76 protein-coding genes (2 of these 76 running past the window's edge) are annotated in these 52,689 nt (G+C 51.4%); 3 read left to right on the top strand and 73 right to left on the bottom strand.

Annotated features, from left to right (window positions below):
* A protein-coding gene (locus BMZ79_RS26795; RefSeq protein WP_090646363.1) for a hypothetical protein crosses the window boundary here: on the top strand, positions 1-11 show its final stretch. Its footprint begins 220 nt before the window's first position; 11 of the gene's 231 nt are visible here — the last part of the coding sequence; its start codon lies off the left edge, out of view; its stop codon occupies positions 9-11.
* A gap of 120 nt (positions 12-131) precedes the next feature.
* Here the strand turns inward: BMZ79_RS26795 and BMZ79_RS26790 are convergent, their stop codons facing one another.
* Both BMZ79_RS26790 and BMZ79_RS26785 read right to left on the bottom strand, forming a co-directional pair.
* Positions 132-4,064 (bottom strand): S-layer homology domain-containing protein, encoded by a 3,933-nt coding sequence (locus BMZ79_RS26790; RefSeq protein WP_090646361.1) that lies wholly within the window; start codon positions 4,062-4,064, stop codon positions 132-134.
* A 30-nt stretch (positions 4,065-4,094) separates the two neighbouring features.
* The gene (locus tag BMZ79_RS26785) at positions 4,095-4,298 is read right to left on the bottom strand and encodes a helix-turn-helix transcriptional regulator (protein WP_090646358.1); all 204 of its coding nucleotides are present in this window, start codon (positions 4,296-4,298) and stop codon (positions 4,095-4,097) included.
* Positions 4,299-4,446: 148 nt separating this feature from the next.
* Between BMZ79_RS26785 and BMZ79_RS35700 the strand changes: the two genes are divergently transcribed.
* On the top strand, positions 4,447-4,644 hold the full coding sequence (locus BMZ79_RS35700; protein ID WP_090646355.1) for a helix-turn-helix domain-containing protein: 198 nt from the start codon (positions 4,447-4,449) through the stop codon (positions 4,642-4,644).
* Positions 4,645-4,661: 17 nt separating this feature from the next.
* On the opposite strand, the gene BMZ79_RS26775 is transcribed toward BMZ79_RS35700, so the two are convergent.
* The 10 genes from BMZ79_RS26775 to BMZ79_RS34485 form a co-directional block, all read right to left on the bottom strand.
* Positions 4,662-4,994, bottom strand: coding sequence for a hypothetical protein (locus tag BMZ79_RS26775; protein ID WP_090646352.1), 333 nt, complete (start codon positions 4,992-4,994; stop codon positions 4,662-4,664).
* A complete protein-coding gene (locus tag BMZ79_RS26770; protein WP_090646350.1) occupies positions 4,991-5,698 on the bottom strand; it encodes a hypothetical protein in 708 nt (235 codons plus the stop codon). Before BMZ79_RS26770 ends, BMZ79_RS26775 begins: the two co-directional genes overlap by 4 nt.
* A gap of 11 nt (positions 5,699-5,709) precedes the next feature.
* Entirely contained in the window at positions 5,710-6,261 is a 552-nt protein-coding gene (locus BMZ79_RS26765) for a stage V sporulation T C-terminal domain-containing protein (RefSeq protein WP_090646347.1), read from the bottom strand.
* Complete coding sequence (locus BMZ79_RS26760; protein ID WP_090646345.1) at positions 6,258-6,737, bottom strand: hypothetical protein; 480 nt, start codon at positions 6,735-6,737, stop codon at positions 6,258-6,260. The genes BMZ79_RS26765 and BMZ79_RS26760 overlap by 4 nt, the downstream gene beginning before the upstream one ends.
* Complete coding sequence (locus tag BMZ79_RS26755; protein ID WP_090646342.1) at positions 6,721-6,996, bottom strand: hypothetical protein; 276 nt, start codon at positions 6,994-6,996, stop codon at positions 6,721-6,723. Before BMZ79_RS26755 ends, BMZ79_RS26760 begins: the two co-directional genes overlap by 17 nt.
* Complete coding sequence (locus BMZ79_RS26750; protein ID WP_090646339.1) at positions 6,974-7,579, bottom strand: hypothetical protein; 606 nt, start codon at positions 7,577-7,579, stop codon at positions 6,974-6,976. The genes BMZ79_RS26755 and BMZ79_RS26750 overlap by 23 nt, the downstream gene beginning before the upstream one ends.
* Positions 7,580-7,588: 9 nt before the next feature.
* Positions 7,589-8,059, bottom strand: coding sequence for a hypothetical protein (locus tag BMZ79_RS26745; protein WP_090646337.1), 471 nt, complete (start codon positions 8,057-8,059; stop codon positions 7,589-7,591).
* Between the two features lie 238 nt (positions 8,060-8,297).
* Complete coding sequence (locus BMZ79_RS26735) at positions 8,298-8,891, bottom strand: hypothetical protein (RefSeq protein WP_090646332.1); 594 nt, start codon at positions 8,889-8,891, stop codon at positions 8,298-8,300.
* Complete coding sequence (locus BMZ79_RS26730) at positions 8,863-9,120, bottom strand: hypothetical protein (RefSeq protein ID WP_090646329.1); 258 nt, start codon at positions 9,118-9,120, stop codon at positions 8,863-8,865. The genes BMZ79_RS26735 and BMZ79_RS26730 overlap by 29 nt, the downstream gene beginning before the upstream one ends.
* Entirely contained in the window at positions 9,120-9,641 is a 522-nt protein-coding gene (locus BMZ79_RS34485; RefSeq protein ID WP_090646326.1) for a hypothetical protein, read from the bottom strand. The genes BMZ79_RS26730 and BMZ79_RS34485 overlap by 1 nt, the downstream gene beginning before the upstream one ends.
* A 214-nt stretch (positions 9,642-9,855) precedes the next feature.
* Here BMZ79_RS34485 and BMZ79_RS34480 point away from each other — a divergent pair, with 214 nt between their 5' ends.
* Entirely contained in the window at positions 9,856-10,230 is a 375-nt protein-coding gene (locus tag BMZ79_RS34480) for a helix-turn-helix domain-containing protein (protein ID WP_090646323.1), read from the top strand.
* Between the two features lies 1 nt (position 10,231).
* On the opposite strand, the gene BMZ79_RS26715 is transcribed toward BMZ79_RS34480, so the two are convergent.
* The 61 genes from BMZ79_RS26715 to BMZ79_RS26420 all read right to left on the bottom strand — a co-directional run.
* The gene (locus tag BMZ79_RS26715) at positions 10,232-10,783 is read right to left on the bottom strand and encodes a hypothetical protein (protein WP_090646321.1); all 552 of its coding nucleotides are present in this window, start codon (positions 10,781-10,783) and stop codon (positions 10,232-10,234) included.
* Between the two features lie 362 nt (positions 10,784-11,145).
* Positions 11,146-11,484: a hypothetical protein gene (locus tag BMZ79_RS26710; RefSeq protein WP_090646318.1), complete on the bottom strand. Its 339-nt coding sequence runs from the start codon at positions 11,482-11,484 to the stop codon at positions 11,146-11,148.
* Between the two features lie 42 nt (positions 11,485-11,526).
* Positions 11,527-11,781 (bottom strand): hypothetical protein, encoded by a 255-nt coding sequence (locus tag BMZ79_RS26705; RefSeq protein WP_090646315.1) that lies wholly within the window; start codon positions 11,779-11,781, stop codon positions 11,527-11,529.
* Between the two features lie 24 nt (positions 11,782-11,805).
* Positions 11,806-12,084, bottom strand: a complete 279-nt coding sequence (locus BMZ79_RS26700) for a hypothetical protein (protein WP_090646313.1) — start codon at positions 12,082-12,084, stop codon at positions 11,806-11,808.
* A gap of 110 nt (positions 12,085-12,194) precedes the next feature.
* Positions 12,195-12,461, bottom strand: a complete 267-nt coding sequence (locus BMZ79_RS33885; RefSeq protein ID WP_143089121.1) for a hypothetical protein — start codon at positions 12,459-12,461, stop codon at positions 12,195-12,197.
* The gene (locus tag BMZ79_RS26695) at positions 12,446-12,772 is read right to left on the bottom strand and encodes a hypothetical protein (RefSeq protein ID WP_090646310.1); all 327 of its coding nucleotides are present in this window, start codon (positions 12,770-12,772) and stop codon (positions 12,446-12,448) included. Before BMZ79_RS26695 ends, BMZ79_RS33885 begins: the two co-directional genes overlap by 16 nt.
* Entirely contained in the window at positions 12,769-13,011 is a 243-nt protein-coding gene (locus BMZ79_RS26690) for a hypothetical protein (protein ID WP_143089120.1), read from the bottom strand. Before BMZ79_RS26690 ends, BMZ79_RS26695 begins: the two co-directional genes overlap by 4 nt.
* 2 nt (positions 13,012-13,013) lie before the next feature.
* On the bottom strand, positions 13,014-13,286 hold the full coding sequence (locus BMZ79_RS26685) for a hypothetical protein (protein ID WP_090646304.1): 273 nt from the start codon (positions 13,284-13,286) through the stop codon (positions 13,014-13,016).
* 12 nt (positions 13,287-13,298) lie between these two features.
* Positions 13,299-13,556: a hypothetical protein gene (locus BMZ79_RS26680; RefSeq protein WP_090646301.1), complete on the bottom strand. Its 258-nt coding sequence runs from the start codon at positions 13,554-13,556 to the stop codon at positions 13,299-13,301.
* The gene (locus tag BMZ79_RS26675) at positions 13,553-13,747 is read right to left on the bottom strand and encodes a hypothetical protein (RefSeq protein ID WP_090646299.1); all 195 of its coding nucleotides are present in this window, start codon (positions 13,745-13,747) and stop codon (positions 13,553-13,555) included. Before BMZ79_RS26675 ends, BMZ79_RS26680 begins: the two co-directional genes overlap by 4 nt.
* A gap of 103 nt (positions 13,748-13,850) precedes the next feature.
* Positions 13,851-14,732: a hypothetical protein gene (locus BMZ79_RS26670; protein ID WP_090646296.1), complete on the bottom strand. Its 882-nt coding sequence runs from the start codon at positions 14,730-14,732 to the stop codon at positions 13,851-13,853.
* Between the two features lie 1,387 nt (positions 14,733-16,119).
* Complete coding sequence (locus BMZ79_RS26660; protein WP_090646291.1) at positions 16,120-16,383, bottom strand: hypothetical protein; 264 nt, start codon at positions 16,381-16,383, stop codon at positions 16,120-16,122.
* An 11-nt stretch (positions 16,384-16,394) separates the two neighbouring features.
* Positions 16,395-16,637 carry a hypothetical protein gene (locus BMZ79_RS26655; protein WP_090646288.1) on the bottom strand — a complete coding sequence of 81 codons (243 nt, stop codon included), beginning with the start codon at positions 16,635-16,637 and terminating at the stop codon, positions 16,395-16,397.
* Positions 16,634-16,867, bottom strand: coding sequence for a hypothetical protein (locus tag BMZ79_RS26650; protein WP_090646286.1), 234 nt, complete (start codon positions 16,865-16,867; stop codon positions 16,634-16,636). Before BMZ79_RS26650 ends, BMZ79_RS26655 begins: the two co-directional genes overlap by 4 nt.
* A gap of 6 nt (positions 16,868-16,873) precedes the next feature.
* Positions 16,874-17,086, bottom strand: coding sequence for a hypothetical protein (locus tag BMZ79_RS26645; protein ID WP_090646284.1), 213 nt, complete (start codon positions 17,084-17,086; stop codon positions 16,874-16,876).
* Between the two features lie 136 nt (positions 17,087-17,222).
* Positions 17,223-18,533, bottom strand: coding sequence for a DNA polymerase III subunit beta (gene dnaN, locus BMZ79_RS26640; RefSeq protein ID WP_090646281.1), 1,311 nt, complete (start codon positions 18,531-18,533; stop codon positions 17,223-17,225).
* Between the two features lie 65 nt (positions 18,534-18,598).
* Complete coding sequence (locus tag BMZ79_RS26635; RefSeq protein ID WP_090646278.1) at positions 18,599-18,904, bottom strand: hypothetical protein; 306 nt, start codon at positions 18,902-18,904, stop codon at positions 18,599-18,601.
* A 47-nt stretch (positions 18,905-18,951) separates the two neighbouring features.
* A complete protein-coding gene (locus BMZ79_RS26630) occupies positions 18,952-19,839 on the bottom strand; it encodes an SAM-dependent DNA methyltransferase (RefSeq protein ID WP_177222359.1) in 888 nt (295 codons plus the stop codon).
* On the bottom strand, positions 19,832-20,071 hold the full coding sequence (locus BMZ79_RS26625) for a hypothetical protein (protein WP_090646276.1): 240 nt from the start codon (positions 20,069-20,071) through the stop codon (positions 19,832-19,834). The genes BMZ79_RS26630 and BMZ79_RS26625 overlap by 8 nt, the downstream gene beginning before the upstream one ends.
* Before the next feature lie 2 nt (positions 20,072-20,073).
* Positions 20,074-20,346: a hypothetical protein gene (locus BMZ79_RS26620; protein ID WP_090646273.1), complete on the bottom strand. Its 273-nt coding sequence runs from the start codon at positions 20,344-20,346 to the stop codon at positions 20,074-20,076.
* A gap of 195 nt (positions 20,347-20,541) precedes the next feature.
* On the bottom strand, positions 20,542-23,781 hold the full coding sequence (locus BMZ79_RS26615; protein WP_090646271.1) for a DEAD/DEAH box helicase: 3,240 nt from the start codon (positions 23,779-23,781) through the stop codon (positions 20,542-20,544).
* A gap of 14 nt (positions 23,782-23,795) precedes the next feature.
* Positions 23,796-23,969, bottom strand: coding sequence for a hypothetical protein (locus BMZ79_RS34475; RefSeq protein WP_177222358.1), 174 nt, complete (start codon positions 23,967-23,969; stop codon positions 23,796-23,798).
* Between the two features lie 14 nt (positions 23,970-23,983).
* Entirely contained in the window at positions 23,984-25,234 is a 1,251-nt protein-coding gene (locus tag BMZ79_RS26610; RefSeq protein ID WP_090646268.1) for a DUF6094 domain-containing protein, read from the bottom strand.
* 2 nt (positions 25,235-25,236) lie between these two features.
* Positions 25,237-25,914, bottom strand: coding sequence for a hypothetical protein (locus tag BMZ79_RS26605; RefSeq protein WP_090646266.1), 678 nt, complete (start codon positions 25,912-25,914; stop codon positions 25,237-25,239).
* 94 nt (positions 25,915-26,008) lie between these two features.
* The gene (locus tag BMZ79_RS26600) at positions 26,009-26,566 is read right to left on the bottom strand and encodes a hypothetical protein (RefSeq protein ID WP_090646264.1); all 558 of its coding nucleotides are present in this window, start codon (positions 26,564-26,566) and stop codon (positions 26,009-26,011) included.
* A gap of 74 nt (positions 26,567-26,640) precedes the next feature.
* Complete coding sequence (locus tag BMZ79_RS26595) at positions 26,641-27,318, bottom strand: hypothetical protein (RefSeq protein ID WP_090646260.1); 678 nt, start codon at positions 27,316-27,318, stop codon at positions 26,641-26,643.
* 26 nt (positions 27,319-27,344) lie between these two features.
* The gene (locus BMZ79_RS26590) at positions 27,345-28,712 is read right to left on the bottom strand and encodes a DNA primase (protein ID WP_090646258.1); all 1,368 of its coding nucleotides are present in this window, start codon (positions 28,710-28,712) and stop codon (positions 27,345-27,347) included.
* 246 nt (positions 28,713-28,958) lie between these two features.
* Positions 28,959-29,942 (bottom strand): hypothetical protein, encoded by a 984-nt coding sequence (locus BMZ79_RS26585; RefSeq protein ID WP_218154806.1) that lies wholly within the window; start codon positions 29,940-29,942, stop codon positions 28,959-28,961.
* Positions 29,943-30,081: 139 nt separating this feature from the next.
* Positions 30,082-32,058 (bottom strand): ATP-dependent helicase, encoded by a 1,977-nt coding sequence (locus BMZ79_RS26580; protein WP_090646256.1) that lies wholly within the window; start codon positions 32,056-32,058, stop codon positions 30,082-30,084.
* A gap of 74 nt (positions 32,059-32,132) precedes the next feature.
* Positions 32,133-32,291, bottom strand: a complete 159-nt coding sequence (locus tag BMZ79_RS34470) for a hypothetical protein (protein ID WP_177222357.1) — start codon at positions 32,289-32,291, stop codon at positions 32,133-32,135.
* A 67-nt stretch (positions 32,292-32,358) separates the two neighbouring features.
* A complete protein-coding gene (locus tag BMZ79_RS26570; RefSeq protein WP_143089119.1) occupies positions 32,359-32,697 on the bottom strand; it encodes a hypothetical protein in 339 nt (112 codons plus the stop codon).
* 52 nt (positions 32,698-32,749) lie between these two features.
* On the bottom strand, positions 32,750-34,432 hold the full coding sequence (locus tag BMZ79_RS26565; RefSeq protein WP_143089118.1) for an FAD-dependent thymidylate synthase: 1,683 nt from the start codon (positions 34,430-34,432) through the stop codon (positions 32,750-32,752).
* 30 nt (positions 34,433-34,462) lie between these two features.
* Positions 34,463-34,672, bottom strand: coding sequence for a DUF2997 domain-containing protein (locus BMZ79_RS26560; protein WP_090646250.1), 210 nt, complete (start codon positions 34,670-34,672; stop codon positions 34,463-34,465).
* A 124-nt stretch (positions 34,673-34,796) separates the two neighbouring features.
* On the bottom strand, positions 34,797-35,195 hold the full coding sequence (locus tag BMZ79_RS26555) for a DUF1257 domain-containing protein (protein WP_090646249.1): 399 nt from the start codon (positions 35,193-35,195) through the stop codon (positions 34,797-34,799).
* 206 nt (positions 35,196-35,401) lie between these two features.
* A complete protein-coding gene (locus tag BMZ79_RS26550) occupies positions 35,402-35,785 on the bottom strand; it encodes a hypothetical protein (protein ID WP_090646246.1) in 384 nt (127 codons plus the stop codon).
* 11 nt (positions 35,786-35,796) lie between these two features.
* Positions 35,797-37,428, bottom strand: a complete 1,632-nt coding sequence (locus BMZ79_RS26545) for an AAA family ATPase (RefSeq protein WP_090646244.1) — start codon at positions 37,426-37,428, stop codon at positions 35,797-35,799.
* 45 nt (positions 37,429-37,473) lie between these two features.
* Positions 37,474-38,523 carry a hypothetical protein gene (locus BMZ79_RS26540; RefSeq protein ID WP_090646242.1) on the bottom strand — a complete coding sequence of 350 codons (1,050 nt, stop codon included), beginning with the start codon at positions 38,521-38,523 and terminating at the stop codon, positions 37,474-37,476.
* Positions 38,523-39,359 (bottom strand): 4Fe-4S single cluster domain-containing protein, encoded by an 837-nt coding sequence (locus tag BMZ79_RS26535; RefSeq protein WP_090646239.1) that lies wholly within the window; start codon positions 39,357-39,359, stop codon positions 38,523-38,525. The genes BMZ79_RS26540 and BMZ79_RS26535 overlap by 1 nt, the downstream gene beginning before the upstream one ends.
* Positions 39,360-39,475: 116 nt before the next feature.
* Positions 39,476-40,213, bottom strand: coding sequence for a hypothetical protein (locus tag BMZ79_RS26530; RefSeq protein WP_143089117.1), 738 nt, complete (start codon positions 40,211-40,213; stop codon positions 39,476-39,478).
* Between the two features lie 92 nt (positions 40,214-40,305).
* Entirely contained in the window at positions 40,306-40,629 is a 324-nt protein-coding gene (locus BMZ79_RS26525; RefSeq protein ID WP_090646235.1) for a hypothetical protein, read from the bottom strand.
* Positions 40,619-41,029, bottom strand: a complete 411-nt coding sequence (locus tag BMZ79_RS26520) for a hypothetical protein (RefSeq protein ID WP_090646233.1) — start codon at positions 41,027-41,029, stop codon at positions 40,619-40,621. The genes BMZ79_RS26525 and BMZ79_RS26520 overlap by 11 nt, the downstream gene beginning before the upstream one ends.
* A 152-nt stretch (positions 41,030-41,181) precedes the next feature.
* Positions 41,182-41,871, bottom strand: coding sequence for a hypothetical protein (locus BMZ79_RS26515; protein WP_090646230.1), 690 nt, complete (start codon positions 41,869-41,871; stop codon positions 41,182-41,184).
* Between the two features lie 49 nt (positions 41,872-41,920).
* Positions 41,921-42,277 carry a LytTR family DNA-binding domain-containing protein gene (locus tag BMZ79_RS26510; protein WP_090646227.1) on the bottom strand — a complete coding sequence of 119 codons (357 nt, stop codon included), beginning with the start codon at positions 42,275-42,277 and terminating at the stop codon, positions 41,921-41,923.
* A gap of 124 nt (positions 42,278-42,401) precedes the next feature.
* Entirely contained in the window at positions 42,402-42,869 is a 468-nt protein-coding gene (locus BMZ79_RS26505) for a hypothetical protein (protein ID WP_090646225.1), read from the bottom strand.
* A 15-nt stretch (positions 42,870-42,884) separates the two neighbouring features.
* Positions 42,885-43,499, bottom strand: coding sequence for a hypothetical protein (locus tag BMZ79_RS26500; protein WP_143089116.1), 615 nt, complete (start codon positions 43,497-43,499; stop codon positions 42,885-42,887).
* Positions 43,500-43,580: 81 nt separating this feature from the next.
* Entirely contained in the window at positions 43,581-44,207 is a 627-nt protein-coding gene (locus tag BMZ79_RS26495) for a hypothetical protein (protein WP_218154805.1), read from the bottom strand.
* A 346-nt stretch (positions 44,208-44,553) separates the two neighbouring features.
* A complete protein-coding gene (locus BMZ79_RS26490; protein WP_090646217.1) occupies positions 44,554-44,796 on the bottom strand; it encodes a MerR family transcriptional regulator in 243 nt (80 codons plus the stop codon).
* Positions 44,797-44,816: 20 nt separating this feature from the next.
* A complete protein-coding gene (locus BMZ79_RS26485) occupies positions 44,817-45,389 on the bottom strand; it encodes a uracil-DNA glycosylase family protein (RefSeq protein WP_090646214.1) in 573 nt (190 codons plus the stop codon).
* Between the two features lie 12 nt (positions 45,390-45,401).
* Positions 45,402-46,553, bottom strand: coding sequence for a recombinase RecA family protein (locus tag BMZ79_RS26480; RefSeq protein WP_177222356.1), 1,152 nt, complete (start codon positions 46,551-46,553; stop codon positions 45,402-45,404).
* Positions 46,546-46,905, bottom strand: a complete 360-nt coding sequence (locus BMZ79_RS26475) for a hypothetical protein (RefSeq protein ID WP_090646209.1) — start codon at positions 46,903-46,905, stop codon at positions 46,546-46,548. The genes BMZ79_RS26480 and BMZ79_RS26475 overlap by 8 nt, the downstream gene beginning before the upstream one ends.
* Complete coding sequence (locus tag BMZ79_RS26470; RefSeq protein WP_090646206.1) at positions 46,902-47,147, bottom strand: hypothetical protein; 246 nt, start codon at positions 47,145-47,147, stop codon at positions 46,902-46,904. Before BMZ79_RS26470 ends, BMZ79_RS26475 begins: the two co-directional genes overlap by 4 nt.
* 72 nt (positions 47,148-47,219) lie before the next feature.
* Positions 47,220-48,065 (bottom strand): hypothetical protein, encoded by an 846-nt coding sequence (locus BMZ79_RS34465; RefSeq protein WP_090646204.1) that lies wholly within the window; start codon positions 48,063-48,065, stop codon positions 47,220-47,222.
* 257 nt (positions 48,066-48,322) lie between these two features.
* A complete protein-coding gene (locus tag BMZ79_RS26460) occupies positions 48,323-48,658 on the bottom strand; it encodes an OB-fold nucleic acid binding domain-containing protein (protein ID WP_090646201.1) in 336 nt (111 codons plus the stop codon).
* Positions 48,659-48,663: 5 nt separating this feature from the next.
* Entirely contained in the window at positions 48,664-48,888 is a 225-nt protein-coding gene (locus BMZ79_RS26455) for a hypothetical protein (protein ID WP_090646199.1), read from the bottom strand.
* Positions 48,889-48,931: 43 nt separating this feature from the next.
* Positions 48,932-49,600 (bottom strand): 3D domain-containing protein, encoded by a 669-nt coding sequence (locus BMZ79_RS35525; RefSeq protein WP_090646196.1) that lies wholly within the window; start codon positions 49,598-49,600, stop codon positions 48,932-48,934.
* A gap of 253 nt (positions 49,601-49,853) precedes the next feature.
* Positions 49,854-50,546 (bottom strand): phiTE_072 family protein, encoded by a 693-nt coding sequence (locus BMZ79_RS26445; protein ID WP_090646194.1) that lies wholly within the window; start codon positions 50,544-50,546, stop codon positions 49,854-49,856.
* Positions 50,543-50,965 (bottom strand): hypothetical protein, encoded by a 423-nt coding sequence (locus BMZ79_RS26440; protein ID WP_090646191.1) that lies wholly within the window; start codon positions 50,963-50,965, stop codon positions 50,543-50,545. The genes BMZ79_RS26445 and BMZ79_RS26440 overlap by 4 nt, the downstream gene beginning before the upstream one ends.
* On the bottom strand, positions 50,962-51,261 hold the full coding sequence (locus BMZ79_RS26435; RefSeq protein ID WP_090646187.1) for a hypothetical protein: 300 nt from the start codon (positions 51,259-51,261) through the stop codon (positions 50,962-50,964). Before BMZ79_RS26435 ends, BMZ79_RS26440 begins: the two co-directional genes overlap by 4 nt.
* Positions 51,248-51,634, bottom strand: a complete 387-nt coding sequence (locus BMZ79_RS26430) for a hypothetical protein (protein WP_218154804.1) — start codon at positions 51,632-51,634, stop codon at positions 51,248-51,250. Before BMZ79_RS26430 ends, BMZ79_RS26435 begins: the two co-directional genes overlap by 14 nt.
* Positions 51,606-52,460 (bottom strand): hypothetical protein, encoded by an 855-nt coding sequence (locus BMZ79_RS26425; protein WP_090646180.1) that lies wholly within the window; start codon positions 52,458-52,460, stop codon positions 51,606-51,608. Before BMZ79_RS26425 ends, BMZ79_RS26430 begins: the two co-directional genes overlap by 29 nt.
* 35 nt (positions 52,461-52,495) lie before the next feature.
* Positions 52,496-52,689, bottom strand: the 3' portion of a protein-coding gene (locus BMZ79_RS26420) for a ThiF family adenylyltransferase (protein WP_090646176.1). It continues 595 nt past the right edge of the window; 194 of the gene's 789 nt are visible here — the last part of the coding sequence; its start codon lies off the right edge, out of view; it ends in the stop codon at positions 52,496-52,498.

Here is a 52,689-nt window from a genome sequence, read left to right as displayed (position 1 = left end):
ATCCGGATTGAGGATAAGAAAGGCGCCCGGCTGCATCGCGGGCGCTTTTCTTTTTTTGACCTATTCGTGCTTGCTGTGGTACAACGCAAAAAAGGCGCCTCAAGGGGGAAGCGCCTTTTTTGCTATTTAACCTATACTGCTGGATCTACCGGGGCTTCATCATCAGGAGCCGGATCTGTCGGAGCTGCTGGTTCAGTCACTTCCGGATCGGGAGTTGGCTCGGTTACAACCGGATCCGGAGCTACGGACGAAAGGCTCGTATTTTCAACCGTGAAAATGCGTCCAGTCCGATCTGTAATCGTAATGACTGCTTTCGTGGGCGTCGTAAAGTCGTACGAACTACTCGTCCACCATGCGTTAGATTCTGCTGCGTCGCGCTGGATAAACGCGGCGCTCAATTGACCGTCTAAGCCGCCGTAAAGATCGTCGTCAGCTTTCAGTTGTTCAATTTGCGATCCACTAGCCGTACGTGTAGCCAATACGATGCCGTTTTCATCAACTAGCGCCACCTCGATGCTCTTGAGGGCGTCGTAGGAGATGTTGGCGAGGTTAAGTTGGAATCCTACATTGTAGGCGTCAACACCAGGACCACCAGCGTCAGCATAAAAACCGAAGTCTTGTGCCGCCAGGTAATCTTGCGGATTAGATACCGCGCCTGATGTTCCTGCCGGGCTGCCGCTTTCGACCTTGTAGACAGTGCCTTCAGAATCAGTAATCATGATTACTGCTTTAGCCGGCGTAGTGAAGTCATACGCTGTGCTTGTCCACCAGTCGTTCATGTCCTCAGCATCACGGTAGATGAATGCAGCGCTTAGTTGGCCGTCCAAATCGCCATACGCGACATCATCAAGTGCGAGCTTCGTGATTTGACCGCCTGTCGCAGTGCGGGAAGCGATAACGTTTCCGCTATCGTCTACCAAGGCAACTTCGATTTTGGTGATGTGGTCATACGGCAGCTGCTCCGTGTTAATTTTGAAGCCAACGTTATAAGCTCCGCTCGTAGGCGTAGCATCTGCCCAATAACCAAAGTCCTGCGCTTGTACGTAGTCAGTCGCAATAACGACTGCTACTGCGCTATCATCAGCAGTTGCCTCCGTAGTGACGGAATACAGACCTGCCGCATTCATCACGTTGATTTGGAAGCTCATAACGCCTGCGGGATCAGTACCATCAAGGACATAAGTAGCTGTGTTCGTCCACGAATTGCCTTCACCAACGGATTCAAAAGATGTGGGATTGTTTCCGTTAATCTTGAAGTTACCCAATTTTGTAACTTGTTGGTTGGTGTTGAATACCAGGGTTACTGTATCGCCAACCTGTGCCTTCGCTGGGTTAGGTGCGCTTGATTCAATGTGAACGTTACTAATGACAGGCGCTTTCTGTACGGTTACCGAGCTGTTGTCCGAAGACGCTTCGATAGTCTGCGAGTAAATGCCGTCGCCATTCTTAACGTTGATCTGGAAGGACACAACACCTTCTGGATCGGAAGCCTGAATCGTATACGAGGCCGTGTTCATCCAAGAACCATCCTCATTAGCTACGCTAGTAAAGTCATCCGGGTTAGATCCGTTTACTTTAAAGTTACCCAGCTTGGATACTTCTTCGGCCGTCGTGAACGACAGTGTGACCGTATCGCCTTCTTTTGCAAGTGTCGGGTTAGCGTTGTTCGATTCAATATGAACCGTGTTTACTGCTACAGCCGGCACCACTGGGGCTTGCACCGTCACCGAGCTTCCATCGTAAGTCGTTTCTACCGTCTGCGAATAGATGCCGGCGGCGTTTTTAACATTGATTTGGAAAGTCATGACGCCTAGAGGATCGGTTTCGTCGATCACGTAGTAGGCCACGTTGACCCATTTGCCGTCCGCGGCGCGTTGTTCGGAAACGATCGATGTCGGATTTCCGCCATTGATTTTGAAGTTGCTGAGCTTGGTTACTTCTTCGTCGGTTACGAAGGTCAAGGACACAATGTCGCCCACGGTCGCGAAGTTCATACCAGCCAAGCTATTCGATTCAATGTGAACTTCGTTGACCGCTACCGGCGCCACTACAACAGGGGCTTCAATTGTAACCGTACTGCCGTTGCTTGTCGCTTCAATCGTCTGCGAATAGATTCCTGCGCCGTTTTTAACGTTGATTTGGAAGGAAACGATGCCGACTGCATCCGATTCTTGAATGGTGTATGTCGCAGTATTCGTCCACACATCACCAGTTTGCTCAGATACGAAGGAGTCAGGATTGTTCCCGCCAATTTTGAAGTTCGAGAGCTTGAATACTTCTTCGTTGGTCGTGAAGGTCAGCGTTACTTTGTCGCCCACTTTTGCAATCGTAGGGTCTTCGTTGTTGGAAGCGATGCTTACTTCGTTAATAGCTACGACAGGCGTTACCACCGGCGGCGCTACTACCGTAATCGAGGATCCGTCGTTGGTCACTTCGACCGTCTGCGAGTAGATGCCGAACTCGTTTTTGACGTTAATCTGGAACGTAAAATCGCCCAATTGATCGCCGTCGTCGATTACGTGTGTAGCCGTATTCAAGAACGAATCTCCGTCCGCTACGGATGCAAAGCTGTCTGGATTGCTTCCGTTAATTTTGAAGTTGCTCAGCTTGTTGACCTTCTCCGCCGTACGGAACGTCAGCGTAACCGTATCGCCGATCGTGGCTTGCGTCGGATCTACGTTGCTCGATGCAATGTGAACGCCCGAGATTGCGACCGCATCATAGTAGACCGATACGGAGCTGCCGTCCGTCGTGGACTCGATCGTTTGCGAGTATGTGCCGGCCTCGTTCTTGACGTTGATTTGGAACGTCATGTCGCCGATCGGATCCGTACCGTCGAGGACATACGTCGCGGTATTAATCCAAGCATCCCCGGATTGAACCGACGTAAAGTCTGCCGGATTGCTGCCGTTGATCTTGAAGTTACCCAATTTGGAAACTTCCTCAGATGTATTGAACGTCAATGTAACGGTATCGTTACGCGTAGCCTTCGACGGATCAGCGTTACTCGATTCGATATGAACGTTTGTTACCGCTACCGGAGCGAGTGCCTCTGTATGTGCGGTAATTGGATCGGTATTACCCGAGTGGTTTCCTGCTGCGTCGAACGCTTGAACATAGAACTCGTAATCCGTATTAGGATCCAAGCCGTCGATAACGATCGAAGTCTCAGTGGTCGAATATTCCTTATCGTTGCCGAAAACCGTGTACGATTTTACGCCTACGTTATCGGTCGATGCTGTCCAGCTGATTTTAACGCTCGTTGTTGTGATATCGGATACGGCAACGTCTTGTGGCAGCGTAGGAGCTGACGTATCTGAAGTCGAACCGCCGCCGCCGTAAACTGGTGGCGTTACAACGGGTGGAGGCGTACCCGGATCAGTCGTCTCATCAGTCGGATCAGTCGTCGGCTTGCCTTCTTCTTGGATATCCTGAGACTTATGAATAAAGTTAACGCTCATTACTGCCGCTTGTTCGCGAGTAGCGTTGCCCTTCGGACCGAAAGTTCCGTCCGCGTTGCCGTGGATGAGTCCGAGTTTAACCGCGATAGCGATATAGTCTTTCGCCCAATCGGAGATGCTGCCAGCGTCGGAGAACGTCAGTGCGCCGTGCGACGTATCGAGATCCGGATTCTGTGACTCGATCGCTTTGACGAGGATAACCGCTGCTTGTTCACGCGTTAGAACGCCGGATGGATCGAACTTGCCGTTGCCTACGCCGCTAATGATCCCAGCCTCAACCGCGGCCTCTATGTACGGAACCGCCCACCCTTTAACGTCGGAGAACGAGGATTTCGTTAACGTCGTGTCGACTTTCAACCCCATCGACCGGACGATGATTGCAACGAACTCAGCGCGGGTCAGCTGCCCTTTAGGATTGAAATGAGTTGCGTCGACGCCCGTCAGGATTCCGGCGGTTTGCAGCTCGATGATCGCGTCCTTAGCATAGGAATTATTGATATCGGTAAAACTTGCGTTCGCATCGGCTGATGCGATCCCGGACGTTAAAAGGGCGGATGTTACGATGAGGCCGGATAAAGTGGCGGATAGTGGCTTTTTGATCATGATTGGATTTTATTCCTCCCTGAATTTTTATCACGATTCGTGATATTTTTGTTGAAAAAAAAGGTAATCAACTGTTACACCGTGAAGCTCGGCGAGCCTTGCCTGCAAACCTCGCCTGGGAAATCTCCTGCCCGTTTCGATCATCGCGTACGTACTCGTAGCGCATCCGAGCGCCCGTGCAATCTCCCCCTGTGTTCGGTCAGCCCGTAATTTGACTAACCGCGTATTTTTCATGGTATGACCTCCTTATCACAATACGTGATAATCTGACTTCCTCATTATGGGTACACAAGGATCTATTGTCAAGTATTATTATCACTTTTTGTGATAATAATTGGATTATCACTTTCTGTGAAGTATAGTTTAGTAGGAGTGTGATAGCATGACATTTGGGGAACGACTCGCGGATCTGCGGAAGAAGAATAAACTAACTCAGGAGCAACTAGCCCAGCGGATCGGCGTTTCTCAGAGTACACTCGCTATGTACGAGACATCAAAACGGGAGCCGAGCTTTGATACGTTGCTGCTTATCTCTGAGATATTCGACGTATCGACTGACTTCTTATTAGGAAAACAATAAAGGCGTTAGAGGACTAGTCAGGCCGGGGGAGTTACTCCCCGCGGCTTATTTGTGCTGTGGAACAGCGAAGCCTGCTTGTTCATGTGGGGTATTTCACCTCCAATCGTTTTACCCTGACCTCGTTGCTCCAAATATATAAGTGCTGAATCAAGACCGCGCTTATCCGCCTGCTTTTCCCACCAACGGTAGATCGGGCGGTTCACGCTTAGGTCATAGACCAGCACGAGGTGGTGATAGTGAAACAGGAATAAAGTTTGCGGAGGATCGGCCGGCAGCCGCGCTTGCCATTTTTGTTTAATCGGCGCCTGACCGGCAAAAAGCCGGTCGAGGCATTCTTGGATCTGCTTCATTTGATTCGCTCCAATTTTGCTTTGCCATGCTGCTGCTGATTCAAGAAGTGATCCCGCGCGCTGGCGAAGATCGCATCCAACTGCGCCTTAGACTGAGACAGCTGGTCCTCTAGCTCAAGCGTGGCTTCCTGATACTGTCTAGCCTTGGCTTCATTCTCGCCGGCTAGCTGCTGCCACACTTCGAGTTCGCCAGTCAGCTCGATGATGCGGATCTCGAGCTCCTCGATCTTTAGGTGCTGGTTCAAGAGGAGGGAGTTATCCATTTGATTTTCGGCAAGCTGCTCCTTCTCAGCATGGAGCTGATCGATCGTCTCCTGCATTTCTTTGACTTGGCGTTGCAGGCCCCGATGACCACGCGCCATGCGGTTGAAATCCGATTCGATCGCTGAGATCGCTTGGCCAAGATTACAGAAATCCAGCCGACCTGGATTCAATCCAAATTCGGCAGCCGTCATCGGCGGCTCATCTGCATTGCATACCGGCGGTTCATCTGGCAGATCAGCGTTGCCATTATTGATGTCACGCCAAAGGGTGCGGATGGATTCAATCGAGCGGCCAAATTCCTTGGCTGTCTCGATGAAGATTGCTTTGTGCTGCATATTACGTTCCAGGCGACGTTCGATAAATCGTTTGACTTCCCAGCGTAATTCCGGAGTCCAATTCTTATTGCCATTCGGAAGGGCGGTAGAGTATGTCTGTCCCATGGGCGCTCTCCTTAATGCTCCAGCTGCTTGGCAAGAAAAGATGCGGCGGTTTCCGCCATCTTGAGTTCCATCGTGCCCAAGCCTGTCGCATGTTCTCTGCTGAAGATAACGATGCAGCCGACGCTTCCACCATCAACGATGATCGGCGTCATAACGTAAGCCGCGACTTGTTCTTTGTTGCCAGCAGTAAATTCAACGGCGTAGAATACTTGGTCGCCGTTGAATTTCAACGTAGATCGCCGCGATTCCATTGCATCGCGAATTGTTGGACCAATTTCATCCGGCAGATACGGGCGCTTGAGTCCGCCCACGGCAACCACATTATCCATGTCAGTGATCAAAACATAGTGCCCTGTGGATTCGAAGAGCGACTCAGCATATTCTTTGGCGAAGTCAGCCATGTTGCCGATCGCTTGATATTTCTTCATAGAGATGCTGCCGTCGCCGTTGGCGAAAATCTCAATTGGATCACCATCGCGAAGCCGCATGATCCTGCGAATCTCCTTCGGAATCACAACGCGCCCCAAATCATCAATGCGTCTTACGATACCTGTAGCTTTCATACATACTCCTCCTCGCGGATTTTCAGCAGAGGCTCTTTGTCGCCCCAGAGCCTTTCAATATCACGTTTATAGATGTAGTCCCCCTTGAGCGATTCGCTGATGTCCAGAATCACGACATCTTGGCCAGCCCACTTATCGAACTGCCAGTCAAAATCCTCCGCGAAGTCGTAATACTTCTGCTTCACGCCGTTGCGGATTGGACGCTGCAGGAAAAAGCCAGCGCCGATCATGTAACGGGGGCGAGTAGGGTTCCGACGTTCTTTCCAGAATGCATCGTACTCAGCAGGGTAGAGGGCGCCTTTCGGGAATACATGCGTGAACTCGGTCATCGGCTGATTCGTCTTTGTCTTGATTGCGTGCAGCTTCGTCAGCAGCTGATGCACCTCATCGAGCGTATCGAGAAAGACGACGACTTCCTTATCAGAGAACTCGGCTTCCCGGTGCAGTACAATATATTTATCATTGGACAAACTCATATTTTTCCTCCTTGGCTATGGCTTCTATCATGCCATCCACAAATTCTTTTACATGCATCTCGCCAATGTCTTTACCCTGCTGCAGCGTGAGGATTACATCAAACTCTTGTTCGATTTTTCCGATCATCTGATCAAATTCATCCTGGCTGCCATAGCAGTACATGATCTCCGACTCTTTGACGCTCGAAGCGCCAAGGCCCGGATAATTGCTGTTGCGAGAAATGATGTTCAGAATTTTAATCCTCGTTAAGTCCGGCATCACGTAGCCTCTCTTTCAGCCGAATGATTTCTTCCTGTAGAGCATAGCGTTCTTCTTCCCAACCGTGATTTGCGAAGGCGATCGGCAGGGTAGAGAGCTGCTCTTTCAGCTGCTGGATCTCTGCTTCTTGCTGATTCAGCTTCTCGCCGACAGATAGATCGCCATTCAAGTTGGCGATTCGGATCTCATAACGCTTGGACTTGTCCGGCGTTTCCATGGTCATGGTCAAGAAGTTCTTGCCGCCGTTCTGCTCGAACAGCTCCACGAGCAGCTGCAAGAATACACGACCAAGTTCACCGTTGACACTCATGCGCAGGCCGCCATCTTCTTCGCGGACATTCGAGAACTCGACTTCATCTTCGCGCACTACGCGGAAGCCGGAGACATTCGAGAAGTCAGGGATGGTTTTCCCTGTATAAGTCAGGCGCCATTTACCGTCCGTCATCTGCTCCAGATAGATGAACTCCTTATCACTGGTGTTCACCTTGGCCGCCATACCGATCTCCAGCTCGATGCTGGGCGTATCGTCGTTGTGAATGATCTCGATGGCGCGTCTTGTTTCGCCGAATTTCATACTGTCCATAGGAGCCTCCTAATGTTTTCTCGGCTGCTCGAGCACGAGTCGGCCGTCTTGATAAAGCTTGGTCAGGTGATGGCCGATCATCTTCTCTGGGATCGGCAGGGGGCCATACTTGCATGCCGCGCAGCAGGCGTAAGTAACATTGACGTCCGAGTCACGCCATTCTGCAGTCGGCAGTTTCGGCCGCACCAGCATCGTGTAGACGGCGCGGTACCGGACCGGCTGAATATCGAACACGACAGCCTTGCAGTAATCGCATTTGAAAGGGAGAAAGCCATCGAACAGATCGCCTTGGTTATGCACGGGCTGATCCTGCCGGTAGTTCGTCATCCGCTCATGATCGTAGACCTCGTAGATAAAGCCGTGCATGGGGGACTCCCGAAATTCATAGCGGCCACGCTCTGCAATATGCAGCTCCCGCCGCCGGTGACTCCGGTGGTCGGTGCGCTGCTTTTTGAAATTGTTGAGCGATACATATGCCATGGCTAATTCCTCCAGAGCTTTATAATTGTCCCGTGCGCAAAGGTTATTTCCTCCGGATCCCCGGCACCGGTGAATAGGAGGGTGATACCAAGTTCGTCGTATTTCAGGACGACCCCAGTATAAAGCCCAGCGTCCGTCACTAAAGAATCGCCCATGATTAAGATGGTGATTTTATTACCGATTTCAAAGTCAACCGAATATCGACGCAGGGGGCTGATATAGGATGACAGGAGCTCCATTAGAAATTGCTCAGGTCATTGACCAGGTGGACCACGTTATTCTCGACGAGGATTTGGCTGATTTCTTCCTTGTCCGTGTAGAAGTCATCGAACTTGTCCTCGACGAACTCCCGAATGTCATCGCCGCCGCTCAGTGTATAGCCGTGAATCAGCTGATCGATTGGCAGTCCACTTTCTTTGACGGCGGTTTCGGGATCCGTATAGACGTCTCCGTATTCGATGTCCGTTCCGGGCACCGCCCATGCATCCAGGACGACAATCTCGCGGTCAAGTTCCAGCTCGTCCAGCGCGGTGTCGATGGACTCATTGATCCTGGAACAGATCCAGTTTTCGACGCCCTTACGTGACAGGCGGATCTGATCTTCGGTTAGCTGAATACTTCGCGCCCGCGCGCGCTCCACGATCTGCGCACGAACGAAGGCACCGGTCAGATGCTCTAGGGCGGGGGAGAAGGAAACCGGGCACCAGTGGCGGCCACCGATGATACCGATTTCGCAGTGGTCCCGCGTTTCGTAGTCATGTGGTCCAATCAGGCGATGGTTCGTGTTCCATTTCTCGATAAATTCACCGAACGTCATCAGGGTCATGCTCATTGTCATCACTCTCCTTGAGGGTTAATGGTGTCTCTTTCAGGTAATGCATTCGTTTGAGTTCGTGCCCGCAGGCGCTCCACATGATTGGATTCTGCAGGGAGTAGGGGATGTAATCGTAATATTGCAGCCGATTGCAAACATGACATTTGAGCCACTGCCGCGACCATCCCTCGGCCATGATCGGAGGCCACTGCGCATTCCATAGCGTATAGGCCTCGACCAGTTCCATTAGAAGAAGAACTCCTTCGCACATTCCGCATTGCGGCAGCGGTACCGATGGACATTGACCTCCAGCTCGTAGCTTTTACCGTCCCATTCGCCAGCTTCCACAAAGGCACCACTGACATTCTCAGCATCAGATAAGCATTTCGGACACTTCAGATCGTCCGGATTCTCCACGGCAGACGATTCAGATTCCAAAGGCTCTATAGGCGTCAACCCGATTTCTTCGGTGGTCGATGTCTGATAGCAGTAAGCGCAGGTAAACTCCGTACCAGCTGTAGCATGCTGGATCCGAACAAACACAGCATCCGGATCGCCGCCGGAGAAGTCGTCGTGCGTTGCAGCATTCCATTCAAGCTGGCTGCCGGCATGTTTGCATTTGGGGCAGATGATATTCGCATCGCTCGTTCCGAGATCAGGAAGCTCTCGGCTATTGTCGAAGTCGATGATGACGACAGGTACTTCAAACGGATTGGATGCAACCTCAGCGACGCCGCCGTTTACATGGATCACAATTGACTTGTCCATAAATCCTCCTTGCTCGTTCCAATATCGAAGAAAATTTTTTTTGAAATTTTGGCCCTATAAGGGATTTGACACAAGATCACTAGCTCCTAAATACCTGTTGGTTTTGCCTATAGAGAACAAATCCGTCGCAATCATTCTCTATAAACAAATATTGCATACAGAGAACAGCGATGATACACTAGAGCCAATTCAAATATTTAGGAGGTTTTGGTCAATGGTCTTTGATCCAAGGAAGCTTGCCTTGCTCATCTCAAGTGCGCAAGGTAGTCGTTCAATGAATGCTTTAGCCCGTGAAGCAGATGTCGCCGTATCGTATATTTCGCGTCTTTTGCGAGGTAAGATTGATTCGCCGCCATCTGCTCAATTTCTCAAGAAAATCGCTGATGTTTCCGTAGGAGACATTACATACACTGACCTGATGCAAGCAGCAGGGCACTTAAGCGAAGCTGAAATCAATGAACTTCAGAATAACGATAGCCAAGATATTAATTGGAAAGAGAGAGCCTTAATTGCTGAGGCTGAGAATAACGAATTGAAAAGAACATTGAAAATGATTCAGAATTTTTGCGAACGCCACATTGCTGAATAAATTACAATGCAACGGTGGAATCGGGCAGGGAAGACAAGATCTTGTTGAAGTCACAATCACTTAGCAGCTTAAGCAGCTTTTCAACCTTTGGGGCTCTCCATGCCGTCATGGCATAAGTGTGAGCTTCTTTGGTGTAATGATAGTGATTGGATTCGATATGCTGTTTAGCTTCAGCCTTCGTCAGGAACATCGTATTTTCTCTGATGAAATGTTCCTTTCTCTCGCCGAACATATAGGCATCTTCATCGATGTGCTCCTGGATCCAATCGAAAACGGCGCTATGATCGCCGAGATCGAGTTCATTCCAAGCTTCACGAGCGTCATCTTCCAGATCGTCGAGGTCCAGATTTTTGATGTAATCGTCAATCGTGGAAGCTTCGCCATCAATGGGGAGATACACGGAATAGCGCTCGGCATTACCGTCAGGAGTGCCAATCCATCTATAATCACCGACAGTCCAAAAGCGGGGAGCAGCCTGGCTGTCACGGTCTTGGGTGTTCAATTCATCCTGCAGCTCCTTGAGGAACTGTAAATCTTCGATGAGATTGCTCATAAAAATACCTCCTAAATTGCTGGACCATGTAGTGCGGCCATCCCTGTGGGGGAGTTATCATCTGGGGCGTACCAGTTCACGTCTGTGCCGCTGTTGTGCCCTTCGACACCGCAGCAGACGCAGTACATGTCATATGTGACCTGTACCATACCTACGCCAACATCAACGTATTCGGATTGATCATCACATACCTCTCCACAGACTGGACAATTTTCACCCGCACGAAAGCCTCGAAGCATGTTGTGCTCAACGAGATAGCGAAAGAGAAGATTCATTCGTTTACACAATCCTTCTATACTTTATTACTTTAACGCACTACTTCATAAAAGCGGCATTTTGTACATATGTCTAACCATGCGCCGTTACTGCGTTTTTTGGTCAGCTCCGATCCGGTTGAGGCATTCGCGGGCATTCCATCCTTGATCGTTTTTTATATTCGGTCCATAACCGGCATGGAGCGGCCCATAATTAAATTCATCCGCGTACCACTTCACACATTCCAGCAGCGCCGCCTTGTCGGCTATCAGCTGTTCGATTTCTAACGATTGTCGCCGCTGAATTTCAAACGCCTCTTGCGGTGATACCTTGCACATAGACCACGCTTGGAGACGCTCGTTTTCCTGTTTGAGCGCGGCGTTCTCGGCTTGCAGTTTTTCGTAATCATCGCGCAGTTTCAGCCACGGCTCCATGTCTCTACCCATCTCTTATAACCTCCTCTGGGGGCTCTACAGCCCCCGCGTTGCTTATTCGGCCGGCTCGATGGCCTTCGCGTTAATGGACATCATGCCTAACCGAGTTGCTGCAGCCTCTTCACGCGCAACAAAATGATCATGAACGAATTGCACTTTATCCTTATCGGACATTGCAATATCCTGCGTATCGCGCAGCTCTCTAAGATAAGCGATCAGGTCGGTCGCATTCACAACATGCGTAAGTCCCGCGATAACCTGGTTCACTTCTTTATCTGTGAGCGCGTACAGCTTTGAATTTGGCTTCATGAACAACCTCCCTGTGAGTGTGCTTTAGGCTCCTTTTGCCACGTTAGATTTTGCGAGCATTTCACGCTCAATTTTGCGCTCTTGGTGTTCCTTCTCGGCCTGGGCATGGATCTTCTGGATTGTTTTTTCTCCTACGCCGCGGGTATTCTGGATGGCAGAAATCCAAACCCCGTTCGCTGCATCCGCGCCGACCTTAATTCCATCCAGGAAGGCTGCTTGAATATCCTTCTGGGCAACACCAGCCTTCAGGCCAGCCTCGAATCCTTCGCGCCTTGCTGCTTCCAATTTCTTTTGCATGCTCATATCGAGTTATTACCCCCTCGTTCGTTGTTTATGTAGCAGTCGCCCACGTCAGGGCAGAAGACATCTGTAATGCCATACATTCTGTGCAGATAAGCGTTCACGGGCTACATTCAGCCCTCCGTGATCGTCAAATCAATGATGGCATCATCGCGATATTTGCGTCCGTCATCTTCAATGAAGTGATCGTCGCCTTGATATAGTGTGTTGCCGCAGGACGGGCACGTCATGCTGACGCACTCTTCCTCCCATTCGATTGGATCCACCTTTACACGTGATTCAAAGCAGCATTCATTACTCGGGCTCTCATGATCTGTCGGATGCAGCAGCGCTCGCCGGTAATGACCGCAATAGACGATGACGATCAGGCTTTCGGACATGCTGCACCTGCTTCGAGCATCTTGGCGAGTCGATCGACGATCCTTTGTATGCGTCGGCTCTGCGCTTTGCGCATCATTTCTTCGATCTCCTCGGCAGGCGCCTCGAGCATCTTGTTTTTAAATTTCCGGTCAATCTTGATATACATGGCATGGTGGTCGAGCGGCGCTTTAATTCTTGCGCCCTTTAGCTCTTTGCCGAAGACGTCCCGCAAGACCGTGATCTTCGCATTCTTCGCGCCATTATCGATCAGGTTGCCGATGTACAGTTTTTTGGTCCGTTGCGTCGTTCGGTGGTAAATCGCGAGGCTCATGATTTGTCTTCTTCCTGTTCTTTATAGACGGTCCAACCGTCATGCTCGCCGAGGATCACGATGCCCGCGAGCTCCGGCTCGAAAGCCTTGACCTTATACGTCGGCTCGACGTAATATTCGATGCTGCTGCGATCCTGAATAACGCAGCCGTACTTGCCGTAATCCTCCTGTACGTGCAGAGAATCCTCCGGGATCCCGGTCACAACAGAAGCAGCCTTGAGACATTTTTCGCTTGGCATGTTCAGTCCTCCAGTCGATTGATCGAGTAATCCATCTTGCCGGTTGTTAGATCGATCGCATGAAGTTGGAACTGCGCGACGACAGCGCGGTCATCAAAGTTTTCGGCATCCAGAACTTGCTGTGCAGCCTTCTCAGATGGGAGCAGGCATTGTGGGTTTGGGTTTGTGCAGCAGATGAACTGCTCAGCGTCCGCGTCCCAGATGTCGGCTTGCTCCGGATCGTTAAGGTAGAGAATGCAGAAAAATAATCCTGGCCATGCGTGTTCTTTTGGCATAATGATGCCTCCTTATTCAAATGTTATGGTCACTTTATTGTGCGGAATGATCTCCAGATCGGCGTATTTATTCTCCAGCTTCGCTTGCAGCGACGCCAGGGAGCTGCAATTTAAGGTCAGTCGATCACCAGACTGCAGGTCAACGATATCCCAGTCCATGCCCGAATTATGCGTGACCTTTCCATAGAAGACGGAATCGTGTTCCTTGAATTTCACGAAGCTCGAATGTTGAAGATTCGGTTTGACGAATAGATTATCGATGATGTTCACGCTTCAGCCTCTTCCTCATTATTTTGAGACGGTAGTATCCTTACTTCATATTGATCCGCATTACATTCCAGGTCTTCCGCCAGAATGATGTCTCGGCAGTCCACGATGTCGATCATGCCAGCCACGTACAAGCCATGCTTTTTAGACAGCTTACTTAAATCCTTCAGGAATGCCTTGATCTTGTCGTCCATTGCGACTCACCGCCGGTTTGCGATAATACTTGCGTATTATGATCTCCTTGCCGATGTACACGGCAACGAACAGAAATGCGTATAGGTAATCCATGCTGCCCCCCTAAAATAGCGTGTAATAGATGTCGAGCTGGCCCTTTTGCGCGAAGTCGGCCATTCGTTCTACGTTCGCCATGGCTTGCTCGACCTTAGATCGGCCACCACGGTCCCGCACGAAGCTCGCGCTCGTGTTCCAAGCGGTACCATCGACGCTGAAGATGCCTCGCAGCTTATCGATCAACCGCTTCTTGTCCAGCGTACCGAGGAGATGGAACTTGATGGCCGGGTAACGGATGGCGATCTGATTGGCCCAAGCAGCCCGCAGACTTGGCTTGATGCCGACGCTGCCGCCAAGCGCAATGTAATCGGCGCCGGCCACCACGTACTCATCGAGATATCGGAAGTCGTGGCCATAATGAAAGACCGGCAGCACGTTGTGGCCAAGCGCGCGCATCGTGTAATACGAGAACAGCGTCATATCTGGATCATGCCGATCGTCAAGCACGACGATCTGATCGATGTATTCAGAATGTGCATCGACCCATTCGACGTAATGATGCAGCAGCCAGAGGTCCAGGTCCTCCCTCTCCTCTACCTCGCCTCGCTCGTCGTATTCAGCGACAAACGGATCCAAGGCGTACAGGTCATATCGGATCGCCGATGCGGCCGCCTCCGGCGTCCCATGCTGGTTGCCGTACATCTCGAAGACGTCATAGATCCCGAGACTTCGCCCCTGGTTGTTGAACGTGTAGGCGCCGCAGTCAATCATGATGTGCGGCCGATACCCGATCTGCGCGACAAAATCGGACAAATCCTGATGCCGCCAGAGCGCATACGACATCAGTAGGTTCTCTGGCCGCTTCCGGCGGATCACCTCGATCTCGTCAGCCCGGGGCGACATGGCAAAATAGACGTGCTGCAGTTTGAACTGGACGTTTATTTTCATAAATCCACCACCCGATATTCAATTTTATTCAGGGCAGATTTCACTATCCGCCGTATGTAGTGCTGTTGGTCAAGATCATGAGACCGCTTATCACGGGCCCATTACAAAGTTCGTCCCCTTGAGAGAGGGCCATTGCGCTGCTCTTTCCATTGGGATTAAGAGGCTGACTGCCAGATCGGACAAGCAGTGATCAGTCCGAGACGCCATACGGCACCAGACCATAGCCGTCTCGGACGAGTTGCTTCAGAATCTGGACTAACTGCTCAAACCACCGGCCGCGGCGCCGGGGAGCGCTATGGTCCACTACCTCGAATGGCCCCCTTTCAAGGGGACGAACCTGGATTACTCCATTCAACACACAGGCTGCAGGGCCAACATTCATATGGACATGAGCCGTTTTTCGGATAAGATCGATCTTGCTTATAGAGGGGCTCCCGGTATGCTCGTCCATAACACAAAAACGAATCTCCATCATATCCTACCTTGCGGAGAATGTGGCAGCCGCTTCAACCATAAAGCCTGCGCAGTAGCATAATGCCGGTAACCTACAGCGCTTATATAAACGCGCTCACGTTTGTTGTGGTCAGCTTTGATAGATTGGGAATTGAACCCGCGCCTTCACGCCTCCCTCCTACCCGCCGAAGCAAGTGGAGCATCTAACAAGCTTTTCCTGAAACATTGCAAACGGGGAACTGACGGCCTTTACCTATGTGCTGAATGCAGCGTCCGATCCGAAGATCGGACGAACATGCCAATGACGTCGTTACTATGCGCGATTTCAGGTCGCGTCGGCTGCTCTACTACGCAAAGCGCCCGAGCACTTGATATTAACCTACTCTCGATCGTCACAGCTTTCGATAACCCTCACCCGCCGCTTGGTCATCATGGGGAGCCCACACCCTGCTCGCCTTCTCTGTAGGTTTACAGCTTATCCTCTGCTGGCGCTTGTGGCGACTTCCAGTCAATTCACGAGGGGACTGGCAAAACCCCACAGGACAAGCCTGCATGCGCTAATTATCGCATTGCGCCTCACTGCGTATCGCTTTAAGGACCATCAGCCAGCATTGAGTCGGAATCGAAGCATCTTCGGCTCTTCACCTACTGCACGTTCGGCATACCTGCCTACTTGTGCCTCGATCTCGTGCTCGCCAGCGTATATCCCGGGCTTGCCACGATAAAACCCATCCCATTCTTCGTATTTTGCAGGGGGAACATAACGGGAAGAAAACAAACCCCCAATCAAAACGGGATCTGGCATGGGGCGTCCACCCATGCACGGTGAGATTTGCACCCTGCGGGACTCACCGGAAGTCTGCTCTGCGTCTTTACCGATTCCGCCACAGATCCCGTACTGATTGGGAGGCAGGATCGAAATCCTGCTGCCTTCTTACGCAAGCTTTACCGAGTCCGCATTCGGAGCGTAGAAATCGGAGAGTGTGCTTTTGCCGCCGCGCTCGACTTCCACAAGCAACCTACGATAGGTCTTCACTCCTTTTTCAAATTGAATGCGGCTCAACGAGAGCTTATCAACCAGAAAGAGCTTAGTGAACCCATCTTCGTCCGGCGCGATCTCTGCGATCACCTTGCCGGTCAGATCCTTGTGTTTGCCTTTTGCATGGTGCTTCCACGTCACTTTATCTCCGATGTTCATACATGCCCCTCCTATAATCTTGCTTTCTCAGAAAATCTTTTGATTTCGTTGAGCGTTCCAAAATACTTTAAGGCAGTTTCAAGTGGCATCGTAAACGAGATGGTCACGCTGTCCGGCGCATCAGCCAGATCATCATGTTCAGAACGGTCTTGGATAACTGTCTTCTCGCCCGCCTGGTTCATAACAATTCGCGTCGCGCGCCTTATGATCTCATCAGGCAAAACCTGTTTCAGATCCTCAGCTGCTGCACTCATTGCCCCTTCTCCATCGTACCGATGTGCTCCTGGGCGAACATCACGAAATGCGGTTCGCGAATCTCCGTCAGCCATTTGATATAAGCCTTGTTCTCGGCTCCATAAACGCCGCCACGCTTATTCGGTGGAACTTCGTTGACGAACCGTTTCCAAAGCTCCACATGCTTCTCCGGGAAGGCGTCCGCGAAGGCATTCGTGGCAAAGATTGCGCGCTGGATGGCGATGTTCATGCGGGTTCAAATCCCTTCGAGTTGAAATTCCAGCTGCCCTTCGACGTTCTTGTAGATGTCGGACACGACGCCATCTTCAACGATATACACCTCGTCCTGATGGCTGTAGTCTCCATTCTCCAGAGCAACTGCTTGCCCCTTTACCAGACGGAACGGCAACTCATTAATCATATGTTTTGCGGGCACCCCGCGTAATACTTCTTCCATCGTAACCGCCATTACGATCGCTCCCTTTTATATAATGTAATGCGTTACAAAAACAGTATAGCAAGCTAAAGATAAGATTTCAATAGCAATTGCGAGATTTTGGAACAAAAAAGGGCGCAAGCTGTGAACAGCAGCGCCCATTGATCGATTATGCTACTTCTTCGGATTGAGCAGCATACGCGCTTCCGCGTTCCTCAAACGGATCTTCCTCGGTCGGAGCTGGATTGAAGTCCTTGATCTCCGCATCAGGCACCGATTGGCGAACCGGGACAATCAGATCCACGTTCGCATCCGGCACGCCGTTTTGATGCAGCACGAACGGCGCCTGCGGATCATTCATACAGAACTGGACCGTCTCGTGATCCGGAATCGTGCCGAGGAGCTGCACCATATACTTCGAGTTGCAGGTCATCACGACCGGATCGCCGTCGCCTTTCAGCGTGCTGACGTCTTCCTGGAACTTGCCGAGATCACTGTTCGTCAAGACGCGGAGCTGGTTCTCTTTCGGGCGGAAGACAAGGACCACGACGCAGCCATTGGTGGACGCATCATTATACAGCGACGTCCGCTTGAAGATGGCCTTCAGATCGCGCGACGGGATCTGTGCGCTGCTCTTGAAGCCTGGCGGCACGAGCTTGTCGGTGACCGGATACTTGCCCTCCAGAACGCGCGCGTAAAGCGTAACATTGTCCATCTCGTAAACGACATGGGCCTCATCGAAGCTGACCTTTACCATCGTAGTATTCTTCAGCCGGCGCATCACCTCGACCAGCGTAGAAGCCGGCACCGTGTGCGAGAAATCGCCAGTTTCGACCTTCATTTCATAAACCAAACGGCTGAGACGATGACGGTCGGTTGCGATCGTACGGAACATCTGATCGCGCACCTCATGGTTCACGCCTGTCAGGACCGGCTGATCCTGCGCCTTCGATGCGCAGTAAACCGTCTTTTGATACATGTGCAGGAGCGCTGCAGACGGCATCTCGAACGTGTTTTGCTCGCTTACGGCCGGGAATGCCGGATACTGATCGTGATGCTGGCCAGTCAACTGGAACTTGGAGCCCTTGGACTTGATCTCCACTTTCAGGCCGTCGAAGATGAACGTGATGATCTTGCCAGACACCTTATTCACGATCTCATTGAACTGCTTGCCGGGCAGTACAATGCCCGCGGTAAAGCCTTCTTCCAGCATGAATTGCTCGGTATCCGTGATGGATGCCTCCGCGTAGAAGTTGCTGTTCGAGCCCTTAAGCACGATGGACGATTTCGTGGCCAGCATGAAGACGCCGGTTAAAATCGGAATTGCCGATTTCGCATCGACAGATCCTGCCACTTCGCTCAGTGCTTTCTTCAACGCATCCGTCTTGACGGTCAGTTTCGCTTTCTGCGTGGACGTGAATACGGTCGTTTCTGCAGCCTTGATCATTTCACTTTCAGACATCAATTCCTGGGTCATCATGAGTGAACCTCCTCGATTATTCTAAATGGAAACCCGCCGTCAGGCGGAGTACGCCCTCGGATGAACTAACCTTTGACAGCGATACGGATACCGTACATAGATACCGTCTTGACGGCTCCGGCCGGGATCGGTTTCTCGACTTCGCGGAGCAAGGCCACGCTGAACGCATCTACCTTGTCTTCCGTAAGATTCTGCTTCGCGGCTTCCTCGGAGAAGTAACCGACGAGATTGAGCGGTGTGCCGTCATTTGCGACGCCATTCACGGCAAAAGGTACCAGCGTCTCGCCGTCCGGCAGCAGCTCCACCATCTCCAGAATCTGATCCTTGGTTACCGACATCGTGCCAATTAATTTTTGTACAACTGCATTCATGTGTGAATCCTCCTTGTTATCGTTCTTGATAGTAGATAAAGATCATGTCACACCCCCACAAGGTCGAGTGCGAGCTGACCCTCGACGATGCCGCGGCCGCCGAACGATGGAACCAGCTTAATCGCTTCCTCATCGCTGAAGCCCTGCAGGCTTTCTGGATGAAACGCGAACCAAGGCGCGTACCAGTACATTTGAATCTTGCACAGCTTCACGGCAATCATGCTGATGTCCGACGCGAAGCCACGGAGCACATAGTTCGACATCGGCAGCATGATCGCACCGCAGCCGACGCACGGTTCCATGAACGACTGCTTCTTCGCCTTCTCTGGATCCGATCCGGCCATCGTCATCTCGGCCATCAGCATTGTGATGCTCATTGGTGTCGGGAAGTAGCCGAGCCCTGACTTGTAGCCGCGGCTGGTTTGCTCTGATAGCACCATCGACAGGTAGTCGTAAGGGCGATCCAGAACCAGGAACAGATCAAAAGTGCGATAGAAATGCTCATTCACCTGGGGATCGATCTTTGGAGGCTCATTCGTAGCCGCAAAGCCCCACAGGAGCCAATCCGCAAAATCATCCAGCGCACCGTGGGTCCAATGCTGTGATAAACAGTCATTGAGCATCTTCATCGCTGGATTGAGCCGCTCGTCTGCCGATTGGATGAAATCAAGCCGCGGAATCGGCCCGCTGCCGACGATCGTGCCCTTCTGCAGAATGTCTTGCCAGTACGACCAGCGGCCGTGCAGCAGATCGTCGTAGGCGAACAAGAAAGGCAGCAGCCAGCCCCGCTTCTCGTAAACCTCGGAATGATGCATCGGCATGCCGCCGATCGCTTGACCGTAGTCATAGATGCTACGCTGAACGATGATCATCTGCTCTGGCGTGAAACGCTCCATCCGATACAGCGCATCCTTATCGAGCTTCTTCTTAGCCATCGAGCACCTCCTTGATTTTGTACAAGCCAGCAACGGGCGCCTTGCCGAACCAAATGGCGAACCATAGGAAGCCAACCCGACGCATGTTGCTTCCCTTCTGATAAGCCGGCAGCCACCAGATCGGCGGACTGCATTCAAACGCGATGAAGCATTGCTCACCGTTGAACCAGGTCCACCACAAGAACAGCACCGTTTTTGCGCGAATGAACCGCGGACGCAGCTTCCTGAACATTATCAAGGCCGTAACTGGCTAAAGCGCTCTATGGCACGAGCTCGGGCTTTAGCCGGGTTATTGGGATCGAACGAGTAGATCTCCACGCCAGTTTGGCCTGTAGCAGGCACTGTAGCAGGCACAAAGAAAATGCGGGCATCATCTGTCTCGCCATCAAAGCTATGTCCATAGAAATGAAGCTCCATATCTCCGATGGCCTGGTTCAGCTCGTCGCCATCATAGAGATCAACCGAGCTGATGATGCCACCGTCAGTAATAATGCTTACGAAATGCATAATAGCCTCTCCCCTCTCACCGGTGCTGAGACAATCCGCCGCCAACTTTCCAGCTGTTGACCTTGCCACAGGTATTGGTTTGCTTAATCCAATCGGATACTTGTTTTGGAACAATAACGGGGGCGGGTCCGCGCTTGCGCTTAGGTTTTGCGTTTTCCTCTTGCACGCTTATCACCCCCTTTCAGGAAGCCAGTCTTAGAACTCCAAGACCAGCATCCCTTGTCCCTCTACGATACGATCTGCCTTCTTGAGGCCTTTGTTCGTTTCTTTCGCATTGGCAAATTCGACGAACATGTCTTCGATATGTGCCAGATAGCTGTCAAGCTTCTCGACCGAGATCTTGCCGGATGCCACGTCGTCGCGCATCTTCGACACCAGGCCGGCAGAGATTCGGCGAACCTCCTCGATGCCGAGTGGATTCATCTCGTAGCTGTCGTAGCCCTCGTAAGACGAGTTCTGCATTTGTTCGTAAGACGCATTGATTCGCTTCCAGCGATCCTCGATCGAACTGATGTCGTCGAGTCGGCCTTCGCTCATGAGCTTCTTCGCCAGTGCGTTGATGCCGTCGCCGCTGTCGGCCATTGCTCGGAGGCCTTCCTCCGAAAACTTGCCCTGCAGCGCCATAGCCGCGTCGATCTTCTTGGCAATGTTCTCAAGAACATCCGATTGAATTGTCTCGCGATAGACCATCGCGGATACCTCGACATCCTCGGTCTGTTTAATCCGCCAGGAGCGGCGGGAAGCCTGCATGTAGTTGTACGCCGAGTAGTCCATCTGATAGAAGTTGATGCACGGGAACATGAGCAAATCGAGACCCACGGACACCAAGCGGCTATTACAGATGAGAACGTCCCAGTTGTGCTTCTCCATCTTCTGACGGAGCCATGCTTCCCGATCCTCTTGTTTCGGGAACTTGTGACCGTCATACTGCCCCGAGGAGCGCAGGATGCCGACATTGTAGCCATCCGCCTTCAACTTGTCGTACAGCCACGTATCCGCCGCATAGCGGTTCTTGCTGCCGGTGAAGCGCACATACAAGAGCACCTTCTTGCCCCGCTCATCGATACGCTCATCCAGGTAGCTGAGCAGTGCGTTGTACTTCGGCGGCGTGTAATCATCCGGCAGGTTGCGCGGCTGATGCAGCAGACGCTCCGTGCCGCGATCGTCGTACATCATCGGACCATGGCCAAACGGCAGATCCACGTACTGATACATCTTCGTGATGTACGTGGCGACGTGCTTCATGCCGCCGTGGAAGACGTTCTCGCGCATCCGGTCGCCAACGGCCGTTTCCAGCTCGTGATAGGCCTGATGCAGGTCATCATCCATATCCACGAAGATTGGCTGCTCTCGGTACGGCGGCAGCGCATAACCGAGGTCGGACAGCTCAATGAAGGCGCAGTTGCTCATGAGGAAGCGCGGGAATACCTGCGGGCTGACACCTGGCTGCTGCTTCTTCTTGCGGTTGCGGCGCTCGTTGCGGAGGGTGATCGTATGCTCGAACACGCCATAACGCTCGACAAAGACACTCTCGTCATTGAAGTTGATGCTTTCCTTCTGCAGCTTCCGCGGATCAAGGCGCGCGATCAGGTAGAAAATGTCCCGTGCCATGCCGCCAAGCAGCGTACCGGTCAACAGAATCTGCTTTTCGGTGTGGTTGACCAGCTGACCAAACGCCGTTGCGCGATCAGACTCGCCGGACTTGTATTCATGCACTTCGTCAGCGATCAGATACTTGAAGAAGCCGCGGCGCAGGCGCTTGTTGATATACCACGCCGGCGATACCTTCCGCTCCAGCGAAGCCGGAGACAGGCGTTTCGGCTGCCAGAGCACGAATCCGCACTTCTGCATGTCTTCTTTCGGATCCTTGATGTCCTCTTTCGGGAGGAACTTGGTTTCGACGACATTGTTGCAGTGGTAGTTCTCGGCCTTCATGGCCATGCCCCACTTGCCGTCACGTTTCTGCTCGAAGAAATGCTCACCGGCATAATACTGCTTGGACTCCTGGAGCGGGCCGCCGCAGCGCGGGCAGACCATCGCAGTCGGGCCAAGATCGACACGATGCACGGGTGAGCCATTCACATAAACCGTATCTTTCTGGAATCGAATACGCGGGTGCTCGCCGCGCTCCAGTGCATCCCGCACATCATTATTGCCGACATTTTGCGTCACTTCGCGATTGATGCCGAGACGGTAATCCGCGATGGCTTCCATCGGATACGTCTGCTTTGATGCATCGGAGCTCATGACATAATACTCGATCTCCTTCGGACGATACGGCGCTTTCTCCAGCTTCTTCACGTCCGTCCAGCGCGAAATCTGATACACCTTTGCCCCTGGGATCCGCTCCTGAATCTCACGCATCCATTTCTCCACCATGATGCCGGGGGAGAGTACAAGAGCACGGTACGGGGCTGGCGTATCCTTGCCCCCTTGGATGGCTTCAGCGACATGCGCCGAGGTGCTGCCCATGACCGTCTTGCCGGAGCCCGGCTCGCCGATGATGAAGCAGTATTTCTCTTCCTGCAGTGTTTTCGCGACACCCATGACCACATCCGCTTGCGGTGGGAACAGGCCTGTGATGCCGTTCTTATTCGCGTGCAGGTTGCACTCATAGAGCGCACGGTGATGATCCTCATTGCGCGGATCGAAGCGCAGCGTCGAGTTTTCTTGAATCCGCTGGCCAAGCGCACCGGCAAAGTGCTCCAGGTACGCATCAAGCGTCTCGCATTGATCTAAGACCGGCTCGACGGTGCTGTCCTCCATGATTGCAAAGTTCAATTCATAGGATTTGATGCCTTCGGAGATGATTTCTTCCAGCTGTTCTTCGGTAACTTGAAGTACGCCGGCCTCCAGATCATAATGGCGACCAAAGCTCATGGTTCTGAGCTGCCGGAAGTAGCCATACTCCAAGCACATGTCCACGATATAATCCTTCCATTCCTCCAACATCGGTGTGTTATACCGATCGTCGAGCACGCGATACAGCTGGTCGCGCAGGTTACCGTCCCAAGCGAGGACAAGCTCCTCCGGCGGCAGACCGACCTGCTCGCCATTATCGCGGCGAGCGCGCCATTCCTGGCGCTCCTTGATATTCGGCTTCGCGCTTTTGGCTACGAATAGCATGTTTGTCATGTCGTCAATTTTGCTCTCGTGCATGTCAAACATATTTTTGTTGCGCGTGTATATCGTCAGCTGAACATGCGGCTTGTCGTAGACATTGCCTTCCGCACGTTTAACGCTGCCAGTCTTGACTTGATCCATGTCGGCGGCCAGCATTTTCATTTTAATATCGGTGTTGATGGCATTCAGCAGGTATACTTCCCGTTTCCTCGGATCTGCATCATAGACCATAAGGTCGCAGTATGCGGACGAGTTGACGCCCCGTCCGAACAGCTCGACCTTGTATATCTCATTGGCAATCAGTTCAGCCATGTGGTGTCGCCCTCCTAGATCTTTTTCTGCGCCATGATGCGGCCCGCCCCCATCTCCACCTCTCGTTCAACGCTCATGACGTTTTGAGGATGAATGGCGCCAGCTGCATCGTTCTTCTCGGTATATCCAACGGCCTTTTCACCGGCCAAGAAATGACGAAATTCGTTTAAGCTAAACCAGAGTTTCATGTCCGTCCCTCCTCCTACAGAAGTGTGTGGAACTGCCCGTGGCGGTCCAGATACTTGATGCCGATATGGAAGTATTCACGCTCGACGGTCTTGGTTTCTTCAGTTTCCGGATCTTCTTCTTCCCGATCCTGGCTCATCTTGATGACGCTGCCTTTAACCAAGTGCTGATTTGGGCCGGTGCCGATGTAGCCATTCAAGAGTCCGCTTGCGAGCAGCAAGGAAACGTGCCCCTTATGCAGCTGCGTCGGCGGTTTGGGCATTTTGTTCTCGAATGCCATACCATACGTCTTGATATACGTGGAGACAGCGGTTGCGCGAGTCAGCAGATGCATTGCTTCCTCACCCGTAATCGGGCCGACACGGAAGTTCAAGATCTCTTCAACTGCTTTGGTGGGCACTTCATAAAGAGCTTCCACCTGCGGCGCGACCGTCGGGATGTCCTTGTATGACTTTCGCTTATACTTCATCAACTGGGCGGCTGTTTCTTCGTCGCGCACGACACGCGCGCGCTTGCGAGCAATGATGATGCATTTGCGCTGCGCATCATACTCATCGTCCTCCTGGCGCATGATCCTGATGTTCTCATAATTGTTCGCCAGTTTGAAGCAGATCTGACCGTCAATCAGCTCTTTCGGTGTGATGAAGACGAGGATGCCGCGCGGCGCCAAATAGCGCGTGATCATGGCCAGCAGGAACTTATCGTCACGGTAAAGCTCAGTCCGCTTCTCCTGCTCCCGCAGCGCCCGCAGGTACGCGATCTTGCGATCCTGGACGGCCTTCTGGATCTTCTTCTCGACGCTTTCCTCCTGCTTGGCTTTATCCTCCTCGGAGAGGTCATCCATGTTCAGATCGAGCTGGTCTTTCGTGGCCTCCAGTGCCAGGATGCGTGTGCGCTCTTCGGCCTCGAAGTCCGGATCCTTGAAATAGTCGAAGTTGCTCAGCATCTCGTCTTGCACGCGGCGGTCGATGACCGGATTGACGATAGCCAGCGAGAACGCATCGTTCGTGATCTTCGATTGGCTCTTATAATCCGCCTTGCAAACGCGATGGAATTTCTCGCCGGCGACACGCGCGAGGTAATCGTTCGGCTCAATGCCGTATTTGAACGGAATGGCCGCGGTGCGCGTCAGCTCATTCAGCGCTTCACCGTTGCCACATTTGACGTCGATCGCCGTGACCGGTTTGGTATCCGGGAATTTTAAATACGTGCTCAAAAGCCTTGCGGTGAACTTGGATAATGGACTGTTCACGTCCCTTGCGTACATGCCTATTCCTCCTCGTTAATGGCTGGAAAATCAATATCAAGATCAGGCCCACCATTTCGATAAATGGATTGTGCGCGATTGATGATTTCATCAACCATGACTGACTCTATGCCAATCATTTCCGCCACTGACCGGCCTAATTGCAGCATCCGGATCGGACGGGCTTGAGTTTCCCGACGCTCCATGAAATCCGCATGCGTAATGTCGAGCTCACCTTGATTTCGGTCGATTTCGGCGCGCGTCTTTGGCCTCCGCTTATCGCCTTGGTAAATCAGATTTTCCCGCAATTCCTGCATGATCGTATCGATCAACTCTGCGGGGACGCCTTCGCGGATATAATTATGCGTCTGTTTGATCGTATTGCCGTGCCAGGCGCGCACATCCTTGAATTGAACGGCAATGTCCTGCACGGATCCTTTCATGCCGGCAATTTCTGTTTGAATAACTGCAAACGGAATGGGCGTATCCAGGTCCAAAACTTCGCCAACCTTCTTGAAACGCAAGACGACGCGGTACCAAATGCCCTCAATCTTGAACCGCTTATTGAGAATCTTAAACCGGTCCGGCGTGCGTGCATCTTCAAACCATTCGATGTCTTTCAACTTTTCCAGCGATTCGTAGCTGATTAAAGTCAGTTGCATCGGAGCGTTGCTGTATATGTAAGCACTCAGGAGCTCCATGATATTTCCCCTTCCGTGTTCCTCTCGTATGATTATACCATATCTTAAACAAAATGAAAGGCATTACATCTTATAAGATGCAATGCCCTCGAAATTACTTCAATTTGCTGCGTAAATAGTTGCGGATCTCCTCGACATTCTTAAAGCCCGATGGCTCTAAGCCCATGTCGTAGATGACCACATCAAGAATCGCCTCAAACAGTGCATTCTTGATGATCGGCTCGCCACCCTCGTCCTTGTTCTCGTCGGAGAAGTTCTTGAGCCAGCGATTCACATGCTTATTGTAAATGTAAACTTGGTGCGGTTTTGACCGCTTACCGTAATCGGCTTCGGTCAGCCCTGTGCGCCATGCGCGCTGCAAGCCCAGTTCGGACTCGCCTTCGTTTTTCTTTCTTGCCGAGCTCCTTGGTTCGGCATCGACAGTTCGTGAAACTGATCGTCTTGCCGGCGGCGCCTCGATGGCCGCTGCACTTTCCTGGATGCCTGCTGACGCCTCCTGATGCTCAATCGGAGCAGGAACAGGGGGTTGTCCCGCATTTCGCCTGATGCCGATCCCGGCAGCTGGCTTTGGCTTATCGTCGATATTGGTAGCTTGCTTGAGCAAGTCGGCTGCTGTTGGAGCATTTCGTAGCATGTTTAAATGATTCGACATTCAATCATCTCCCTCTCGCGCCTATCATAGCACAAGTGAGGAGAAGTTTTCCATAGGAAAATAGAAAAATAGAATTACGCTGCCGGAGTGCCGCGAAGCACGCCGATCACGGTGCGCAGCTCGTCAATTGTCAGCTCGTGCAGGAATGTGAATTGCTTTGTGCTCATGATGCAAGCTTGCTGCAGCTGTTGCAGATTGGCTCCGCGAGAAGCATAATCCATCAGCATGCCATTAATCTCGTTTTCGAGCTGGACGCGCTCTTGCTGGGCCGCTTCGGTATGCTGCACCTTGAGCATTTCTTCTTGACTTGCGCTGCCGCTATGGTAGCCCATGTTGTCGAGCGCGCGGCCAACCGCGGACTCCTCGCAGTTTTCCATCCAGGCGTTCTTGTCCGCCTTGGCACCGCCGGCGATCGACAAGCTATGGCCAACCGAATCGGCGTTCAGAACCAAGCCGATCGCTGAAGCAACGATGCTTGCATTGTCCATGGTGATCGTTTTGCAAAGCTCGGTGATTGCAAGAATCGCCTCGGCCGTGTTGTTCTTCGTCGCCTTGTCCTTCCAGACGAGAGCCAGATGTACAACAAAGTGATTTGCGTATTGGACACCTGAAATTTGCATCGGATAAATGAGTGCATTCGGATGATCCGTCCGCAGGCGCGTCTTCCGCGATTTAACCGTTTCATATTTGGATAGATCAAAGCTCCCGCCATCGCCGAAATTACGCTTTCCGCCGTTATTATAGTTGCTCATGCAGCAATACCTCCTTCATTATGAGCTTATTGTATCATAAACGTCTGATTTTTGCTGTAATGCATTACATTTTCCTGAATGGCGGCATAAGAAATGCTGAACAGCTCCGACACCTGCCGGATGTAAATGTCCTGCTCCACCGGATCCTCAATCGTACTGAGCACCTGGATGACGCGCTGCATCCGCTCGTTTTGCAGGAAGGCGAGCTGCTTTTGATGATAATGAATCTGGCCAGTCGTCTCGTCCAGCACACGCATGATCTTGAACTGAGGCAACGTCATGGCATTGTCTGTCAGGTACTTGGCCAGCCGGTCGTGCTCGCCATAGAACTGGTCGCAGAGCTCGCACGGGTCAATGCCCATCTCGAGCGGCACGATCATCGGCAGGATACCATGCTTCTCCAGGATCGCGCCGTCGCGCTGCGCCGCATCATAACCGGCCTTGTCCCCGTCACGGAGAATCATGCACCGTTTAGCGCCCGAGCGCTTCATGAGCATTACCTGCGCCTCTGTGAGCGCCACACCCATCGTGCTGACCGCGTGCTTCACGCCATACTTGTGCAGCTTAATTACATCCGTCCAGCCCTCAGCGAGCGCCACAGTGCCCCACTGTCGGATATAATCCTTAGCCGCATGCATGCCGTACAAATGATTGCGTTTGTCGAACTCCGGATACGGATGGTCATGGTAATACGGATCATCCTTCTTTACCGGATAGCGATCCAGGTATTTGAGGATTCTCCCCTTTCCTTCCGTGCCGAGCTTCTCATTCGTCTCCTTGAGAACATGATCAGGCATCAGGACTCGGCCGGTAAAACTGACCACGTTGCCGCTGTAGTCGAATAACGAGAATACGATCCGTTCATCGGTATTTCGGAAGTCATAGTCCACCTTATCACCGAAGCCGAGCTTCCAATTCAGGATATCCTGCATCGTGAAGCCACGGTGATACAAGTAGTTGACTGCTTCCTTGTTGTTCAGTAGATTGTTCGTAAAGCGATCGGCCGCCGCATTGCAGAAATCATACCACCTGCCGCGAAGCGTCGCCTTCTTCTGTTCCTCGGCATCCATGATCGGCAACTGCTCGCCCAGAAAATTGGCCAGCCATTCGATGGCATCAGCCATATTGCCGCTCAATGCGCCCTTCAGGAAACCGTATACGTCCGAGGATTGCACCCGGCTATGATGCTTACTGCCGGCTGCGCAGGAATGGCAGAAGAACGTATTCGTCTCCGGTTTGACCTGCATGCTTGGGCTATGATCGTCATGAAACGGACATACGCCAAACAAATTGGTTCCAAGCGGAGAGAGCTGTACGAATTGGCTGATTACCTGCGCCAGATCAGCCTTATCTTTCAACTGCTCCTTGAACCAGTCAGGATAATAACGCGACATGAGACACCTCCATGTAATTAACTTTGATGAACTGCCGCGTCAGCGGCGCATGTAGTTCACAACATACTTACCGCGGGAATTGCATGTTGAGATGAGCAGATACTCATATCCTTCAAGCTCCATCGTATCTCGATCAGTCCGATATTCCAGGAAGTCATCATATTCTTTGATGATCAGATCACTCTGGTCCTGTACGATATTCATTAAAGCCCCTTTCCAGACATGAAAAAAGCGGCACGCGGCCGCCTAATTCTGAATGCCAAGCACGTATTGAATCAGACTCGTAATATCCTTGTTCAAGTTCTTGCGGAACTCGCCTTTGTTCAGAGCCATCGTATGATTTGGTGAATCCACAAACTGGTCCACGGTCGCCGCGATGAGCTGCTGCATCATACGAATGCGGCCGGGATCCGGCGCGTTGCTTTCCTTGTTACTCTGCGCCTGTTGTGCTTCGTTCAGCCGGCGATACGTATCCTTTAGCTCCTGCTCCATCTTGGCGATCTTCTCCAGGTTCTGGTTGCGATCCTCGATTAGATGCTGCACCATCGCCTTGGTTTCCACCGTGGAGAGCTGCTGCGCAAGATCCTTCATGTACAGGATATTCTGCTGAATGGATTCGTTCATCACCGCCAGGATCTCACGATCATCCTTCGTGAGCATTTCCTGCGGCTGCGGCACGGCCCGCGTGCGCTCCGTAAAGTCGTCGATCTTCTCCTCCAGCGTCTTCTCGCGACGCTCAAGATCGCGCAAAAGCTGCTCTTTTTCCCGATCTTCTTTATCTAGTTGCTCGCGCGCCTTTTGCAGGCGTTTCTCTTGTTCTTCATCCCAAATTTGTTCTTGTGCAGCTGGCTGCTCACCTTGCTTTTCCGGATGAAGCGGCGTCACTACATGCAAGCGCCGAACGGGTGGAAGATCGCTGGATGGTTTCTCCTGCTCGGATGTCTTGGCTGCTGACCCGATCCCGAGAGCTTGATCCTTGATTTTTATAAGCTGTTCCTTCAAAGCGTCACCTGAAAGTGGAGTCTGAACGTTCATGGCGCGCCCACCAGGCAGTTTATATATTTTACGATTATAGGCACCGCGTCTATCTGAAAGTAATAATGAACCCTCTTCAACGAGGTTCTTCAGATGATATTCCATAGATGGTCCTTTAACACCAAAGTGCTCTGCAAGATGAGATGTCGAAACCTCGGCTTCACCGTTCCGAGACTTCTTAATTAACGCTTCCATGTACTTAAAAATATCTTCCCTAGCAACCTTTCGCTGGGTCATAGACATTATAAGACCACACCTTCTCTCCTCAAAAAAAAGCTTCTTGAGCATAATATAACCCGCTACAAGTTATTATAATCAAGAAGCTCGTCGAAATCTATGATTTTTTAGCGGAAAGATCGATATTCTGCACGATTTCTTGAGGAAGCTCGTTTAAGAAACGAGATGGTTCACAGGCCTGCATGCCGCCACGGAAGTGAGTACGCTTCTCTGTATGCGTCATAAACAGTTCCTTTTCGGCTCTTGTAATGCCCACGTATGCAAGTCGGCGTTCTTCCTCTAAGTCCTCTTGTTCTTGACTTCGCCAGGATGGGAAGACACCTTCAACACATCCAGAAATAAAGACGACTGGGAACTCCAAGCCCTTGGAAGCATGCATGCTCATGAGACGTACCGCATTGTCGGCTTTGCCGTCCTCAAAGTCCATCAGCAAGCTGATCTCTTGCAAGAAGTCGGCGAGCGTCTTGCCTTCATTTTCGGTCTTGTAACGCTCGACGAGCCGGAAGAACTCCTCGATATTCTGCAGGCGCTCCTCATGCTCTTTATTCGGCTTCGAGGCCCACATGTTCCAGTAGCCACTCATCTCTACCACCGTACGCACGAACTTCAAGATATCGCCGGTCTGCCGCTCATGCAGCTTCTCGATCAGATCGAGGAAGTCCTTGATTTTGGTTGCCGCGGCCTTCTTGATCTCCGGAATGCTGTCCACGGCTTTCAGTGCGCGATAAACGCTCACCTTCTGCGTGTCAGCATAGGCTGTGATATGATTCTGGCTGGTGTCGCCGATGCCGCGCGCCGGCTTGTTCAGGATCCGAAGTAGCGCGGAATCATCCTTGCGGTTATGCATGACGCGCAGGTAAGCCACGACGTCCTTGATTTCTTCGCGCTGGAAGAATCCGGTACCGCCGACGACCTTATACGGAATCATGTTATGCATGAACAGCTGCTCAAACGGCGCCGACTGACTGTTCGCGCGGTATAGGATCGCAAAGTCCGAATATTTGCGGCCCTCCTTGACCTTCTTCTGAATCATGTAGGCGATGAACGCCGCTTCCTTCGTCTCGTTCTCGTTCTTTGCGATTACGATCTTCTGCCCCGTCTCGGCTTCCGTAAAGAGCTCCTCGCCCTTCTGGACCGAATTGTTGCGGTGAATGACGTTGCCGGCATGCACGATGACCTGCGTGGAGCGGTAATTCTGATTCAGATTGATCAGCTGTGCGCCCGGATACTGGATCTCGAATTGCAGAATGTTGCGGACATCAGCTCCGCGGAACTTGTAAATGGACTGCCGATGATCGCCGACCACGAACAGATTGTTGTGCGGGAAGGCCAGATTCAGAAGCAATCTGAACTGGGCGTGGTTCGAGTCCTGGTATTCATCTGAATACACGAACTTGAACTTGTTCTGCCAGTAATCCCGGACCGTCTGGTTCGTCTCCATCAGATATACGACGTTCATGATCAGATCGCCGAAGTCCATGGCGTTGGCTTCTTTCATCATGCGCTGATAATTGTCGTACACGATCGCCATGACTTCATCCTGCGGCGTTTGCGCCATGTGCAGCATGCACCAGTCCGGCAGCGCCAGGTTATTCTTCGCGTTGTCCATGTAATACAGCGCGAGGCCCGGCTTATATTTCTCGTCAATCTTCATGATTTTATAGATCCGCTCGATCATGTTTAACGAATCACTGGTGTCATAGATCGAGAAGCTGGAGTCATATCCCAGGTAATGACCATGACGACGCAGGATTCGGACGCACAGGCTATGGAAGGTGCCCATCCAGAGCCCCTTTACGTTTTCTTCACCAACTGCCTTCGCGATCCGCTCTTTCATCTCGCGAGCGGCTTTGTTCGTAAAGGTGGCGACAAACATGTCGCTGGAAGGAATGCCGTGTGCTAACATATTGGCGATCCGGTAGGTCAGGGTCTTGGTCTTGCCGCTTCCCGCTCCGGCCAGTACCAGAACCGGCCCATATAACGCTTCTGCAGCCTGGCGCTGCATGGGATTGAGCTCATTCAGCAGTGCCTGAACTTGATGCATGGAAATGACATTTTGTTGTTCGATGGCCATGATGGTCCCCCTTTTTTCTTAACTGACATGAAACGGAGCGTCAGCGACTTATGTAGATGGAAGTCATATTTTATTCAGTCTTGAATCTCGAATTTCCCCTTCTGACACCAAGAAAATCCTCCAAGTTCGTTTTCTACCTTGTATTGCTCGATGTTTTCATCAATGATTTCATACACTTTATTTTTGATTAAGCCATCAAAATGCCCAACCTCAGAGATGTACTTGCCCTTCATGTCTTCCCCTCCACTCTTTAATAACTGAAAAAGAAAAGGGGCCACTATAAAGTGGCCCCCTTGGTGTTTAGGCCATAGCCGCCGCGAAGCGGGCTTTGAACGCCTTCACTGTTTCCTTCGTGATCTTCTCATCTTCGATGTATCGAGTGGAAGCCGCGAAGTTGCGCATGTGATCTGCACCTTCGAACTTTTTGAGCAAAGCGTCAAAAGTCGATTGCATATCGGCCGGTTTATTTGCGGCCACCGCATCTTTAAACTGCTTGTCGAAAGACAGTTTCGTTTGATGAGCAGCTGCATTATTTTCGCGATACATGCCGCCGAACTGTGCATTGCGCATTTGTTCAGCGCCTTCGTATTTTCCCAGCAATTCTGTGAAAATCGCTTGTGCTTGTACAAGATTAGCCACGTCCGTCATCCTCCGATCATGATAAAATGTAATGCATTACTATTTTATCATGTTACCTTCTTTTTGCATACTGGATCAGGTTCGGATTTACGAACATGAGCTGATTATACAGGTCGGTAAAGGTTTGACGGATGTCCCATTGTGCTTCTTCGCTGGTACGAAGATTGATCAGATGGTAAGCCTCCCACAGATCGAAGTGAGCGACGATGCGTCGCCGATGTGCATTCAGCACGACATACGGCGCAATGTCCGCTTCCATGCCTTTGAACATCGACTCAGCAAGGTTAGCATGCAAGATCAGTAGGTCCTCCAAGCCGGCTTCGCGAATCCGCGGCGGGATTGTGATGCCCTGGTAAGGAGTCGGTTCGTTAAAGATGAAATTTGTCTTACGGTTGTGTCGCAGCAGCTGGTGCCAGTTTGCCTCCGAGATCAGCAGCTCAGCGCGGTAATCGAGCTGCTTGAATGCCTCCGGCGGGTTGTCGAACTTGCCGAACTCGAACATCATGCCGTCCATGAACTTTTTCATGTTCTCATCTGACATCGTGCCAGCTCGAGCAAGGGCTTCATTGAACGGGATGCCATACTGTTCGACATACACCAGTGCAAGAAGCGTATTGAGGCCAGCGCGCTCATCCGGGAAGCTGATCAGGCGAGCCGCTTGCCCTTCTCCCTGCCCCTTGGCTCCATTGAAGAACGCCTTATTACGTTTCTTACTGTTGATCTGGTACTGCGAAGGATTTGCATATTTCAATAAGGTCGGCAAGACCTTGGTGATTTCGTTTTTCAAGTCATCTGCCAGTTGCCGTGTTTCGCGATAATCGGAACTGTACAGATTGACGAGTCCATCCCGCCAAGCGCGACCGTTTGCCGTCATGCCGAGCTGCGTATGCATGGCGAGTGGGAGTGCATAACGCGCGTCTTCAAAGGCCAGCTTCTCGATGGCAGCCATGCGGCGTTCGTATTGCTTCGGAGACATCGCCTGTAGCTGCTTATCTTCCTGGGCCATGAAATGACGCTTCACGCCTTCAATCAATTGCTCGAACACGATGTAGCTGCGGTGCATAAAGGTTTCATAGATCATCCAATCATCCGTGTCGCCCGCTTCCGCCTCCGTGCCATACGGATTGTACCATCCGCCGAGGACCGGCTTCTGGTAGCGCTGCGAATACTCGGTAATCGAATAGAACTCGTTGGAGAGCTCCAGTTCAGCCGATGCCAGACGACTGACCTTCTCGATGCCGACATGCGTGATGGCATGCTCGGCGACGGAGCTGTGTCCGTAACCAACGGTCCACTTCTCGTGGAAGGCCGACGCCTTCTCGGTCAACTGCTCGAATGCATTGGCATCCTTGTACTTGTTCATGTCGATATGGCCATCTTTGATGGCTTGAAGCAAATGCTCTTTGAAGGATTTCGACGAGCGCGACACCCAAGCAAAGAGCACAGCGACAAACTCTTCCGGCAAGTTGGTAACGGCGTACACACTGCCTTCAGGATTCGAGATGAATGGCGCCAAAAGCGTCATTACTTCATCTTGATCCACCGCGGTGGTCGGAAGCCCATCTGCGTTGCCATCCTGTCCTGCCGCGCTAGTTGCTGGAGCGCTAGCTGCGAGGATGTCCCGAGATTCTTCGGCATCGGTGCCGGCTTGATCGAAGGATAATGCTTGATGGTCATTGATTTCACCTCCCTTCGCCAAGCTGCCACTTTTCCGTCCACTGCGATTGTTTGCCACTGTGCATCTCTCCTGTTACAAGATTTTAGGTTATTCGCCGAGCGAGTTGAAGACGTTGATATCCGGACCGTTCTCGTAGAACTCCGGTTTCTTGCCTTCGTCGATCTGCGTGCCGGCTTTATTCAGATGCAGCTCGATGTCCTTGGTCACCAGCGTGCAGGATTCCCCCGTGCCGCCTACAACCTCGAATTTAACGCCGCCACCTTTTGGTACCGTAAACTTGACTGTATGCTGTTGCATGATGAATAGCTCCTCTCGATTTTGGGTAAGAATAAGCCCGCCGGAGCGGGCCAGATCAGCTCAGATCAGATTAGATCAGATTTAATTCGTTTGTACTTTCCCATGGCAGATTAACGCTGCCGGGTCAGCTCCACTGCGTGGCCATGATCTCGATTTCGCCTTTGTCGTTGACGACGATATCCTCTGCATTGACATTCCAGCGATTCTCCTCGCAGATGTCGAGGACGCGGTACTTGTCATGCAGCTGGGCAACCGTGTCGGAGAACTGGCGCTGGCCGCCAGGGACCATGAACCAGTCTGCAACGGCTTCGTAGGATACGCCTTTGGCCGTTTGCTTCTCGTTGAAGCCCAGCGCCATCAGCTTGCCGTTCTTGTCGACTACGGCCAGCTTCACTTGGCGCGTTTGATGAGCCCAATCCGTGATCGTCGTGTTTTCCTTGTAGCTGTAGCCCATCTCCGTCAGCGCCTTCTTCAGGTACTCCAGATTGTCTACCTTCATTTCGTAACCAGCAAAGTGAGACATGATGTGTTCCTCCTTGGGAATGATAATTGTAAAGCAATATGTGGGCAGAGATTTGCACCCTGCAAGGTGTACTGACTCATTTAACTGCTTCCGACTCTCCCCGCACGGCGCGGGGCGCTTACCACAGACCACCGAAGCACTCGTCTATCGAACCCTTCCATGTTTTGGGCTCTCCTGCGTCTACCTATTCCGCCACCACATACAATTTATTGATTCAAATACGTACGGGCGATTGCCTTCAGCACCTCGACCCGCTTCTTCTGGACAACGACGACCGTATCAAAGACATGCTCCGGCATTTGATCCAGTTCTTCCTGCGTGTAATCCTTCTCCAGTAGATAAATCGCCTGCTGCTTCAACGAATCGACATGGGCTTCAAACGGATGCCGGATCAGTGCGTCGAAGACATGCAGATGGCGAACCTTCTCCATAAACTTTTGCAGCTCCTGGTCCAGCTCCACGAGCTCGTCCTTGGCAAATTCAATGGCGCGCTGGACCTTCTCCTGCTTGGAGATATCCGATTCCATGCCAATGGATTGCCCCACGAGCTCGTAGGCTCTCTGCCTTTCGCTTTCACGGTAATAGCTCATCGGCAATCTCCTTAATCGTTAAATTCGAGATCCGGAATCGTGCGAAGCATCGGCTTGTTTTCTTCCTTGTACTCGTTATGCAGGAACGCATGCTCGCTGCTCGACGCGCACTTTGCCGATTGTTTCGCCCAGCGGCGCAGTTCGGCCATCAAGAGCGGATCCCGCTTCGCGAGCGGCACAACATTCTTGACTTGCTCCTGCAGATCGGCAAGCGTGATGTGGTGATGCGCACGATCATTCTTGCGGTAAGCAGCGTAGGACCGGCGGCCGGCTTCAGCCACAACTTGTTCGATTTCGGCGCCAGAGAAATCTTTCATCGTTTCTGCCAGACGTTTCAGGTCAGAAGATCCAAACCAGTTCGTCGCGTCAGTCGCCGTTTCAACAGGATCGACCTCATACCCGCGCTTCTTCAGGTGAATGCTAAGGATATCGAAGCGTTCAGCTTCATGCGGAAGCGATACGAACATGACGGCATCGAAACGACCGGCACGAGTGAGCTCCGGCGGCAGCTTGGTTACATCATTCGCCGTAGCCACGACGAACACTGCAGCTGTCTTCTCGGAGAGCCAAGTCAAGATCTCTTGGATTACGCGGCTCATCGTACCAGCATCGGATTTATCCGAGCTGCCAAGGCCAGACAAACCTTTCTCGAACTCGTCCATCCAGAGAACACATGGGCTGACGGCTTCAGCCAACTTGAGAGCGCGTGCGATGTTCTTCTCGGACTGGCCGACGCGAGAATCCATGATGTCGCCCATGTTCATTTTGAGCAGCGGCAGGTTCCAGTCGAAGGCGATCGCTTTTGCCGACAACGACTTACCGGTTCCCGGAGGACCCGTCAGTACCATACCGCGCACTGCATCGACGTTATAATTGCGGGCTTCCGGATCGAAAGCGAAGTAGGCATCAGCTGCCCATGCTTTGAGCATATCCATGCCTCCGACATTGCTCATGTCGCCCAGCTTGGTGATATACTCGAGCAGACCGGTCTTTCGGATGACCTGTTCCTTCTCGGCCACGATCTCTGCGAGCTCGATCTTGCGGTTCTTTGCCACGGATTTCTTCAGCACGTTCACAACTTCGGATTGCGTCATACCGGTCAGGGCGTGAATGATGGCTTCGCGCTCACGGCCCGATGGCACTTCCAGATCCTTCAGGCGAAGGTATTCTTCCATCGACTCCAGCATCGCAACGACTTGATCACGGTTTGGAAGCTCGAATGGCACGACCGTGATGATCTTCTCCAGTTCGGCCGGGATGCTCGCCGTTGGCGATACCAGCACGAGTGGCTTGTAGATTTGATCGGCGGACTCCAGAATATCGCGCAGCTTACGCTTAGCCTGGTAGTTGGTCCAGATGTCATGGAAGTCCTTGATGATGAAAACGGCCTGCTCGTCGTATTGGGCAATATGATCCATGATCTTAATCGGATCGTAGATTTTCTGCTTCACTTCGCCGGTGATGATATCCGACACGCCTGCCGTAATCGACCATGCGTAGCCGTGGTAGCCCTTCTGCTCCACGAGCGATTTCATGTCTTCCTGGAACCTCTCCTCCTCATAAGTGGTCACCAAGATCGCGCGGCGGCGCGAGTTCATCAGTGTATTGATTTCTTCCAGACCGGTCATCAATTTTGTTGTCATGATAAGCCTCCTCGGTTTTGTTTAAAAGAATTGTCGCGTCAGCGACTATAGATCGATATCCGCAAACATGTTGACCATTTTCTGCTTCTTGGCCGACTCTTGGCTGGACTTAATAAGCGCCATGCGCGGCTCCTTGAAGCGTTGGAACTCCTCGTCGAACAGCGGATCCGCCTTGAACGAGCGGATGACGGATTTGGTCTCCTGAGCTTGACGCACAAGCTCCAGTTTCGGATGATCGTCCTCCATATTCTCGATGTGGATGTTCACGTCATGCAGCTTGATGGAGAAGTCGGTCACTTCACCGTGCTGAGTCGTGCCCCATTTGACCGGCTCGATTGAATAGATGCGCCCTTCATTCAGATCGAAGAAATAATACACGAATCGTCTTACATCCTCCAGATCCTTCTCCGTCCGGCCCGACAAGATAACATCGCCGATGATGTATTCAGACTTGTCTTTGGCATCAGTCCGATAAAAGAAGCTCTCGAATGTGCCGACATCCTGATCGGTCTTGGTGTCGCGGATGATACCAAGACCGGCGCTCATTTCATACTGGACGCCGAGCTGGATAAACATTTCGCCGCGGGCCCGGTAGTTGTACGTGAACTCGCGGAGCATGTTACCGATGGCATCCTTGAACAGCGGACTGTGCTCCAGGCGCTTCGAGCGGTCGCCATGCATGATGTTGGATAGCTCTTTTTCCAAATGCACCAAGCTCAGATTGGCCTGACCGACGTAGCCGTTATGAAAAGTGGCGTTGAGCAGGATGTTTTGCTTGTCCTCAGGATCAACGTCCAGATTGAATGCGATTTTCTTCTTCTGCTTATCATCGAAGTCGAACAGGAACTCCGGCTCGATAATGACGCGCGGCAGAAGGTCGGTATTAATGTAATCCGTCTCACCGGCGAACGTCGGCTTTGGACTTGGAACAGGCATCTTTAGCACCTCCAGGAATTTACGCAGCGATCGACGCTGCTTCTTGCTTTGGGCCTGCTCATAGGCAGGATTGATCGTGAGGGTTGGTTTATCGACAGACAAGGCATCCAGCTCCTGATGCAGAAAATCATAAAACGGCTCGAAGTCGAGATTAGACATTAAGCGCCGCCGAAGACGGCCATGTCCTTGTTGCGCTTATGCCATGCTTTGCGGCATCGCCTGTCACAGTATGTGAAGGCCCGATTTCGGAGTGGGTGGCCGCAGCATTTGCAGTGCTTAAACGTCAGATGCTTGCGCATCCAGTGATCGGCATACTCGAAGACGAACTTTGGATCGCGCTGCAGCGTCTCCTTCGTATCGATAACACGCTGATTGCTGGAGCCGACGAACATGCCCTCGTTCATAAACTGCTCGGTCGGGATCCGCTTATCAGATTGATAATCGCCGTCCACTAGAAGATCAATATGCTTCATGAGCTCGCGAATCTCGTGTTCCTTAACGATGATTTTCATTTCCGGTTGTTTGTTATCCCAGCGGGAATAGGCATCGAGAGCTTCTTTTACCTGTGCCCGCTCCTCTTCATCTTTGACGGATTTGTAGTGGAATACAATGCCTTGATTTAGCAAGTTCTCCAACGTATAGGCCGTATAGACGACGATGTGAAACCGGGGATCACGCTCCTTGAGCGCGCGGCAGACTTTGATTAGGTTTCGCGTTTGCAACAGCGGCTCGCCACCGCAGAACGTCACCTGCCAGTTCCACGCATCACGGACGATGAGATCTACGACCTCTTGAACATACATGTCGCGTCGCAGCCCGCCAAATTCCCATGTCGTCGGATTGAAGCATCCTTCGCACGGATTGATAATGCCGCGGATACAGCCTTTCAGGAACAATTCCAAACGCTTTCCGGGCCCTGCTGTCACAGCGTCTTTCGTCACGCCGATAAAGCGAAGTTGATTATGCTTCTCGGGTATTCTTGCCGTGCTATTCATGTGCTCACCACCATTATGTAATGCATTACAATTAGTATATGCTAATATTCTTGAAAAAACAACAGAAAAATGGCGCTCTCTGTAGATAAACAGAGAACGCCACTAAGGTTCGGCTCTTAATAGTTCATGCGGATGCTTAATCCCTTGGATTCCGGCTCATACGCCAGTGCCGCCGGCAGGCGCATTTTGAACGATTCGATCGCTTCGCGGATTGCCAGCTCGGCACCCTGCAGGATCTCCTTCTTCTCACGCGCCATTTGTGCCTGTGCTTCTTTCTTGTCGGCCGGCTTCATTTCCTTCATGGCGAACTTGAGCGCTTCCTCCTTCGCCTTAATCATTTGCTTCGCCGACTCCTCGATCGTATCGATCTCTTTGTCGAGCTCCGCAATGTAATGCGACTTGGCCGCCGCCAGATTGACTGGGCGATCGCCCAGGAACTGTTCCAGCAAGCCGGCTGCCGACAGCTGCGCCTTAAAGTCATCCTCGTTGCTGATCGTCACCTTATGCCCCACTTTACGTTGCGAGACCGTTGCGACGTCGAGCTGCAGCTTATCGCCTTTCTCAACCACGAACTGCAGCATCAGCTTATCCATGTTTGCGATTTCATCGTCAATCTTCTTGATCTTTTGATCCCATTCAGCCTTAATCGCGTCGCGCAGCATTTTCAGGCGCTCCTGTTCCCGAAGCATGAACTTTCGGCGAATAACCATCTTGCGGATCGTCAGCTCATCGAGCTCGCGGGAAACGGTGCCGCCGGCCTCCTGGACGTTCGCAATAAGCTGATCCAGGCTGTCGAGCATCGAAAGATCTTCTTCGGATAGGGCAAGTTCAAACGGGGTGGCATATGCAGACATGATGATTCCTCCTCATTTATAATTCGATATGAGATGCCGCGTCAGCGGCGAAAAACCGCGATAACTGAACCAAGTCGAACAACAGGTCTCCATCAGTCAAATTCAACATCCCAGCCCGCGGGCGTTGTCTGTTGAACCGTCTGAATGCCGGATCCCCGGATAATCTCATCATACATCCTCCAGACAAGCTCAGGCTTCACATGCTGCGCCATAAAATGGAACTGATGCACATGTGTCATCAAGACGCCAAGCATAACTTCAAGATGATCTTTTGTAATGTGCATCTTTTTGACGTTCATAATAAAGTATGCCGCAATATCCTGATCAAAGTCAAACACATTGCCTGTTTGGATGGAGCTAGCCTCCGGCGTGGAATCCAGCGCATTCAGTTCATCCAGGATTGAGTCATCTCCCACTAGCTTCAACCTCCATTTGCATGCGCAGCAGCCGCATTTCCTCTACCAGCGATTGAATGATCTGAATATACGCGAGCAGCCGATCGTATTCCATTACTACGTAGTCCTTCGTATCGCCGGAGAACGCAAACGGTAAGAAGTGGAACTCGCGTTTCATCTGACGTGCTTCATCGGCCAGCTTCTCCAGCCACTCGCGCTTGATCGTGATCTGCTTTTCTCCCTTCGCGGAGAGCGAGCCTCGCTCTTTAAACTCGGCCAGGGCGGCTGTAAGGGCCTCTTCAGTGATCATGTCTCCGAGTGCCCAATGTTTGGCCCCAGAAGCGATCTGGCGGCGTGCCACATCCTTTGCAGCAGTGACAGCGTGGTTATAAGCCCGTGTGCCGCGGTTCTCGAAGTCCATGCCGGCCTTCTTCTCCTTACTTCGCTTTGTTGACCCACCAAGCCGAGACGGCCCTTTCTTCGGCTTATACATGCCGAAGTCAAAACATTTAAAGCAGGAGCTGCCTGCATTAGCGCACTCCTGCTCATACACACAGTCACTCATGATATCCCTCATTTTCGATGAAATTTATGATAAAACAACCAGAAAATCACGAATGGGACATACATCAACAAGGCGAGAAGCAGTGTTTTCGCCGCCAGCTCGTAGGCATTCGTCATCCCATATGTATGCTTGTTTGCGCTTACCAGCATAAGAAGCAACAAGAAAGTCGTTGAAACTGCATACGTCATTAGGCCTCGACGAGTTCGAATGCTCAAATGGCAGTATTCCTTAATAACAAATCCAAAGTTAGATCCTTTAATAATGATACTCATAATACTTAATACGATGGTACTAATCAGGAAGAAGGTACCGGCAATTCCATCGCCTTTAGGTTCAAACGTAAAATTCTGCTCATCAAAAAAATGAATCAGGAAATAAGCAGGTATGCTGGACAGGCCCAACGCTGCAAAGCCTGTCGTGGCAATAACATAGGCATACTGCCATGAAATTTGAGTCATGGCAATAATCAAAATTATAAAGATACAAAGAATGACTAATACATTAAGTGGCAGGTATCCAGCCTCATCCCCTTTAATGAGATGATTTATGTACGTGCCACCGATGCCTACGATAAAAAGCGCATTGATATCCTGAACGGAAACGTGGAAGCGAAATATCCGAAGGGATACGATGATCATCATCATGTAAGCGGAAGCTTGAAAAAAATGACGGTAATATTCCATTAACAAATTATGCATGCTAATTTCCTCCAAAACCGTGTTCGGAATACCGCCGAAAGTATTACCCTCAACCCTTATTTTTCTCGCGCGCTAGATATTCTTTAACCAGTTTAACCGATCCTCGCGCAACTGTAACGCTTTTGTTGGTTGTCGATTTGAAAAAAACTTTGCAAAACTTTTCGTCGAACCGGTCGATGTGCTTCATATTCACCAGGTATGGACGGTCCAATATTTCAAACCCTTCCTTCTCAAGAAGCATTTCCATTTCGGACTTGGTTCCGATATGATAATATTTCTCATCCCTAATATGATATACGATGCGCCTTCCTTCGTTTTCGATAAAGTCACAATCATGCAGATCAATGATGGCCAGAGATGGATTATCTTCTTCATCAAGCCTCATGACCGTCATTGGCAGCTTCACGTAACCTACTCCTCTTAGGCTCAGAAATGGATATTATAAAGATACAATTGCCCGTTGTCAAGATAAATATCCGTACAACTAAAGCAATTGTATCAGTTTGGTGCCGCGGGTTATACTACTACTGTCAAGTTAAATTCTGTTCAAGCTTGAGCAGTGAATTATTTGTGATCCGGCTTTCAGCTTTCGCCTCCAACGAACTGATAACCGAATCCATCATGTAGTAATAATGGCGAAAGCGGTCTTCCAGGTCAAACAGGTTGACGTGCGGCTCACGCCATGCATCTGGTGCCGGAAAGGCCCGGGCATATTGAATCCCGCCGGCCTTACGCGCAAGCTCATTCGGACCGTTGTAATAGTCCTTGAGCACGTTTTCGACAAATCGTTCGATGGCGTCCTTATTTCGACGCGCACGAGCGAAATCAAAAGAGGCCCGAGTGTACAGCTCGTTAGCCCGAATGTTGAAGTCATGTAATGACTCGATTGAGTTTTCCCGCGGAACCTTAAGCGCGACGGTATGCATCTCGTAGTCGGATACGAGCTGCTCCCAAGCGACAAGATCCTCGCTAAGAAGGCGTTCCAAGACGTAACTCATGACTTTATTGCCCCCTTACATCTCTCGCAGCTGATCGAGAATAATTGCCACCTGATCCTCCGTTAACGACCGATACATGTGCGGTCGAAGAAGTTCGGAGATCGGTGGCTTTTTCTTTTTTAATGACTGCAGATCGACGGTTTTGGCTTTCACGATGTCGTCGTCAAGCTTATAGCGATCAATAAATTCGAGATACCCAACAAGTTCTTCGCCTACTCGCTTTAGGTGAACCCGATAATCGCTATTTGGCTTGTTTCCGCTGCCGAAGAAAATGACATCCATGCCGCACCAGGCTTTGATGTGCAGTTCTGAGAGTGCGTCCACAACCTCCTTATCTTGAAAAATGCTTGCTACAGGCTTTCCCAATGCTTGTCTCGTCGTAAAACCTGACCGATAAGCCACTTCTGCGTCGCAGTACGTCACGATGAACTGATTTCGATCCAGCTTTAAGCGGAAGCATAATCCGTCATCCATAGGCTTATCGAATGGCGCCATGTCTCGCTTCCAGTTGTCCGCGATGTCATCCCCAATCTCTGCTTTGACTTCAGCATAAGCCAGCGGACTGGACTGTAATGCTTTAATCGCTCGATCTCGGAAGATGGGATCATGTAGGCCAACGTTGTTGGTCACAACGCTGGCCAGCCACCTGGTATAACACTCTTTCTTTTTGACTCGATTTCCACTGAACATGCCGCGGGGCCCCTTCCTCGCTTAACTTTCTAACTTCTTCGTGATGTAAGCGGTGGTCCCATCCTCCAAGTCTGCTACAGCTATGATCATGCTCTCATCGAAAGGACTTGATTTCCCCTCATGCATTTGGCGCATTGTTTGCTGGAGTTGATCGTTCAGCTCGTTGGCCCTTCGAGTCGCATCGGACAGTTCGTCTAGTTCACGGAACAGTTGGGCTCTTTCACGCTGCAGCTGTTGAATCTCACGATCTTTGCTCTCAAGAATCGATTTGAATTGCTGCGCAGCCATTTGAAGGTTGCTTGACAGTTCGATGAATTGCTCAACCTGTTCCCATGGATCCGGAATCCCAAAGAACTTAATAGCGTTGGCCTCAGCCTTATCCACGGATGGGCGTATGCCGATTACACCGGCTTGTTGCAATTTGGTAATCGCACGATGCACAGTGGCCTCACTAAACGTGCGCTCGGCTGGGCCGTTCGCGCGCTTCCTTGGCACAATGAGCTCGCCGTACCTTTCCAGAATCATGTGACGCATCTGGTCCATCGAAATCTGCACGATCGCGCCTTCGTGTTGTTGCGATTCTTCTTTGAGAAATGTGTAGACGAGCTGTTCTCCTTTACTCAGTCCCATTTCCTCCAGCTGTCTCATTTCAGACATTTTCCAAATCCACCCTTCGCGGCAGTTTACCAAATTGTAACACGTTCCATTGATACAAATATTATAACATAGAGAAAGACGGATGGAAATAATGCATTACAATTTGGAGCCATATGGCGTGATCTCAGGGTGCATTGTGCCGCATCAGTCGATTTTCCTCCGGATAGCGTAAAAATACGAGAAAAAGCTAGTGGATACGTGGAAATATGTACTGAGTTTCATCCGTCTCCTTTACGCTCGCATTTTGTACTCCAAGTGCATCCCTTATCGGTATACCATAGTGTCACAAGAGGTAATTATAAGGGTACAACTGGAAGCTGTCAACTAACAGCACTACCTAAATTTGGAGTCGCTCTTTCACCAGCGCAGCTTCTATTTCAACGGCCAGAAGGCCCCTGGATCTAGCGATTTCCTTGATCTCAGCTTCATTGTAGATGCGGTATCCATTCTTCGGGTTTCGGCGTGCCTTCGGGATCAAGTTGTTCTCTTCCCAGTATTTCATCGTGTCGCGATGAATCCCGAGAATGGAAGCAACCTGACGGACGGTAAACACCCCTTCAGTGACGGTTCTTTCGGACATGGCACAAACCCCCTAGAAAGTTATGCGCTCTGCTGCTTCATGTGTCGGATTGTCTGCGCAACATAGGAGAACTGCTCCTGGATCGTGCGTAGTACGATTAATTCCTGATTGCCGCTTGCGTCAGACACCGAGTACGTAAACAGAGCGTGAACATTCGGATAAATCATGCAGTATGAACCCAGATCAGGCTGCAGATCGAATACTTGGCAAACGTTGTAGCCAAGGCAAATGACGAGCTTCGGTCTCACAAGCATGACTTCTCCAATTAAATGATGCTGGCAGTTGGCTGCTTCACTGGACTCCCGGCATTTCAGGAGCGACGAGAAATACACGTCCTTCATGTCAAGGTTCGCGGCGGCCATAAGATTAGCCAGCTGTTTGCCTTGTGGAGAATCGAACAGTACATCGTCTGCGCGCTCGCCCACAATCATCAAGCTGGCTTCGTTATTGTGCAGCGTCAGCGGCTTCGTCAGCTTGGCGCTGGAGCATGCCTGACAGTGCAATATGCTTTCCTTCAAGCGTTCATGAGCCAGGCCCTGGAGGCAAATCTCCGGGACCTGGAGCTCATTGATGAAAATTTGATCTTCTTCCATGAGCGTTTCTCCTTACGCGAGTTCCAGCTCAAGCTCATTTTCCTCGGAAGGATCGTCGGCGGACTCGGATATGAATTGCGTGTCTTTCGGAATCTTGCCTTGCACGATGCCGTTCGTGTACTCATAAAGCGCCGGCGAATTACGGAGCGCCTCAAGCAGGCTCTCCTTACCTTGCCATTTCAGCTGATTGCCCGCTCCGTCCATGTACGGGTTCTTGCTGTCCTCGCCGTAGAAGTAATACGCGCCGGCACGGGTGATGACTTCCGTTTCAATCGCTACATCCATGATGTTCTTGATGCGATCGACGCCGCCATGCCAGTAGTAATCATATTCCGCATTGGTAAACGGCGGCGCCACCTTGTTCTTAACGAACTTGGCTGTCGTCGCGTTCCCGATGAACGTACCGCTCTTTTCGATCTTCTTCGCCCGGACGTCAATCCGGATCGAGGAGTAGAATCGAAGCGCGCGCCCTCCCGGCGTTACTTCGATAACGGTGCCTTGTGCCCCGGGCTTTTCCCGCAGCTGGTTGATGAAAATGAATGTCACGTTATGCTTATACGCAAGACCTTTCAATTTGCGCAGGCCCTTGGAAAGCATCCGTGCTTGCAGGCCGATCGGATTGTAATCCATGCCATTCTCCACTTCCGCCAATGGGACGAGAGCTGCCGCCGAATCGACGATCACGAGTCCAAATTGATTGGAATAGCACATTGCTTCCATGATGTCGAAGGCCTGCTCGCCGCTGTCCGGCTGGTTCACCAGCATGCCGGTTTCAGGCGAAACGTCGACACCAAGATTACGAACGTGAATCGGATCCAGCGCGTGCTCGGCGTCGATAATGGCAGCCCGCTTGCCGAAAATCATCGTCCCTGGGACTTTTGCTTGCTCTTGGAACTGAGCAACCGTCATCAGGCAGAGGCTCGTCTTACCTGAAGATTCAGGTCCAAAGACTTCGATGATCCGGCCAAGCGGCACGCCGCCGATACCCGAGGCATAATCCACGGTTGGAATGCCGGTCGAAATCGGATAGACCTCCGCTTTGGTGGTATCCCCGAATGTAAAGAACGTGCCCGGACCGAAACGCTGGTCGAACGTTTTACGAATATCTTTCGATCCCGCAAACGATTCCTCCAGCTTGTCGGTATGCGATTTTTCTTTAGCCATGCTGCTGTTCCCCCTTGTAAGTGGAAATGAAAAGATCAATCGCATCTTTTGCCGCCTTGATCTGCCGCATGGGCTCGAGGCGCGGATCATTCGGATCCTGCGATTTCTCGACCGCCTGTGACAGCTCGTAGCCGCGATGATTCAAAAGCTGCGATACCATTTGCGCCGCGATGACCAAGCCGTGATCCGGAATGTCCGTCTCATCCTTAATCATCTTGGCGCAGGTCTGAAGCGCCTCGTCAAACATGCGGCCTTTCGCCATGGGAATGGACAACCCATTATCCCGATAGTGGTTGAAGATTCCAAACATGAATCGTCCGAGGGCGTCTGCCGGCTTAACGGCTTGACTCATGCTTTTCGCATCCTCTCTCTGCGCAGTCTGCGTCTGGAGCGAATGTCGCCAATCAGGTTTAGCACCCAGATTGGCCAAAGCGTCATACCCATCAGCAGCTCAACTTGCCAGCCAAAATCAATAAGTCCGCCTCCTGTGTAACGGTTCGTAAGCTTATAATACAGCCATGAAAGGCCCATCATAATCAGACCGATCAACAGGTAGCCGAGAAAGATCAAGCCGACATGGTTCAATATGTGCATGGCGATGACCTCCTATAGATCTGATGAAAGGGGGAAGTGAATACCAGCATCCGCTTCCCCGCTACATCATGATTAGCGCTGGCCTTGGAATTGACCAGGCGCTCCTTGTGGTGCTCCAAAACCGCCCTGTGGACCACCGAAACCGCCTTGAGGACCGGCTTGCGGGCCACCGAAGCCGCCTTGCGGGCCGTTTTGTTGGAAATTACCGCCTTGCTGCTGTGGCTGTGCTCCACCCATGTTCGGGTTTGGGCCGCCGAAGCCGTTTTGCTGCTGCTGGTAACCTTGTTGGTTGCCCCAACCGCCTGGTTGCTGACCACCTTGCTGTTGCTGCCCTCCGCCCTGCTGTTGGAAGCCGCCTTGCTGTTGCTGGCCGCCACCGTTGCCGCCATTAGCTTGTTGTTGACCGCTGCCCAATCCGATCAGCTCGGTTACGCGGATCGTCGGGAAATACTTGTCGCCGTCACGGTTCAGCATCGGGATGCCTTTGATGAAGACTTTACGGCCGGTCGAGCAGTGGTCCATCAGGAAGTTGTGAAGACGGCTGCGCTCCGGCGAGTTCGCCCAGACTTCCAGCTTCCAGAACTCGCCGGCATCCTTACCCTGCAGATTAACCGCGATGTTCGTGTTGGCTACTTTCGCGCCGTTGTTCATCGGCTTGGAGTACGCGTGAACGCGCTGCTTGGATTCTGGATCCGTGATGCCGGCGATGTTGCCGATCAGCGTGATTTCGCAGAACGAATCATAGCTGTTCTTGTTGCCGCCGCCGTTTCCATTATCTTGGCCGCCGCCTTGATAGCCTCCGCCGTTCGGCGTGCCCTGGTATCCGCCTTGTTGCTGGCCGCCCCATCCTTGCTGTTGGCCGCCTTGAGCGCCCCATCCTTGTTGACCGCCGTTTTGGTATCCTTGTTGACCGTTCATTGTGCATCACCTTTCTGGTTTTGGGTTTTGAATCATGTAAAATGAATAGGAGCGTCAGCGACTGGTTAGTACGACAGATGGTACAAGATGCGCTTTTCTTCACGCACGACGGACGTAACATTGAGCCTATGTATGGACTCATCCATCATTACCAACTCGAGCTCTGTTCCATCGACAATCTCGCGGTCGGTCGGGTACATGAAGTCCTGCTCCTCACCGCTTGGGAAAACAAGCACGTTACGAATGCTCACCACCCCCTAAAAGGATAAAATATTCATGTCAAAGCCGATGATCGAATACTCGCTTTTCAATTCGCCAGCGACTTTATGGGACACCACGTTCACGTATCCAACAACGGAAACGAAGTTTCCTACGTCGATGATCGACTTGAAATGGCTGTACATAATGCTGGACATGACAACGCGCAGCTGTCCGATGTAATCGTCCAACATGATGACGATCGTACTGTCGTCGATTTGGCTGACACTATCAATTCGTCCGGCAACGGTGACCTCTTGACTCACCTGTGCCTTCAGCTTGATTTCTTCAGAGAAATGCGTCACATGCGGACGCAGCTGGGTGACGGTAGGCATGGCGATTAACCCACCTTCCGTCTTGCTTTATATTCGGCATACAGCTCCGCGAGTAGCGTATCAACCTCTGCCTGCGTAATGACGCCTTTTTGAACCAACAGCCCCAGCAGGACATTGACCAACAGATACGAAGTACGCAATTCATCTTCCATGGTCAGGCCTTTCTGCTCGTTGCGTTTGGGAATCAATTCATCGAATAAATCACCTTGTCCAGGTTGCTCTTTAGACATGCTGCTTCCTCCCGACTATTTCATGTGCCTCTCCTCGTGCGGATTACAACTCGCTTGGCGACGAGATGATCCGCACTTTAACTTTATCTACACCCAGAGTTGACGTCACTTTGGGTACGTAGATATCGATGTGCCGGCCATTGATGGCTCCACCAGTGTCATCGGCACGCCGTTTCTCTACCCTGCCGTCAGGATACATGACTTCGACCATTGATCCGAGCGGGATCACATCCGGATCGACTGCAATCGTCAGGCCCGTCTTAACGTGCCGGCCAGATGCAGTGATGCCGTAGCCTGGGTCGCCAGGCCATTTACCACAAGATGCATAGCCTAAATCGTAATACGTTGCTTTGAACGACAACCATTTTGTTTGCGATTCCTGCATCGAGTCGCCTGAATATAACAGGTGCGTCGGTGCCGGCGGCGCGGTCCTTGCTTGTTTCAATTGGTCTTGCAGCTTATCCACTTCTTGAAGAAGCGAACGATTCTCGTTTTGCAGATCGTCTTTCTGCTTTTGCACTTCGCCCAGATCAGATTGACTCTGCTCCAGATCAGTCAGATGCTGCTCAATTTGCTGTTTGAGCGTCAGATTGGCGTCATGTACCGCGTTTCGTTCCTTACTCAAGTCATAGTTGCCCTTGGCCTCAATGACAAGTACGGCAGCAAGTAGTGAAATTCCGAAGCATGACGCTATCCTCCTGCGCATGTTCATGGCATTCACCCCGCTTTATATTCGGTTGTCGTCGTAGGCCTATACTAACACACTCACCCCACGTTTTGCAAGGCATTACAATACGAATAAGACAGACTAGAATGATCTAGTGTCATATCCGATACTAACCCCAATATCTTGTGGTTAAATGCTCGTATTAACTGGCATCACCTCAATTTTATGAGTGAATCTACAAGAAACACGCCGTCAGGCGTATGTAATGCTCGACATTTTGGATAAAGAAAAAAGCCGCTCAAGAGGCGGCTGTGACAGGTTCTTCTTTCAGTTCTTGACGCAGAATTTCAGCAAAGACAGGTGCTACCACTTCACAAAAAGCAATGGCATGTCGGTCGCCGGTCATCTCCACATCAAGGCAGTGGGCAATATAGTCACCATCGAAGAATAAGTCCGATATTTGAGCATTGTCCCACATCAAGGAGTAGAAGCGATCCGAGCTGAGCTCGCCTTCCTCTTCGATAGACTTCAGCACATCCCTGGTTGATCTCGCCTTCTCTCTTAATTCATCGAACGCCCACTTTGCCTTATAGGCATTGGAATATTTCAAGCGTTCGGCAATCCTTGCGTCGGATCGCTTATCCTTGTAAAGCTCCCGGTACTTTTCAATGAAATCCTTCCACATCGGAGCAATGGTTTCCTTGCAGTTCACGCGGCTTCGGCTGTCGTCGGAGATCTTATCGTACACGTAACTGCCTTTGCCACTTGCGTTTCTGCTGAAGATCTTGACCAAGAACTCCTTAAATGAACCGCCGCCATAGCCATGCCATGCATAATTGAAATTGCCGCAATCAGTGATCGCGTTAAAATCGCCGGTTTCATTGATCGTAATCCGAGCCCATTGGCACCGGTGGCTATCCAAGGAGATGTGATAGGTTTCGGAAACTTCCTTGTGGCTCGAATATTTGATTTCATCTTTTTCGTCGGTCATAGCTCCACCCGCACCGGCTTATTGCTCGGCCCTTTCTTCTCTGTTGAATACTCGATGATGATCTCTCGCGTATAGCTGAATGGCAAGCTACAGTGCCCGCACTCCCTGTCGCCCTCATCGCCACTCCACTCGAAGCAATCAATGTCCTCATATCCGCAGTGCGGACATCTCGCATTGGGCTTGTATTCAGTATCATGATTACCGCTCAAATCGAGCCGGCGAACAAAGGCAGCATTGTTAGCTAAATTCAAAATGCATACCGAATAGATTTCTCCGTTGATTTTGATATGATCATGAATGTCTGGCCGCAGCTGGATTTCACCGAGCAAAGGCAAGGGGATTGACTCCACCTTGGTATCCATCAATTCGTACATAAAATCGCGATGATCACGATCATACAACCGCCACGTATCGCTCATTCCTGTATAAGCCCCCTTTTGATTGCTTCACGTTTAGCAGCCTTGTAGGTCGCATGGCTTTTCAATATTCGCTTGGCTGAATGGAGGACGGCTCGTTTCTCTGCTTGATCCTCCATCATCTTGATAATCGACAGGAGATGGCGATCAGTCATCTGAAACGGCTTGAGCTTCACGCCTTCTTTGGTCACCCACCATGTCTGCAGCGCGCCTCGCATGGCCTCCTGCCGGTTGATTGCGGCTTGGAACTCGCCCGGGTGCCGGTAATTGTAAGCATCGATTAATTCAATGATCCTCACCTATTTCGTCCGGATTGACGATGATGCTATGGCAACGCTCAAGTTGCTCTCTACTGAGCTTGCCAGTAAGCATGCCAAGGCGCATCGCAATGTTCGGCCGCCCCACCTTGTCCAGGTAAGTCATGGCACCGAAACACATCTGATTGCCTTCTTGGAAAGGCCTTGTGCCGTCGTCATTCGTATCCTTCGAATAATCGATCGTTTTGTGGCAGGTGAAATGATTATGATCATCCATCAATGTCTCTACAATGCCGGGCAGCCGGCTCGGGTTAAGCGAATGCCGCATCGTGGATTCCTTGAGGAATGGACAATCCTTGCAGGGTTTCGTTACTTCAAACACATTTTCACCACCCGGACAAATTACGGTATTCATCTTGCATGATGTATTCGAGCAGCGTATCGTCGGTATTCCAAATGGCTGCATCGATCAATGCCTCATATGTCCCCCGCTTATTCATGTCGAGGCCGCCACCGCTGCTGGTGCCGCAGCTATGATCAACCTGCTTGTACCACGGATCCTTGTAGATTTTCACGCCGCGGTAATAATCGGTCGAGCCATCTTCCTTCTTATGCGGATACTCCATTTTGACATTGACCTGCCGTGTGAAATACTGGCCCGATGGCAGGACATAGGATCTTCCCAAGCCGGTACTCTTATATGCATGCTTCTGCTGTACTGCAGACCAGAGGCCTTTCCACGTCGTTGCAATCCAAACGAGCTTCCCGTCGATATCTTTGATGATCGGTTCCCGATTGTCGGGATCTAGGATCTTTGGCCACAATTCTTCCTTGTAGCGGTCCGTCTTCTCGAACTCATGGATCATGTGTACGATGAGCCGCTTACAGTCCAGCTTGCTCAGATTCTTGGCACGTCCAACGTCCAGCGAGAGCCGATCGCCCCCTACGACTTTCAAGCAAAGATCGAATTTGTAACGCTTTACACGGCGTCCTTTGCGTTTATCGAAGTAATACTTCGGACTGCCTGAAAGCCCGCCTTCATAGGGGTAGCAGTTGCCGATATCACCTACATTGACGCGGATATTGTAGCTGCCACTCCACTCCCATTCCCCGTCCGGATAAGGAGAACCGCCGGTGGCTTCAAGATGAACTAGTTCATGCTGCTCGTATGTAACGTCCTTCCTTTCCCACGAGCATTTTTTCGTAATAGATGGATATTCTTTGAGCTTTTTCGCGCCCATTGCATCATCTCCCTGGAAAATAGCGCTCCAGGGGATTATACACCCTGAAGCGCCTCTTTGTGAATATAGGCGGGCTTAGAAAGCATGGTTTTTGCATTAAAGTTTGTGTAATGCGCAACAATTTGTTCCTCGCCAAGGATTGTATTCAAATAGCCAGCCATAACGAGTGCGGCCATTTCATTGGTCATCATGCGCTGGGGATGATTGACGATCGTGTCGCCGCAGGATT

Origin of the sequence: Paenibacillus sp. UNC496MF, from assembly GCF_900113915.1 — a bacterium.
Taxonomy (GTDB): Bacteria; Bacillota; Bacilli; order Paenibacillales; family Paenibacillaceae; genus Paenibacillus_Z; species Paenibacillus_Z artemisiicola.
The sequence above is the reverse complement of the archived record's forward strand: the minus strand, read 5'-3'. Positions and strand labels throughout refer to the sequence as shown.

Bases quoted from the DNA above. Each gene is read 5' to 3' on its own strand.
- BMZ79_RS26790 (WP_090646361.1), bottom strand. From the start codon at position 4,064: ATGATCAAAAAGCCACTATCCGCCACTTTATCCGGCCTCATCGTAACA.
- BMZ79_RS26785 (WP_090646358.1), bottom strand. From the start codon at position 4,298: ATGAAAAATACGCGGTTAGTCAAATTACGGGCTGACCGAACACAGGGG.
- BMZ79_RS35700 (WP_090646355.1), top strand. From the start codon at position 4,447: ATGACATTTGGGGAACGACTCGCGGATCTGCGGAAGAAGAATAAACTA.
- BMZ79_RS26775 (WP_090646352.1), bottom strand. From the start codon at position 4,994: ATGAAGCAGATCCAAGAATGCCTCGACCGGCTTTTTGCCGGTCAGGCG.
- BMZ79_RS26770 (WP_090646350.1), bottom strand. From the start codon at position 5,698: ATGGGACAGACATACTCTACCGCCCTTCCGAATGGCAATAAGAATTGG.
- BMZ79_RS26765 (WP_090646347.1), bottom strand. From the start codon at position 6,261: ATGAAAGCTACAGGTATCGTAAGACGCATTGATGATTTGGGGCGCGTT.
- BMZ79_RS26760 (WP_090646345.1), bottom strand. From the start codon at position 6,737: ATGAGTTTGTCCAATGATAAATATATTGTACTGCACCGGGAAGCCGAG.
- BMZ79_RS26755 (WP_090646342.1), bottom strand. From the start codon at position 6,996: ATGCCGGACTTAACGAGGATTAAAATTCTGAACATCATTTCTCGCAAC.
- BMZ79_RS26750 (WP_090646339.1), bottom strand. From the start codon at position 7,579: ATGGACAGTATGAAATTCGGCGAAACAAGACGCGCCATCGAGATCATT.
- BMZ79_RS26745 (WP_090646337.1), bottom strand. From the start codon at position 8,059: ATGGCATATGTATCGCTCAACAATTTCAAAAAGCAGCGCACCGACCAC.
- BMZ79_RS26735 (WP_090646332.1), bottom strand. From the start codon at position 8,891: ATGAGCATGACCCTGATGACGTTCGGTGAATTTATCGAGAAATGGAAC.
- BMZ79_RS26730 (WP_090646329.1), bottom strand. From the start codon at position 9,120: ATGGAACTGGTCGAGGCCTATACGCTATGGAATGCGCAGTGGCCTCCG.
- BMZ79_RS34485 (WP_090646326.1), bottom strand. From the start codon at position 9,641: ATGGACAAGTCAATTGTGATCCATGTAAACGGCGGCGTCGCTGAGGTT.
- BMZ79_RS34480 (WP_090646323.1), top strand. From the start codon at position 9,856: ATGGTCTTTGATCCAAGGAAGCTTGCCTTGCTCATCTCAAGTGCGCAA.
- BMZ79_RS26715 (WP_090646321.1), bottom strand. From the start codon at position 10,783: ATGAGCAATCTCATCGAAGATTTACAGTTCCTCAAGGAGCTGCAGGAT.
- BMZ79_RS26710 (WP_090646318.1), bottom strand. From the start codon at position 11,484: ATGGGTAGAGACATGGAGCCGTGGCTGAAACTGCGCGATGATTACGAA.
- BMZ79_RS26705 (WP_090646315.1), bottom strand. From the start codon at position 11,781: ATGAAGCCAAATTCAAAGCTGTACGCGCTCACAGATAAAGAAGTGAAC.
- BMZ79_RS26700 (WP_090646313.1), bottom strand. From the start codon at position 12,084: ATGAGCATGCAAAAGAAATTGGAAGCAGCAAGGCGCGAAGGATTCGAG.
- BMZ79_RS33885 (WP_143089121.1), bottom strand. From the start codon at position 12,461: ATGTCCGAAAGCCTGATCGTCATCGTCTATTGCGGTCATTACCGGCGA.
- BMZ79_RS26695 (WP_090646310.1), bottom strand. From the start codon at position 12,772: ATGAGCCTCGCGATTTACCACCGAACGACGCAACGGACCAAAAAACTG.
- BMZ79_RS26690 (WP_143089120.1), bottom strand. From the start codon at position 13,011: ATGCCAAGCGAAAAATGTCTCAAGGCTGCTTCTGTTGTGACCGGGATC.
- BMZ79_RS26685 (WP_090646304.1), bottom strand. From the start codon at position 13,286: ATGCCAAAAGAACACGCATGGCCAGGATTATTTTTCTGCATTCTCTAC.
- BMZ79_RS26675 (WP_090646299.1), bottom strand. From the start codon at position 13,747: ATGGACGACAAGATCAAGGCATTCCTGAAGGATTTAAGTAAGCTGTCT.
- BMZ79_RS26670 (WP_090646296.1), bottom strand. From the start codon at position 14,732: ATGAAAATAAACGTCCAGTTCAAACTGCAGCACGTCTATTTTGCCATG.
- BMZ79_RS26660 (WP_090646291.1), bottom strand. From the start codon at position 16,383: ATGAACATCGGAGATAAAGTGACGTGGAAGCACCATGCAAAAGGCAAA.
- BMZ79_RS26655 (WP_090646288.1), bottom strand. From the start codon at position 16,637: ATGAGTGCAGCAGCTGAGGATCTGAAACAGGTTTTGCCTGATGAGATC.
- BMZ79_RS26650 (WP_090646286.1), bottom strand. From the start codon at position 16,867: ATGAACATCGCCATCCAGCGCGCAATCTTTGCCACGAATGCCTTCGCG.
- BMZ79_RS26645 (WP_090646284.1), bottom strand. From the start codon at position 17,086: ATGGCGGTTACGATGGAAGAAGTATTACGCGGGGTGCCCGCAAAACAT.
- dnaN (WP_090646281.1), bottom strand. From the start codon at position 18,533: ATGATGACCCAGGAATTGATGTCTGAAAGTGAAATGATCAAGGCTGCA.
- BMZ79_RS26635 (WP_090646278.1), bottom strand. From the start codon at position 18,904: ATGAATGCAGTTGTACAAAAATTAATTGGCACGATGTCGGTAACCAAG.
- BMZ79_RS26630 (WP_177222359.1), bottom strand. From the start codon at position 19,839: ATGGCTAAGAAGAAGCTCGATAAGGATGCGCTGTATCGGATGGAGCGT.
- BMZ79_RS26625 (WP_090646276.1), bottom strand. From the start codon at position 20,071: ATGTTCAGGAAGCTGCGTCCGCGGTTCATTCGCGCAAAAACGGTGCTG.
- BMZ79_RS26620 (WP_090646273.1), bottom strand. From the start codon at position 20,346: ATGCATTTCGTAAGCATTATTACTGACGGTGGCATCATCAGCTCGGTT.
- BMZ79_RS26615 (WP_090646271.1), bottom strand. From the start codon at position 23,781: ATGGCTGAACTGATTGCCAATGAGATATACAAGGTCGAGCTGTTCGGA.
- BMZ79_RS34475 (WP_177222358.1), bottom strand. From the start codon at position 23,969: ATGAAACTCTGGTTTAGCTTAAACGAATTTCGTCATTTCTTGGCCGGT.
- BMZ79_RS26610 (WP_090646268.1), bottom strand. From the start codon at position 25,234: ATGTACGCAAGGGACGTGAACAGTCCATTATCCAAGTTCACCGCAAGG.
- BMZ79_RS26605 (WP_090646266.1), bottom strand. From the start codon at position 25,914: ATGGAGCTCCTGAGTGCTTACATATACAGCAACGCTCCGATGCAACTG.
- BMZ79_RS26600 (WP_090646264.1), bottom strand. From the start codon at position 26,566: ATGTCGAATCATTTAAACATGCTACGAAATGCTCCAACAGCAGCCGAC.
- BMZ79_RS26595 (WP_090646260.1), bottom strand. From the start codon at position 27,318: ATGAGCAACTATAATAACGGCGGAAAGCGTAATTTCGGCGATGGCGGG.
- BMZ79_RS26590 (WP_090646258.1), bottom strand. From the start codon at position 28,712: ATGTCGCGTTATTATCCTGACTGGTTCAAGGAGCAGTTGAAAGATAAG.
- BMZ79_RS26585 (WP_218154806.1), bottom strand. From the start codon at position 29,942: ATGGAAGCGTTAATTAAGAAGTCTCGGAACGGTGAAGCCGAGGTTTCG.
- BMZ79_RS26580 (WP_090646256.1), bottom strand. From the start codon at position 32,058: ATGGCCATCGAACAACAAAATGTCATTTCCATGCATCAAGTTCAGGCA.
- BMZ79_RS34470 (WP_177222357.1), bottom strand. From the start codon at position 32,291: ATGAAGGGCAAGTACATCTCTGAGGTTGGGCATTTTGATGGCTTAATC.
- BMZ79_RS26560 (WP_090646250.1), bottom strand. From the start codon at position 34,672: ATGCAACAGCATACAGTCAAGTTTACGGTACCAAAAGGTGGCGGCGTT.
- BMZ79_RS26555 (WP_090646249.1), bottom strand. From the start codon at position 35,195: ATGTCTCACTTTGCTGGTTACGAAATGAAGGTAGACAATCTGGAGTAC.
- BMZ79_RS26550 (WP_090646246.1), bottom strand. From the start codon at position 35,785: ATGAGCTATTACCGTGAAAGCGAAAGGCAGAGAGCCTACGAGCTCGTG.
- BMZ79_RS26545 (WP_090646244.1), bottom strand. From the start codon at position 37,428: ATGACAACAAAATTGATGACCGGTCTGGAAGAAATCAATACACTGATG.
- BMZ79_RS26540 (WP_090646242.1), bottom strand. From the start codon at position 38,523: ATGTCTAATCTCGACTTCGAGCCGTTTTATGATTTTCTGCATCAGGAG.
- BMZ79_RS26535 (WP_090646239.1), bottom strand. From the start codon at position 39,359: ATGAATAGCACGGCAAGAATACCCGAGAAGCATAATCAACTTCGCTTT.
- BMZ79_RS26530 (WP_143089117.1), bottom strand. From the start codon at position 40,213: ATGTCTGCATATGCCACCCCGTTTGAACTTGCCCTATCCGAAGAAGAT.
- BMZ79_RS26520 (WP_090646233.1), bottom strand. From the start codon at position 41,029: ATGGACTTCGAGAACCGCGGCACACGGGCTTATAACCACGCTGTCACT.
- BMZ79_RS26515 (WP_090646230.1), bottom strand. From the start codon at position 41,871: ATGCATAATTTGTTAATGGAATATTACCGTCATTTTTTTCAAGCTTCC.
- BMZ79_RS26505 (WP_090646225.1), bottom strand. From the start codon at position 42,869: ATGAGTTACGTCTTGGAACGCCTTCTTAGCGAGGATCTTGTCGCTTGG.
- BMZ79_RS26495 (WP_218154805.1), bottom strand. From the start codon at position 44,207: ATGAGACAGCTGGAGGAAATGGGACTGAGTAAAGGAGAACAGCTCGTC.
- BMZ79_RS26490 (WP_090646217.1), bottom strand. From the start codon at position 44,796: ATGTCCGAAAGAACCGTCACTGAAGGGGTGTTTACCGTCCGTCAGGTT.
- BMZ79_RS26485 (WP_090646214.1), bottom strand. From the start codon at position 45,389: ATGGAAGAAGATCAAATTTTCATCAATGAGCTCCAGGTCCCGGAGATT.
- BMZ79_RS26480 (WP_177222356.1), bottom strand. From the start codon at position 46,553: ATGGCTAAAGAAAAATCGCATACCGACAAGCTGGAGGAATCGTTTGCG.
- BMZ79_RS26475 (WP_090646209.1), bottom strand. From the start codon at position 46,905: ATGAGTCAAGCCGTTAAGCCGGCAGACGCCCTCGGACGATTCATGTTT.
- BMZ79_RS26470 (WP_090646206.1), bottom strand. From the start codon at position 47,147: ATGCACATATTGAACCATGTCGGCTTGATCTTTCTCGGCTACCTGTTG.
- BMZ79_RS34465 (WP_090646204.1), bottom strand. From the start codon at position 48,065: ATGAACGGTCAACAAGGATACCAAAACGGCGGTCAACAAGGATGGGGC.
- BMZ79_RS26460 (WP_090646201.1), bottom strand. From the start codon at position 48,658: ATGCCTACCGTCACCCAGCTGCGTCCGCATGTGACGCATTTCTCTGAA.
- BMZ79_RS26455 (WP_090646199.1), bottom strand. From the start codon at position 48,888: ATGTCTAAAGAGCAACCTGGACAAGGTGATTTATTCGATGAATTGATT.
- BMZ79_RS35525 (WP_090646196.1), bottom strand. From the start codon at position 49,600: ATGAACATGCGCAGGAGGATAGCGTCATGCTTCGGAATTTCACTACTT.
- BMZ79_RS26445 (WP_090646194.1), bottom strand. From the start codon at position 50,546: ATGACCGACGAAAAAGATGAAATCAAATATTCGAGCCACAAGGAAGTT.
- BMZ79_RS26440 (WP_090646191.1), bottom strand. From the start codon at position 50,965: ATGAGCGATACGTGGCGGTTGTATGATCGTGATCATCGCGATTTTATG.
- BMZ79_RS26430 (WP_218154804.1), bottom strand. From the start codon at position 51,634: ATGAATACCGTAATTTGTCCGGGTGGTGAAAATGTGTTTGAAGTAACG.
- BMZ79_RS26425 (WP_090646180.1), bottom strand. From the start codon at position 52,460: ATGGGCGCGAAAAAGCTCAAAGAATATCCATCTATTACGAAAAAATGC.